53 protein-coding genes and 1 pseudogene are annotated in these 52,631 nt (G+C 38.9%); 22 read left to right on the forward strand and 32 right to left on the reverse strand.

The features are described from left to right. Nucleotides 1-416, reverse strand: a pseudogene (locus ACWITO_RS14130) (hypothetical protein); the annotation flags it as partial. A 102-nt stretch (nt 417-518) separates the two neighbouring features. Continuing rightward, on the reverse strand, nt 519-1,982 hold the full coding sequence (crtD, locus tag ACWITO_RS14135; protein WP_448530642.1) for a 1-hydroxycarotenoid 3,4-desaturase CrtD: 1,464 nt from the start codon (nt 1,980-1,982) through the stop codon (nt 519-521). Nucleotides 1,983-2,083: 101 nt separating this feature from the next. On the opposite strand from crtD, the gene ACWITO_RS14140 reads away from it, so the two are divergent. From ACWITO_RS14140 to queG, 3 genes are all read left to right on the forward strand, one after another. Continuing rightward, nucleotides 2,084-2,944, forward strand: coding sequence for an ABC transporter permease (locus tag ACWITO_RS14140; RefSeq protein WP_448530643.1), 861 nt, complete (start codon nt 2,084-2,086; stop codon nt 2,942-2,944). Between the two features lie 234 nt (nt 2,945-3,178). Continuing rightward, entirely contained in the window at nt 3,179-4,135 is a 957-nt protein-coding gene (locus ACWITO_RS14145) for a transketolase family protein (RefSeq protein WP_448530644.1), read from the forward strand. A 16-nt stretch (nt 4,136-4,151) separates the two neighbouring features. Then, nucleotides 4,152-5,087, forward strand: a complete 936-nt coding sequence (queG, locus tag ACWITO_RS14150) for a tRNA epoxyqueuosine(34) reductase QueG (RefSeq protein ID WP_448530645.1) — start codon at nt 4,152-4,154, stop codon at nt 5,085-5,087. Between the two features lie 14 nt (nt 5,088-5,101). On the opposite strand, the gene ACWITO_RS14155 is transcribed toward queG, so the two are convergent. Next, nucleotides 5,102-5,290, reverse strand: a complete 189-nt coding sequence (locus ACWITO_RS14155) for a hypothetical protein (protein WP_448530646.1) — start codon at nt 5,288-5,290, stop codon at nt 5,102-5,104. 126 nt (nt 5,291-5,416) lie between these two features. Between ACWITO_RS14155 and ACWITO_RS14160 the strand changes: the two genes are divergently transcribed. The 6 genes from ACWITO_RS14160 to ACWITO_RS14185 all read left to right on the forward strand — a co-directional run bounded on the left by ACWITO_RS14160 (nt 5,417) and on the right by ACWITO_RS14185 (nt 12,598). Beyond that, nucleotides 5,417-6,811, forward strand: a complete 1,395-nt coding sequence (locus tag ACWITO_RS14160) for a hypothetical protein (RefSeq protein WP_448530647.1) — start codon at nt 5,417-5,419, stop codon at nt 6,809-6,811. 86 nt (nt 6,812-6,897) lie between these two features. Next, nucleotides 6,898-8,493: a hypothetical protein gene (locus ACWITO_RS14165; protein WP_448530648.1), complete on the forward strand. Its 1,596-nt coding sequence runs from the start codon at nt 6,898-6,900 to the stop codon at nt 8,491-8,493. Nucleotides 8,494-8,591: 98 nt separating this feature from the next. Continuing rightward, nucleotides 8,592-9,320 (forward strand): hypothetical protein, encoded by a 729-nt coding sequence (locus ACWITO_RS14170; RefSeq protein WP_448530649.1) that lies wholly within the window; start codon nt 8,592-8,594, stop codon nt 9,318-9,320. Between the two features lie 25 nt (nt 9,321-9,345). Further along, complete coding sequence (locus ACWITO_RS14175; protein WP_448530650.1) at nt 9,346-10,896, forward strand: LysM peptidoglycan-binding domain-containing protein; 1,551 nt, start codon at nt 9,346-9,348, stop codon at nt 10,894-10,896. A gap of 72 nt (nt 10,897-10,968) precedes the next feature. After that, a complete protein-coding gene (locus tag ACWITO_RS14180; RefSeq protein WP_448530651.1) occupies nt 10,969-11,610 on the forward strand; it encodes a TerD family protein in 642 nt (213 codons plus the stop codon). 13 nt (nt 11,611-11,623) lie between these two features. After that, complete coding sequence (locus tag ACWITO_RS14185) at nt 11,624-12,598, forward strand: alpha/beta fold hydrolase (RefSeq protein ID WP_448530652.1); 975 nt, start codon at nt 11,624-11,626, stop codon at nt 12,596-12,598. 69 nt (nt 12,599-12,667) lie between these two features. On the opposite strand, the gene ACWITO_RS14190 is transcribed toward ACWITO_RS14185, so the two are convergent. The 4 genes from ACWITO_RS14190 to ACWITO_RS14205 all read right to left on the reverse strand — a co-directional run bounded on the left by ACWITO_RS14190 (nt 12,668) and on the right by ACWITO_RS14205 (nt 16,936). Continuing rightward, nucleotides 12,668-13,948: an alpha/beta fold hydrolase gene (locus tag ACWITO_RS14190; protein WP_448530653.1), complete on the reverse strand. Its 1,281-nt coding sequence runs from the start codon at nt 13,946-13,948 to the stop codon at nt 12,668-12,670. 44 nt (nt 13,949-13,992) lie between these two features. Then, the gene (gmk, locus tag ACWITO_RS14195; RefSeq protein WP_448530654.1) at nt 13,993-14,574 is read right to left on the reverse strand and encodes a guanylate kinase; all 582 of its coding nucleotides are present in this window, start codon (nt 14,572-14,574) and stop codon (nt 13,993-13,995) included. 10 nt (nt 14,575-14,584) lie between these two features. After that, nucleotides 14,585-15,373, reverse strand: a complete 789-nt coding sequence (locus ACWITO_RS14200) for a DUF3825 domain-containing protein (protein WP_448530655.1) — start codon at nt 15,371-15,373, stop codon at nt 14,585-14,587. A 240-nt stretch (nt 15,374-15,613) separates the two neighbouring features. Further along, nucleotides 15,614-16,936 (reverse strand): ABC transporter permease, encoded by a 1,323-nt coding sequence (locus ACWITO_RS14205; RefSeq protein WP_448530656.1) that lies wholly within the window; start codon nt 16,934-16,936, stop codon nt 15,614-15,616. A 219-nt stretch (nt 16,937-17,155) separates the two neighbouring features. Between ACWITO_RS14205 and ACWITO_RS14210 the strand changes: the two genes are divergently transcribed. From ACWITO_RS14210 to ACWITO_RS14225, 4 genes are all read left to right on the forward strand, one after another. Then, nucleotides 17,156-17,848, forward strand: coding sequence for a response regulator transcription factor (locus ACWITO_RS14210; RefSeq protein ID WP_101359345.1), 693 nt, complete (start codon nt 17,156-17,158; stop codon nt 17,846-17,848). A 5-nt stretch (nt 17,849-17,853) separates the two neighbouring features. After that, nucleotides 17,854-18,942 carry a sensor histidine kinase gene (locus ACWITO_RS14215; RefSeq protein ID WP_448530657.1) on the forward strand — a complete coding sequence of 363 codons (1,089 nt, stop codon included), beginning with the start codon at nt 17,854-17,856 and terminating at the stop codon, nt 18,940-18,942. A gap of 50 nt (nt 18,943-18,992) precedes the next feature. Beyond that, nucleotides 18,993-20,354: a methyltransferase RsmF C-terminal domain-like protein gene (locus tag ACWITO_RS14220; protein WP_448530658.1), complete on the forward strand. Its 1,362-nt coding sequence runs from the start codon at nt 18,993-18,995 to the stop codon at nt 20,352-20,354. A 264-nt stretch (nt 20,355-20,618) separates the two neighbouring features. Further along, nucleotides 20,619-22,040 carry a hypothetical protein gene (locus tag ACWITO_RS14225; protein WP_448530659.1) on the forward strand — a complete coding sequence of 474 codons (1,422 nt, stop codon included), beginning with the start codon at nt 20,619-20,621 and terminating at the stop codon, nt 22,038-22,040. A 91-nt stretch (nt 22,041-22,131) separates the two neighbouring features. On the opposite strand, the gene ACWITO_RS14230 is transcribed toward ACWITO_RS14225, so the two are convergent. The 16 genes from ACWITO_RS14230 to rpsH form a co-directional block, all read right to left on the reverse strand. After that, the gene (locus ACWITO_RS14230; protein WP_448530660.1) at nt 22,132-25,098 is read right to left on the reverse strand and encodes an FG-GAP-like repeat-containing protein; all 2,967 of its coding nucleotides are present in this window, start codon (nt 25,096-25,098) and stop codon (nt 22,132-22,134) included. A 245-nt stretch (nt 25,099-25,343) separates the two neighbouring features. Then, nucleotides 25,344-25,871: a 50S ribosomal protein L17 gene (gene rplQ / locus ACWITO_RS14235; protein WP_448530661.1), complete on the reverse strand. Its 528-nt coding sequence runs from the start codon at nt 25,869-25,871 to the stop codon at nt 25,344-25,346. 45 nt (nt 25,872-25,916) lie between these two features. Then, nucleotides 25,917-26,906: a DNA-directed RNA polymerase subunit alpha gene (locus ACWITO_RS14240; protein WP_448530662.1), complete on the reverse strand. Its 990-nt coding sequence runs from the start codon at nt 26,904-26,906 to the stop codon at nt 25,917-25,919. Between the two features lie 70 nt (nt 26,907-26,976). Further along, the gene (gene rpsD / locus ACWITO_RS14245; RefSeq protein ID WP_448530663.1) at nt 26,977-27,579 is read right to left on the reverse strand and encodes a 30S ribosomal protein S4; all 603 of its coding nucleotides are present in this window, start codon (nt 27,577-27,579) and stop codon (nt 26,977-26,979) included. 109 nt (nt 27,580-27,688) lie between these two features. Further along, nucleotides 27,689-28,087, reverse strand: coding sequence for a 30S ribosomal protein S11 (gene rpsK, locus ACWITO_RS14250; RefSeq protein ID WP_448530664.1), 399 nt, complete (start codon nt 28,085-28,087; stop codon nt 27,689-27,691). Nucleotides 28,088-28,113: 26 nt separating this feature from the next. Further along, nucleotides 28,114-28,488, reverse strand: coding sequence for a 30S ribosomal protein S13 (gene rpsM / locus ACWITO_RS14255; protein ID WP_448530665.1), 375 nt, complete (start codon nt 28,486-28,488; stop codon nt 28,114-28,116). Between the two features lie 2 nt (nt 28,489-28,490). After that, nucleotides 28,491-28,607 (reverse strand): 50S ribosomal protein L36, encoded by a 117-nt coding sequence (gene rpmJ / locus ACWITO_RS14260; protein ID WP_101359334.1) that lies wholly within the window; start codon nt 28,605-28,607, stop codon nt 28,491-28,493. Nucleotides 28,608-28,618: 11 nt separating this feature from the next. Further along, nucleotides 28,619-28,837 (reverse strand): translation initiation factor IF-1, encoded by a 219-nt coding sequence (gene infA / locus ACWITO_RS14265; protein ID WP_101359333.1) that lies wholly within the window; start codon nt 28,835-28,837, stop codon nt 28,619-28,621. After that, nucleotides 28,815-29,633, reverse strand: coding sequence for a type I methionyl aminopeptidase (gene map, locus ACWITO_RS14270; RefSeq protein WP_448530666.1), 819 nt, complete (start codon nt 29,631-29,633; stop codon nt 28,815-28,817). Before map ends, infA begins: the two co-directional genes overlap by 23 nt. Beyond that, nucleotides 29,633-30,976 carry a preprotein translocase subunit SecY gene (gene secY, locus ACWITO_RS14275; protein WP_448530667.1) on the reverse strand — a complete coding sequence of 448 codons (1,344 nt, stop codon included), beginning with the start codon at nt 30,974-30,976 and terminating at the stop codon, nt 29,633-29,635. The genes map and secY overlap by 1 nt, the downstream gene beginning before the upstream one ends. Nucleotides 30,977-30,982: 6 nt before the next feature. Continuing rightward, nucleotides 30,983-31,429: a 50S ribosomal protein L15 gene (gene rplO, locus ACWITO_RS14280; RefSeq protein WP_101359330.1), complete on the reverse strand. Its 447-nt coding sequence runs from the start codon at nt 31,427-31,429 to the stop codon at nt 30,983-30,985. An 87-nt stretch (nt 31,430-31,516) separates the two neighbouring features. Continuing rightward, nucleotides 31,517-31,696, reverse strand: coding sequence for a 50S ribosomal protein L30 (gene rpmD / locus ACWITO_RS14285; protein ID WP_448530668.1), 180 nt, complete (start codon nt 31,694-31,696; stop codon nt 31,517-31,519). A 5-nt stretch (nt 31,697-31,701) separates the two neighbouring features. Continuing rightward, nucleotides 31,702-32,214 (reverse strand): 30S ribosomal protein S5, encoded by a 513-nt coding sequence (gene rpsE, locus ACWITO_RS14290; RefSeq protein ID WP_448530669.1) that lies wholly within the window; start codon nt 32,212-32,214, stop codon nt 31,702-31,704. 12 nt (nt 32,215-32,226) lie between these two features. Next, nucleotides 32,227-32,574 (reverse strand): 50S ribosomal protein L18, encoded by a 348-nt coding sequence (gene rplR, locus ACWITO_RS14295; protein WP_101359327.1) that lies wholly within the window; start codon nt 32,572-32,574, stop codon nt 32,227-32,229. Between the two features lie 7 nt (nt 32,575-32,581). Further along, entirely contained in the window at nt 32,582-33,136 is a 555-nt protein-coding gene (gene rplF / locus ACWITO_RS14300; RefSeq protein ID WP_448530670.1) for a 50S ribosomal protein L6, read from the reverse strand. 23 nt (nt 33,137-33,159) lie between these two features. After that, entirely contained in the window at nt 33,160-33,564 is a 405-nt protein-coding gene (gene rpsH / locus ACWITO_RS14305; RefSeq protein WP_448530671.1) for a 30S ribosomal protein S8, read from the reverse strand. A gap of 349 nt (nt 33,565-33,913) precedes the next feature. Here rpsH and ACWITO_RS14310 point away from each other — a divergent pair, with 349 nt between their 5' ends. The 3 genes from ACWITO_RS14310 to ACWITO_RS14320 all read left to right on the forward strand — a co-directional run bounded on the left by ACWITO_RS14310 (nt 33,914) and on the right by ACWITO_RS14320 (nt 38,849). Then, the gene (locus ACWITO_RS14310) at nt 33,914-35,794 is read left to right on the forward strand and encodes a M1 family metallopeptidase (protein WP_448530672.1); all 1,881 of its coding nucleotides are present in this window, start codon (nt 33,914-33,916) and stop codon (nt 35,792-35,794) included. Between the two features lie 237 nt (nt 35,795-36,031). Further along, nucleotides 36,032-36,679, forward strand: a complete 648-nt coding sequence (gene upp / locus ACWITO_RS14315; RefSeq protein WP_448530673.1) for a uracil phosphoribosyltransferase — start codon at nt 36,032-36,034, stop codon at nt 36,677-36,679. Between the two features lie 70 nt (nt 36,680-36,749). Then, nucleotides 36,750-38,849, forward strand: a complete 2,100-nt coding sequence (locus ACWITO_RS14320; RefSeq protein ID WP_448530674.1) for a site-specific recombinase — start codon at nt 36,750-36,752, stop codon at nt 38,847-38,849. A gap of 135 nt (nt 38,850-38,984) precedes the next feature. On the opposite strand, the gene trxA is transcribed toward ACWITO_RS14320, so the two are convergent. Next, nucleotides 38,985-39,302 (reverse strand): thioredoxin, encoded by a 318-nt coding sequence (gene trxA, locus ACWITO_RS14325; protein ID WP_448530675.1) that lies wholly within the window; start codon nt 39,300-39,302, stop codon nt 38,985-38,987. 150 nt (nt 39,303-39,452) lie between these two features. On the opposite strand from trxA, the gene ACWITO_RS14330 reads away from it, so the two are divergent. Next, nucleotides 39,453-39,932, forward strand: a complete 480-nt coding sequence (locus tag ACWITO_RS14330; RefSeq protein WP_448530676.1) for a hypothetical protein — start codon at nt 39,453-39,455, stop codon at nt 39,930-39,932. Between the two features lie 32 nt (nt 39,933-39,964). On the opposite strand, the gene ACWITO_RS14335 is transcribed toward ACWITO_RS14330, so the two are convergent. Genes ACWITO_RS14335 through apaG form a run of 3 tightly spaced genes read right to left on the reverse strand, consistent with a single transcriptional unit; the run spans nt 39,965 to nt 41,639 of the window. Further along, entirely contained in the window at nt 39,965-40,681 is a 717-nt protein-coding gene (locus ACWITO_RS14335) for a LytR/AlgR family response regulator transcription factor (RefSeq protein WP_448530677.1), read from the reverse strand. A gap of 25 nt (nt 40,682-40,706) precedes the next feature. Continuing rightward, on the reverse strand, nt 40,707-41,219 hold the full coding sequence (locus tag ACWITO_RS14340) for a C40 family peptidase (RefSeq protein WP_448530678.1): 513 nt from the start codon (nt 41,217-41,219) through the stop codon (nt 40,707-40,709). Nucleotides 41,220-41,252: 33 nt separating this feature from the next. Beyond that, nucleotides 41,253-41,639, reverse strand: coding sequence for a Co2+/Mg2+ efflux protein ApaG (apaG, locus tag ACWITO_RS14345; protein ID WP_448530679.1), 387 nt, complete (start codon nt 41,637-41,639; stop codon nt 41,253-41,255). A gap of 135 nt (nt 41,640-41,774) precedes the next feature. Between apaG and ACWITO_RS14350 the strand changes: the two genes are divergently transcribed. Then, nucleotides 41,775-43,082 carry a prenyltransferase/squalene oxidase repeat-containing protein gene (locus ACWITO_RS14350; RefSeq protein WP_448530680.1) on the forward strand — a complete coding sequence of 436 codons (1,308 nt, stop codon included), beginning with the start codon at nt 41,775-41,777 and terminating at the stop codon, nt 43,080-43,082. A gap of 50 nt (nt 43,083-43,132) precedes the next feature. Here the strand turns inward: ACWITO_RS14350 and ACWITO_RS14355 are convergent, their stop codons facing one another. Next, on the reverse strand, nt 43,133-43,438 hold the full coding sequence (locus ACWITO_RS14355) for an ArsR/SmtB family transcription factor (protein WP_448530681.1): 306 nt from the start codon (nt 43,436-43,438) through the stop codon (nt 43,133-43,135). Nucleotides 43,439-43,556: 118 nt separating this feature from the next. On the opposite strand from ACWITO_RS14355, the gene rsmA reads away from it, so the two are divergent. The 3 genes from rsmA to ACWITO_RS14370 all read left to right on the forward strand — a co-directional run bounded on the left by rsmA (nt 43,557) and on the right by ACWITO_RS14370 (nt 45,554). Continuing rightward, the gene (gene rsmA / locus ACWITO_RS14360; RefSeq protein WP_448530682.1) at nt 43,557-44,330 is read left to right on the forward strand and encodes a 16S rRNA (adenine(1518)-N(6)/adenine(1519)-N(6))-dimethyltransferase RsmA; all 774 of its coding nucleotides are present in this window, start codon (nt 43,557-43,559) and stop codon (nt 44,328-44,330) included. Nucleotides 44,331-44,399: 69 nt separating this feature from the next. Next, a complete protein-coding gene (locus ACWITO_RS14365) occupies nt 44,400-44,939 on the forward strand; it encodes a PsbP-related protein (protein ID WP_448530683.1) in 540 nt (179 codons plus the stop codon). A gap of 30 nt (nt 44,940-44,969) precedes the next feature. Then, the gene (locus ACWITO_RS14370) at nt 44,970-45,554 is read left to right on the forward strand and encodes a ClpP family protease (protein ID WP_448530684.1); all 585 of its coding nucleotides are present in this window, start codon (nt 44,970-44,972) and stop codon (nt 45,552-45,554) included. A gap of 162 nt (nt 45,555-45,716) precedes the next feature. On the opposite strand, the gene ACWITO_RS14375 is transcribed toward ACWITO_RS14370, so the two are convergent. Then, a complete protein-coding gene (locus tag ACWITO_RS14375) occupies nt 45,717-47,879 on the reverse strand; it encodes a sodium-translocating pyrophosphatase (RefSeq protein ID WP_448530685.1) in 2,163 nt (720 codons plus the stop codon). 205 nt (nt 47,880-48,084) lie between these two features. On the opposite strand from ACWITO_RS14375, the gene ACWITO_RS14380 reads away from it, so the two are divergent. Next, the gene (locus tag ACWITO_RS14380; RefSeq protein ID WP_448530689.1) at nt 48,085-48,372 is read left to right on the forward strand and encodes an ATP-dependent Clp protease adaptor ClpS; all 288 of its coding nucleotides are present in this window, start codon (nt 48,085-48,087) and stop codon (nt 48,370-48,372) included. A gap of 74 nt (nt 48,373-48,446) precedes the next feature. Here ACWITO_RS14380 and ACWITO_RS14385 read toward each other — a convergent pair whose 3' ends face one another. From ACWITO_RS14385 to ACWITO_RS14395, 3 genes are all read right to left on the reverse strand, one after another. Continuing rightward, the gene (locus tag ACWITO_RS14385; RefSeq protein WP_448530686.1) at nt 48,447-48,680 is read right to left on the reverse strand and encodes a hypothetical protein; all 234 of its coding nucleotides are present in this window, start codon (nt 48,678-48,680) and stop codon (nt 48,447-48,449) included. A 143-nt stretch (nt 48,681-48,823) separates the two neighbouring features. Next, nucleotides 48,824-50,542 carry a DUF1501 domain-containing protein gene (locus ACWITO_RS14390; protein WP_448530687.1) on the reverse strand — a complete coding sequence of 573 codons (1,719 nt, stop codon included), beginning with the start codon at nt 50,540-50,542 and terminating at the stop codon, nt 48,824-48,826. Between the two features lie 139 nt (nt 50,543-50,681). Then, nucleotides 50,682-52,481, reverse strand: a complete 1,800-nt coding sequence (locus tag ACWITO_RS14395; protein ID WP_448530688.1) for a DUF1800 family protein — start codon at nt 52,479-52,481, stop codon at nt 50,682-50,684. Nucleotides 52,482-52,631 lie beyond the last annotated feature (150 nt).

Here is a 52,631-nt window from a genome sequence, read left to right on the forward strand (position 1 = left end):
CCTTTGGGGTCTTCAATAATAAAACGACTTTCCTGATATTGAGCAGTTAGGCTCACTATTAGGCTGGATTTGGAAATAATCGGATAATTTACGTTTAGATGTAAGCCGTGAACAGCCTGCACTTTTACATCATCGGGGCTATCGGTAACATTGTTGTAGTTGGGGTCGTTGCGGTAAGGTTCGCCTTTTTTAGATTTGATGCTGAAAGGTCCTTGTACTTCGTAGCCACCTCCATAGAGCTTGGTAGGCGTGAGATTTTGCACTTTCTGCGTACAATAACGCTTTACCCCCGAACCAATATCCCCATAACCGCTGAAATCATCATCAACAGGCGGAGCATCTACATCAGTGCTATCTTGAGCATAGGAAAAACCTACCATAAAAAGCATTGTAAGAAGCAATAAAATTTTACGCATAAGCATTTATCGTTTAGGTTGTAAAAAACGTTTTGGTTTTCGCAATTTAACAAATATTTGAAAAATGCAAGTTTATTTTTCAAAAAATTTCCATTTCAAGAGCTATTCAATCAAATCGGCGGTAATTTTTGCCGAAGAAAGGCACAAAGGAATCCCCCCGCCCGGATGCACGCTACCGCCCACGAAATACAAATTTTTGATTTTTTTTGAAAAATTAGCGTGTCTTAAAAACGCCGCATAACGATTATTGGAACTATTGCCATACAAAGCCCCTTGCGTACTAAATGTTTTAGCTTCAATGCTCCGAGGTTCTAAAATGCCTTCTACTTCTATGAGTGGCTCTATTTCAGTTTTGAGCAAGCGGCTCAGTTTGGTTAAAATATTTTTTCGGGCTTCTACGATAAGTTTATCCCAATCTTGCCCTGTGTTGTTGGGGGTGTTTATCATCACAAACCAAGTTTCTGCACCTTGGGGGGCATCGGTAGGCTCGTATTTTGAGCCAATATTTACGTATATGGTGGGGTCGTGGTAGATAGTTTTTTTCTGAAAAATATGCTCAAATTCAGCTTGATAATCTTTGCTGAAAAAAATATTATGCAAACGCAATTCAGGAAAAGTTTTACCTATTCCCCAATAGAAAATCAGTGCCGAACTGGACTTGGGTTGCTCCAAAATTTTGATAGGTGCAGGTACATCGGGCAGTAAATACTTATAGGTTGCCACTATATCCATATTGCTCACCACTACATCAAAATTGCGTTTTTCGCCTTTCACTACAATCCCTACTGCTTTTTGGTTTTCAAGCCAAATGCGTTCTACTTTGCTTTGCAAATGAAACTGCACCCCTAAATCTTTGGCAAGTTGTACCAAACTCTGCGTAATAGCATACATTCCTCCTTTGGGAATAAAAGCTCCGATATTATGCTCTAAATGAGGAATAATAGTGAGCGTAGCAGGTGTTTCGTAAGGGTTGGAGCCGTTGTAAGTGGCAAAACGATTAAAGAGTTGCACCAAACGCTTATCCGTGAAAAACTCGCTATTCGCTTCGTGCATTGTCTTGAAAATTTCCAGCTTATGCAGGTTTTTATAGCCTTTGAAAGCATCGGCACAAAGCCAAGTATTTATTTTATGCAAAGACCTTTTCAGAAATAAATTTGCCGTGATTTCGTATTTTTTGGCACTTTTTTGCAGGTATTGCAAGATTTTTTCAGCTTTTTCACCTGTTTTGGCTTCTACTTCTTGGGCAAAACGTTTTTTATCAGCAAAGGCTTCTAAAATAGTGCCGTCTTCGTAAAAATACTTGCAAACAACCTCCAATTTTTGATAAGAAAAATACTGCTTAATATCTTTTTGGGCAACTTGGAAAAGTTCCTCTACAAAATGAGGCATTGTAAAAAGCGAAGGACCTGCATCAAAACGATACGCTCCCAACCGAATTTCCGAAAGCTTCCCCCCCAAATAATCGTTGGCTTCAAAAACCTCTACGGCATAGCCCTTACAAGCCAAACGAATGGCTGTGGCAATCCCTGCAATGCCTCCTCCAATGATACAAGCGGTTTTCTGCATAGTTTTTCACCAATAAACTGAAAGCAAGATTTTTTGTTTTGGCAAAATTAAAGGCTTGTGCAAAAATTTGTATTTTTGCGAGCAAATTTTTCTAAAAAGCTATGAACAAACAGCATCAGGAGGAATGGACGGAAGTCATTTCTCCAAAAACAAAATGGTTTGATATAAATCTTTCCGAATTGTGGCGTTATCGCGACCTGATAGTGCTTTTTGTGTATAGAGATTTTGTTGCTATCTACAAGCAAACCATTCTCGGACCGCTTTGGCATATTATTCAGCCACTTTTTACGACTATTGTGTTCTCAATCATTTTTGGTAATATCGCCAAAATACAAACCGATGGCATACCGCATTTCCTTTTTTACCTTTGTAGCATTACCATTTGGAATTATTTTGCAAGCTCTCTCAATAGCACTTCTAATGTTTTTGTTAGCAATGCAGGTATTTTCGGGAAAGTGTATTTTCCTCGTCTTACGGTGCCTGTGGCGAATGTGATTTCAGGTTTTTTAGCTTTTGGAATTCAATTTGTACTATTTTTAGGGGTTTATTTGTATTTTTGGCTTTGGCAAGGTAATACAGCCATTCAGCCAAATTGGTATATTTTACTGGTGCCAGTGTTTGCTTTCAATATGGCTCTTTTGGGCTTGGGAATGGGAATTATTGTTTCTTCGCTTACAACCAAATACCGCGACCTTACACACGCCGTTGGTTTTGGGGTGCAGCTGCTGATGTACGTTTCAGGGGTTATTCACCCGCTTTCGTATATTTCTGAAGAAAAGCGTTATTTAGTGCTTCTCAACCCTATTTTCAGCATTGTAGAGGGTTTTCGTTTTGCATTTTTTGGTCAAGGCGTTTTTGAAATTACGATGCTTTTGTATAGCTTGGCGGTGAGTGCAGTTATTTTCTTGATAGGCGTAGCGTTGTTTCATAAAGTAGAAAAAAACTTTATGGATACGGTGTAAGGTTGTAAAAAGTAAGAAAGTAACTGTTTAGGTCTAATTTGTAGTATAGAAACAGGAAACAAGATACAGGAAACAGGATTTTAGAAATAGATGTCTGACAGAAAAAATGAGAGATAAAGCCCTAAAAGGTTTGAGCCTCAAACATTAAACTTCTTGAACATAAATAATTACGCAGAAAAAGAACTTTCAAACCCCCAAACTTCAAAACTTTCAAAAGGCATAAACACAAAATCAATGAAAAAATACGAAATTTTAGGCAATAACGATACTCGTTCGGGCTTTGGGGCAGGTCTTCTGGAAATTGGCAAGCAAAATGCTGATGTAGTAGCTCTCTGTGCCGACCTGACTGGCTCGCTGAAAATGGACGCTTTCCAAAAGCAATTCCCTGAACGTTTTTTTCAGGTAGGCATTGCCGAAGCCAATATGATGGGCATCGCGGCAGGGCTGGCTATCAGTGGTAAAATTCCTTATACAGGCACTTTTGCCAATTTTTCTACAGGCAGAGTATATGACCAAATCCGTCAATCTATTGCTTACTCTCACAAAAACGTAAAAATCTGTGCCTCACACGCAGGCGTAACCTTGGGCGAAGATGGGGCTACTCATCAGATTTTGGAAGATATTGGAATGATGAGAATGCTTCCGGGAATGGTGGTTATCAATCCTTGCGACTACAACCAAACCAAAGCCGCAACCATTGCTATTGCCGAACATTATGGACCCGTATATCTGCGTTTCGGCAGACCCAAAGTGCCTATTTTTATTCCTGAAAATATGCCCTTTCAGATAGGAAAGGCTTTATTGCTACAAGAAGGCACCGATGTAAGTATTTTTGCCACAGGGCATTTGGTATGGAAATCTTTGCAAGCCGCAGAAATACTTGCTCAAAAAGGTATCAGTGCCGAAGTTATCAACATTCATACTATCAAGCCCTTGGATACAGAAGCTATTTTAGATTCTGTTGCTAAAACCCGTTGTGTGGTAACCGCCGAAGAGCATCAGCGTTTTGGCGGCTTGGGTAGTGCCATAGCCGAACTTTTAAGCCAAAAAATGCCTGTTCCGCAAGAGTTTGTTGCTGTAAATGATAGCTTCGGCGAAAGCGGCACCCCTGACGAGCTAATGAAAAAATACGGATTGGATACCTCTAATGTTGTAGAAGCCGTAGAAAAAGTTTTACAGCGAAAAAAGTAAATTCAAACAGATAAAATTGAACCTCAAACAAAAGCATAGCCAACTTATCAAGCAAAAAGCCGCTGAATTTGGCTTTGATTTTTGTGGTATTGCCCAAGCCGAATTTTTAGAAAAAGAAGCTCCCCGCCTTGAAGAGTGGCTCAAACGAAATATGCAAGGCGAAATGAGCTATATGGCAAACCATTTTGATAAAAGGCTCAACCCAAAGCTTTTGGTAGAAGGAGCAAAATCTGTTATTTCTTTGCTACTCAACTACTTTCCCAACCAAGATTTAGCCCAAAAAAATGCCGATAACTTCAAAATTTCTAAATATGCCTACGGCGAAGATTATCACTTCGTAATGAAACGTAAACTAAACGAGCTACTAAATTTTATACGAGAACATATCGGCGAAGTAAATGGCAGAGCTTTTGTAGATTCGGCTCCTGTAATGGATAAAGTTTGGGCAGAGCGTAGTGGCTTGGGCTGGATTGGTAAGCATAGCAATCTGATTAACCGAAAAATAGGTAGTTTCTTTTTCATTGGCGAGCTTATTGTAGATTTAGAACTGGAGTACGACTCGCCCACTGGCGACTATTGCGGTACGTGCAAGCGTTGCTTGGAGGCTTGCCCCACCGAAGCCATTGTAAGCCCTTATGTGGTAGATGGTAGCAAGTGCATTTCGTATCTTACGATTGAGCTAAAAAACGAAATCCCACAAGAATTTCGTGGGAAAATGGAAAATTGGATTTTTGGCTGTGATATTTGCCAAGATGTTTGCCCTTGGAACCGCTTTGCCAAACCTCATCAAACACCCGAATTTGAGCCTAATGAGCCTCTGAAAGCTATGCAGAAAAAAGATTGGTTAGAAATTACGGAAGAGGTTTTTGCAAAAGTCTTTCCCAAATCGGCAGTGAAAAGAACAAAAATAAAAGGCTTGCAACGGAATATCCGTTTTACAAGCCTTGAATAAAAAAAACAAAACTTTTAGGAAAGCACCATTTTGAACTGATTGTTGAGAACTTGATGATACTTGGTAAATTTTAGATAGCACCAACGCCGCAAATCTTCGCGTTCGGTGGGCTTGAGTTGTGCCAGAGCCTTGCGTAGCTCTTTCTCAAACAATATTTTATCAAAACTCACTTTCTCTAAAATCATCTTAAAATACTCTAACATAGGCGTTAAATTTTGAAACAATGAACAAAAGTTTTAGTTTGCGTTGAATTCGCCGTAACATTGTTTCATAGGCAAATGTAGTTTTGTTTGGATTGCTAAAATAAGTAGAAAAAAACAAACTTCCAAATGTTTTCCCAAAAAAGTTCAAAAAAAACTTGGATAAAGACTATTTTTCAGTTATTTACATTCTTAGCGATTTTGCAAGGCTATTCGCAAGAAATACGCATAGAAATTGCCCGCAAGAAAATCAAACAAAATGAATTTTTGCAAATCCGTGTGTTATCAAATTATGAAGATTTCAAAGGGGTAGAAGGATTTCCCGACCTGAAAGATTTTGAAAAAACTTTTCAAGTAAATTTGGAATACACCAGCGATAAAGGGGAAACTTGGAAAGGCATAGAGCAAAACTACAAAGCCCTGAAAGTAGGCAAATTCAAAATTCCAACTTTTGAAATAAAAGTTGGAACTAAAAAACAAACGTTCAAAGGAGAAGAGATTTTGGTAGAAGAAGCCCCCGAAAATACCGAAACAGACTTACTCTTACAACTGGAAGAAGAAAGCCGAGAAGAAGATTTGATAGGGCTGGGCAAATTGCAAAATGTATTTGTTGCCCTTACAGCAAACACCAAAGAAGTATTTGTAGGGGAGGAAATCAATCTGAATTTTGCTTTATACGTTGCCAAAAATGCCCCCATAGCATTGGATTTATACGATTTGGATAGGCAAATCAGTCAGATTGTTCGGCAAATCCATTTACCCAAATCATGGCAAGAAAGTTATGGGCTGGATAGTGTAAGCACCGATGAAATTATTTTGGAAAAAAGAACTTACAAACGCTACAAGTTTTTTCAGAGTGCTTTTTACCCTACCGAACCTCTGCTTTGGAATATCCCTGCTTTGGAAATCAAAGTTTTGGATAAAGAAAAAGAAAAGCTACTTTCATTGCGAAGCAATCCTCTTTCTATCTTGATAAAGCCTCTACCCAAAAATATCAAAACCCTTACAGGAAGACTGCAAATGCAGGAAATTATCACCTATCTCAAAATTCAGACAGGGCAAAGTGTAAATTACCAAATCAACATTGTGGGCAATGCCAACTTTGCAAGGCTCAACTTGCAAGCCCCCAGTAGCAACAACTTTTTAGAATTTTATGCTACTGCCACCGAGCAAACCTTACGGAAAATGCCTTCGCAAATTATTGGTGTAAAATCGTTCAAATATACCATTTTAGTCAAAAAGCCGGGCAAATATCCGCTCAAAAATTACTTTTTTCTACCTTATTTCAACCAAGAAACAAAAAAAATGGATACGCTACGCTCTAAATTAGTCTTGGAAGTAAGTGGCAACCCTTTGGAATTTTCCTCGTTAGAAAATAGTGAGCTACAATCTTGGATTGAAAAAGCCGATGATACCCCTATGCAAATGCGTACTTACTCGCGTACGCGTTGGATAGCCACTGGCTTGCTTGTACTACTTTTTTTGGTGGTTTTGTACAAGGTCTTATCTACTTTCAAAGAGTAGTTTTTGTTTCTTGCAAAAACACTTGCCCAAAGCAATATAATTTTGTAGATTTGCTTTTTCAAAAAATATGCAAACACCGCTTATGTATGGAAGAGGCTATCAAACATATAGAAACTTTGCCCGAAAGCAGTGAGCTTAAATCCGCCCCTGATACCATTTTGCCCGAAAATACGCAAAACGCCCCCGAAATTGAGCCAAACACGCAAATTACAGAAACTACTGATAGCATTTCTGAAAAGCCCCCTGTTTTAGACCTTTTTGAAGAAGCCTTACAGAAAAATGATAATTACCAATCGGGCTTTTGGAATGGCTATTTTGGGCTTTCCAAAGATACTTTGGAAACTTATCTTTCTGAAAAAGGACGCTACGATAAAATTTTTGACCAACTGCTTTACCAAGAAACCTTATTGCAGGAAAATCTGCAAAAAATAGCCAATCATAAGCAAAAATACCAAGATACATTCGGCGAACTTACACAAATCAATTATCAGTTAGATTACCAAATCAATCTCAGGCAAAGACGCGGCGAAGAACTTGCCGAAACCGAAAAGCAAATTCAAACTTACAAAACCGAAAGAGAAAATTTACGCAACAACAATTCATTTTTAGGAGGTATTTTGTTTTTGCTGGCGGCAATCGTATTTATTGCAGGCGATTTGATTATCTCTCACGAAATTGTTGCTTATGCCCTCAATATCAAAAACAACGTAGAAGCTTGGGCTTTTGCCGTAGGTTTGGCAATGGTTTCGGTGCTTCTCAAACCTGCCTACGACAGACTAATAGAATACCCCTATCTGGAAGATAAAACTCTGCGTTCCAAACGGGTATATCTGATTTTCAAGATTTTGGTGGTTATTTTTACCATTGTTACGCTTTGTATTTTGGGTTATTTTCGCTATGAAGCCTACCGAGCCGACCAGCTCAAAAATAGCCTCAATAGCACCATTCTCTCGATACAAGAAGAGGAAAGTTCGCAAAACTTGGCACTCATAGAAGAACTTTCTCGCAAAACCGAAAAACTAAGCCAAGATTTGGTGCAAAGTCCTTCGGGAATGTGGGCTTTTGTACTTTCGGGTGTAATGTTTGCCATTGCAGGAGCTATCTGCTTGGGTATTGCTTTCCCGATAATTGTGGCATACATCAGGATTTGGTTTCAAATTCCTATCAAACTGCGTAAATTGCAAAAAATTCGTGCCTCACAGCTTAGTAGCGTAGAAGAATTGGAGCAAATCATCAGTGAGCAAACAGCCATTGCCGAAGCCAAAAAAAGCCAATTGGAAGCTCTTGGAAATTTGGAAGAATTGCAAAAACAAAGACAAGAAATTGCTGATACCATTCTTAAACTCAAAAAAGATTTGCATACTTGCAAAGTAGAACTCCAAATTTATGAACTCAATTTGGGTTATGAAAAGGGGCAACACGCTTTCAAATTGGAAGAAAATAAAAAGCAAGAACAAACACAAAATTCAGAAAACCTTGCCAAAGAACTCACAAGCCTTCAAGAAAACTTAAACGGCAATGGGAAAGCAAACCTTCAAGAGGTTTTGGAAAAGGAAGAACAGAAAGAAAATACAGAAAACGCGGAGCCCAAAGAAGAAGTTGTAAGTGAAAGCACAACCGAAGCACCCCAACCCAATCGTACCATTAGCAGTAAAGTTTTAAGCAAAATTAGAAAAAAATAAATCTCACTTTCCCGATGAAATCCTTGCTTACTACGTGGTTAGCTATATTTTGTTTGTGTTCTGTTTTTTTGAGTTCTTGCGGTGGAAACCATCAGCCTTTGCAACAGCTTAGCCCGCCCAAACCCTCACCCAATATTTATTCGCTGATTTTCATAGATAAAACCGTAAGCGTGAGCCTGAAAGAAAATTTTACACGCGAAAAATACGAAAAAGCCCTACAAACCATTGTTCAGCAAAATATTCGCCAGAAAGGTGATAAAATTGAAGTCTATTTTCTGCACGAAAACACCTCGCAGGCACGCGTATTTGCAATGCAGTGCAAAGCAGAAATGAAAGACACCACAGGGCTGAATCCTACGGATATTAAATCTATCAAAAATGCTTATCAGGTAAGTTTGAAAAAAGAAAAAAACAAAATGCAGCAGCGTTGTATAGAGGCTCTTTTAGATGATAACATCACCGAAACCAAGCAATACACCGATATATGGGCAATTTTGACTATTATTGATAAAAAAAATGCTAAAAAACCCGAAAATTCGCTCCTGAAAGTTTTTATACTCAGCGATATGGTAGAAAGTATGCCCGGTTTGGAACGCCGAGATTTTTACAAAAGACCGCCTTTCAGTAGGCAAGAAGCCGAACAATGGGCAGAAAAAGATGTCAAGCGTTTCACTGATATTGATTTGAGTGATGTAGAGATATTTTACGTTTTACCTCATTCACCTTTAAGCACTACCAACCAAAACAATCCGAATGTTTTGTATTATTGGGAAAAAATGCTTGCCAAACTCGGCTTAGAAGAGCTAAAAGAGTGGAATGTTGAATAATTTTATTACAAAAATTTTGAGCCTTATGCCCAAATTTTATTTGCTATATCTATCGCTTTTTGTTTTTTTGCAGTGCAAAGCACAAGAAACTGCCCAAAACTCTGCGGATACGCTTGCATATCCTTGGCTCAAACCCTCGCTGAACTATGTGCAGTATTACCAAAGAGATGTTTTTGCGTATTTGTATTACAAATGGAAATTAGCTTCCAAAGAAAAATTTTCGGTGGTTTTTTTGGGCGATTCGCACCTGCAACAAGGTTCTTACCCCGATGCTTTCCGCAAACGCTTGCAAGCTACTTTGGGTAATGGCGGCAAAGGTTTGCTGACAGCTTTTTCTGCCGCAAATACCTATTCCAATGCCGACTACAAAACCACTCACGAAGGCAAATGGCAATACACAAAAAGTTTTATGAATACACTCAAATTGCCTTTGGGTGTTTCGGGAATGAGTGTGCGTACTGAAAAACTGCCTGCTTCGCTTGCCTTTTCTTTCAAAGAAAATCTAAATGCCGAAAACAACTTACTTACCATTTTTTGCAAAAAAAGTCCCGAAAGTTTTGATATCAAGCTCATTATTGACGAAGCACACACAATTCAAGTTTCCACCGATAGCATCAACGATAATCCTTTTATTCGTATTACTATCCCACCCGTGAAACAAAGTTTGCGTTTGGAATTGGAAAAAAATCGTGAAAATCAATGGTTTTTTGAATTTTATGGAATGATTTTAGAAAATAGCCAAAACAAAAATGCTATTCTACACAATGCAGGCGTAGGAGCGGCAAAATACAGCTCTGTGCTACGCAAAGACCTCTTGGCAGAGCAACTCCCCTACTTCAATCCTGATTTGATTGTGCTGGATTTTGGCACCAACGATTATCTGTATGATGATAAAATCGCTTCTAATTTAGAAAGTCAAATTCGTGAGATTATCGCAAAAATTCGTAAAATAAGCCCCGATGCAGTCATTTTGCTCACTACTGCCCAAGATTTGTATTGGCGAAAAGTGAATATTAAATCGGGGCTTGCCTTTTCGGAACTCATACATAAAATTGCTTCTGAAACGAAATGTCTTGTCTATGATTGGTATTGGGTAGCAGGTGGGCAAACTGTGATGAGAGATTGGCTCAAAGCTGGGTTTGCTCTGCCTGATATGGTTCATCTCAACGCCAAAGGCTATACGCTGAAAGGAAATTTGTTCTTTGAAGCACTGCTCAATAGCTTCCAATATTTTGAAAAAAATTCCAAACAGCCCCAATTGGTGCTTAATGTGGATAGCCTCAAACAAGAGCAAGCTCATTTCCAACAGAAAAGTATTTTTGCCTATGGCTACTCGGCAAGTAATATCAAAAAGCCTGTAAAACCCAAAGATAGCACCGAAAAAAACAAAACCATTCTACCTGTAAAAAATCAGCCTAAACCCAAAAATATTACTTATGTCGTAAAACAAGGGGACACACTTTTTGCAATAGCTCAAAAGTATAAAGTGAGCGTATCGCAACTGCAAACTTGGAATAAGCTCAACGATAGTAATTTGCGTATTGGGCAAGAGTTAATCATTCAGCTTGAAAAATAAAATTTTCCTTTTTGCTTTTCTGGTAAAATTTTCCTATCATTACACCAAAAAACATAAACCATTCTGAAAATTATGAGCATACAATTAGATAAAAAAACAGGCATTAACCTTTCCAAAGGAAGCAAGATTTCTTTGGAAAAAGAAGGTAAAAAGCTAGAAGAAGTTTGTGTAGGTCTGAATTGGGGTGCTATCAAAAAATCTATTTTATTCAATCTTATCAAACAAACCGTAGCCGTAGATTTGGACGGAAGCGTAACGACTTATGATGAAAATAAGCAAATCGTAGAAACCGTGTATTATAGAAAGCTACGCTCCAAAGATGGGGCTATTGTACATAGCGGCGATGATAGAGATGGCGATATTTACGGAGATGATGAATTGGATAACGAAGTGATAGAAATTAACCTCAGTAAGGTCAATCCGAAGGTGAAGTACATTGTTTTCTACCTCAACTCTTACAACGGACAAGACTTCTCCGAAATCCCATATTCCAAAATTCGTATTTTTGAAGGCAATAGCAAAAGAGTAGATTCCGTGTTTGCAACTTTCAACCTTTCTGCCGAAGAAGCCTTTAAGAAACACATTTCAATGGTTTTGGGCAAACTCACTCGCAAAGAAAACGGACAATGGGAATTTACTGCTATCGGCGAGGCTGTACCTACCAAAAACATAGACGAAACCATTTTACACATTCAAAAACATTACCTCAATTAAATTTAACCCCCGAATGCTGAAAAAATGGCTCAAACGCGTTGGCATAGGAATACTGATTTTGTTTGTATTTCTATCCGCTTTGCCTTATGTTTTCCCTACACGTCAATTTCCTCATTTTTTAGAGCAAAAAAGCTATTTTCCTGAAAGTAAATTTATTGAAATAGACCGAGTTTGGTTGCATTATAGAGTATTTGAGCCTTCACAGAAGCCACAAGGTAGTATTTTATTCATTCACGGCTTTTCAGGTTCTACTTTTTCGTGGCGAAAGAATATCAAGTTTTTTCAGGAAAATGGCTTTCAGGTGCTTTGTGTTGATTTGCCTGCCTTTGGATTTAGCGACAGACAAGTAGAGCATTGGAATTTGAGCAATGAACGAAAAATAAAAATTCTTTGGCAATTGGCTACGCTCATCAATGCTGAAACACGCTGGCACTTGGTAGGGCATTCTATGGGGGCGAGCTATGTGTGGAATATGGCTATTTACCAGCCTGAAAAAGTTGGAAAAGTGCTTTGCGTGGGCGGCTTGCCGAGTAAGTTTCGTTCTGCTCGGAGTGCAGGAATGTCTTTACTGCTCAAATACCCCCCTATCAAGCGTTGGATAAAAGTGATTGCAGAAAACTTTTATTACAAACCCAAAAAGTTCCAAGAATTATTAGCTTCCGCCTATTCGCAAAAACCCAATAACGAAGATGTAGAGGGCTATTTAGCCCCTTTTGAAATTCAAGGTACAACCGAAGCCATTGTAAGCACTTTTGAAAATGCCCCCACCGATACGCTCAATAGCTCGGCGGGTTATCAGGATTTTAGAGGCAAATTGGCACTTGTTTGGGGCGAAAACGATTTGTGGGTAAAAAAATCGCTAGCGGAGGATTTTATCCAAAAATATCCTTTCGTTCCTTTGCAAATTATTCCACAAGCAGGGCATTGCCCAATGGAAACCCAAGCCGAAGTGTTTAACAAAATTCTGTTGGAGTTTTTGCGTAAGTGATAAGCTCAAAAACTCTAAGTTTGACAATTCAAATTCCTGTTTCTTATTTCCTTCTTCCCAAAGACTATACTACTCTACCCCTGTTTTTACTTTTTGTATCCACTCGTAAATGGTTTCTGCTACTTGTGGGTTAAAATCTTTTTCTCTTTGCTCACCATTTTGCAGAGCCATTCGGTGATCGGTACGGCTAATTTTAAGAAAAGTAGCTTTGCGAGGGTGGTGCTTATTGACAATTTCAGCAATAAGTTGATGTTCTTTTTCCATAGCCGCTCTATCTTGCTCTCCCCAAAGTGAAAGGACAAATCCATCGTATTCTTTCCAAATTTGAGCAATATTAGCTTCGGTAAGTTGATGCCAATAGGCAGGTGCCCGAAAAGCAAAACGGCGTAAAAAGTCTTTACAATCAGGATTTTGCCTTATTACACTATCCATATTTTGCTTTTGAATAAAAAACCGCACACTGCAATCGGTAACGGTTTTTGTCCATTCTTCTACATCTTCCCAATCCTCACCTTTTTGTAAAGCAATATGCCTGCGAGAATCAATGAGGTAATTCACCCAATTCTGCCCGATAGTTCCAAAAACCACGACTCCTTTGGCTTTTTCGCGTTTGGCTACAATAGGAGCAATCACTCCACCAAGGCTATGCCCAACCACAAAAATATTGTCTTTATCTACAAATGGGTAACTTTGCAGAATTTTCAAAGCATCAGAAAAATGTTTAATTTCTGTTTGCCAATCCATTTTTTCGCAATCAATGCCTTGGCTATCCCCTACACCTGATTTTTCTACTCGCATTGTTACGATATTGTGTCGGCTTAGTAGGCGAGCAATCTGAACGTGTCCGTAGGTGGTATCAAAGGGCGTATCGATAGGAAAGCAAGCTACCCCTTGCACAAATAACACCGCAGGGTGCTTACCTGTTTTCATTGGCGAGGTAATAATAGTACGCAAAACAGCATCTTGGGTGGGAAATTCATCGTATAAAACCTTGAAATAAGCTGTAGAATTTTCTTGGGGCGTTTCTTCTAAAATAGGTTTGAGCGTAAAAATATGTTGTTTTCTGCGTACTACAATACTAATTTCCTCACGAGGATTTCTACTTCTGACAATCTTTGCCAAGTCCATTTGGTTGGCAGGCTTGATGCCCTCTAAGGTTAGAATTTCATCTCCTACTTGCAAACCTGCTTTTTCGGCGGCAGTTTGGGGTAGAATTCGGGTAATAAGCAATTTGTTTTCTTTATTTTCAGTTTCAACCCCTAAAAAAGCTCTTCTTGAAAGTTTTTGCGTAAAAGCATTTTCTCCCAGCACCATTCCCCAAAGGCTGAAAATAAGCCAATATGTTTTCATTGTTTTTGATATTTTACAGAAAAACGAAACTTGCAGTCGTGTTATTATTTTTGTTCTAAAAATTTTTTGACCATTTCACGGGCTTTTTGCAGGGTTTCTTCCAAATCTTCGTTCAGTAAAACTACATCAAAGCGATTTTCAAAAGACATCTCATATTCGGCTTTGGCAAGGCGGGTTTCCAGCGTAGCATCGGTTTCGGTTTGGCGTTGCAGAAGTCTTTTACGTAGCTCTTCTACGGATTTTACTTTCACAAAAACCGCCAGTGCCTTATCTCCATAATACTCCTTAATTCGCAAGCCCCCTACTACATCAACATCAAAAATTACGTGTTTGCCTTCGTTCCAGATGCGTTGAATTTCTGATTTCAGTGTGCCATAATAAGCCCCTGGATACACCTGCTCCCATTCTACAAACTCCTCGTTCCGAATTTTTTGTTCAAATTCTTCTTTGCTCATAAAATAGTAATCCTTGCCGTGTTCTTCGGTTCTGCCTCTACGCGGACGCGTACAAGCCGAAATAGAATAACCCAAATTGGGTATTTCCTGAACCAAATGTTTTACAATAGTGGTTTTCCCCGAACCCGAAGGAGCAGAAAAAATAATGAGTTTGCCTTGATGATTGGACATAGTGGATTTTTTAAGGTTTTAACCAATCGCTTTGCGGTTTTACAATAAGACGGGCATTGTTATATGCCATTTTTAATGTTAAACAAGTTCTGGCAGTATAGGTTTTTTCATCTATTTTGTGAGTAACTAATGCTAAATCAGGGTTAGGCGAATTTGGTGTAAGATACAAGGGTAAAAGTAGCTGTATGCGATTATTGTAAAATTGAGGAATAGCTATTTTGTAATTTGTTTTTACTCTCTTTTTGGTTTCATCAATAGCCCCCTGCAACCTCATTCTCATTTCCGACTCGCCCTGCCTTTTAAGAAAATCGGGGAAGCGTTCCATATTATCCTGAATGATATGATCTAAATCTGGAATAAGTTCGCAACGTGGGTTAAAAATTAAATCCTCTGGCTTTTCAAAATAATTTGCAACTTCTGGAAGTGAATTTCCAAAAAATCTTAATAACTCGTTATTGCTTTTTTTGTAAAAAGCCTTAAAGAAATAAGGCGTTTTTTCCGGATTTTTATGAGTTTCAAAAAAAGCAAAAATATCTTCTAAATTGCTGGTAACTAAACCTGTATTAAAGCAGGCATATTTATTATCGGTGGTATAAGCTATTTTTTTTTCGTATTTAAGACGGCGAAAAGTATGCTCCAAATAATTTTTCAGAATAGAATATTTTTTTTCATTAGGATTATCAAAATCCCATACTTCTTTATCAGCCAGATTTTCAGCTAAAAATGATATTTTTTTATCAAACTCGTGAAAATAAGCAAAATTAAATAGTTCTGTCTTTTTTTTGTCAAACAAATCCATTTTCCCACATATTTATAGCATAGACTTGACTAAAATAAAAATAGAACTGTGGCAGCCAACACAGTTCCTAATGTATCTTTTTATCTAACATATGTTTGCATAGATAGACCTATGCTGTCTAATATTGAGCTTTTATATATGAAGCTGCGTATAGACTTATTAAATCTTCGTATTTTTTTTATATAACGCAAATATCGTACTAAAAAACAAAATTTACAAATTTTTTCAAGAAAATTTTTGTCAGTTTTTCATCACCAGCCATTTACCCAAATCTTTGAAAGAAACTTTTTTACCATACATCAAGATGCCTATCCGATAGATACGAGCCGCAAGCCAAGTAATAAGTAGAAAACCCGCCACGAGCAAAAACATTGAAAGAGCAATTTCCCACACAGGCACACCCGCAGGAATACGCACCATCATCACAATAGGCGAGGTAAAGGGTATCATTGAAAGCCAAAAAGCTAAATTGCTATTGGGTTCATTGATAATGGCTTGTGCAAGTACAAAAGCTATAATCAGCGGCAACGTAACAGGAAGCGTAAATTGCTGGGCGTCAGTTTCGTTATCCCCTGCCGAGCCTATTGCCGCAAACAAAGCACTATACAAAAGATATCCACCCACAAAATAGAACAAAAAACTCGCTAAAATCAAAGGCAAATTGAGCGTAGCAAAAGCATTACCGATTTTTTCAAAAGGTATTTCCTTTTCGCTTTTGCCCTCGACTTTTTCCAAATCGTTGCTTGCTACTTTTTGCACTTTTTCCAAAGTATTTTCTGAAACTTTCTTTTTCAAGAAAACACTGCTTGCCACGCTGGAAAGTGCAAAAGAAAGAATTATCCAAAGCAAAAACTGCGTAAGCCCTACCCCTGCCACACCGATAATTTTCCCAAGCATCAGTTGTATGGGTTTTACCGAAGAAACCATTACTTCTACAATACGATTGGTTTTTTCTTCAATTACACTACGCATTACTTGCACGCCATAGAGCAATACCGACATATAAATCAGCAGAGCCGCAATAAAGCTCACCGCAAATACTACCCCACTATTACTTTCTTTGCCCTCTTGGGTTTCGGTAGTGATGCTCACACGAGCTTTGGTTTTTTCTAAATCTTCTTGCTTAATACCCAAAGCCTGCATACGCTCCTCACGAATAATTCGTTCCAGTTCCTCTTTGATGTACATTTCGGTTTCCATACTAATATTTTTTTTGCTAATCATTCGGAAACCTTTGGGTTCTTGCAAGGTCATTTCGGGAATAATAAGCAAAGCATAAGCCTTTTCATTAGCTTCAAAATTCTTGCGAGCCTCACTCACTTCTCCTTGTACATAAGCAAACTTAATTTTCCCACCTTCTTTCATTTTTTGGGCAAAAAAATTGCTTTTATCTAAAACTTGAATGGTTTTGTCTTCCTGAAAAAGAGAGGAACGAGCCAAAATAGCAGGAATAACCATTAAAGCGGCAAAAAGAATAGGTGTCAGGAAAGTCATAATAATAAAGGACTTCTTACGCACTCGCACCCAATACTCTCGCTGAATGATTAGCCAAATTTTATTCATAGCAGACTTTTTATGAGAAACGTTTTTGTTGTAGCTTTGTTGTAAATGAAGGCAAAAATAAGAAAAAATCACAAAATCTACTTATCCGAGTATTTTTTAGAAACTGCTCTAAATCTTACATTTCAAATTTTAAGCCTTGATAAACAAATGATGAAGTTTTTGTAAAAATTTTTTTAGCACCAAATTTCTGCTTAATTTTGCATTAAAAATTTGCAATTTATGGCAGTAAAAACACTCCAAAGAGTTCTCATTGCTGATGATGACCCCGATATTGTAGAAATGTTACAATACAATCTCAAGAAAGAGGGGTACGAGGTCAAAACTGCCAGCAATGGTAAAGAAGCCATAGAAAAAGCCCTTTCTTTTCAGCCGCACCTGATACTAATGGATATAATGATGCCACAAATGGACGGCATAGAGGCAAGTCGGATTATCAAAGAAACCCCCGAAATTGCTGAAACCTATATTATGTTCCTTACAGCTCGCTCCGAAGAATACTCCGAAATTGCCGCCTTTGATATTGGGGCTGATGATTATATCGTAAAACCTATCAAGCCACGTGCCTTGATGAGCCGTATCGCTTCTGTTTTTCGCAGAGAAAACAAAAAAAATAAAACTGATGAAGTTTTGGAAGTAAATGATTTGATTATAGACAAACGAAGCTATACCATTACACAAGGCGAAAATATTTTTGAAATGCCTCGCAAAGAGTTTGAACTGCTCTTTTTCCTTGCCCAAAACCCCGAAAGAGTTTATTCTCGCGAGGAACTTTTACAAAAAATTTGGGGCAGTGATGTGTATGTTCTGGCTCGTACCGTAGATGTGCATATACGAAAACTCCGTGAAAAACTTGGCGAAGGCTACATCAAGACCGTCAAGGGGGTAGGCTATAAGTTTTCATTAAACGAATAATTTTTATGCAATGGCAATCTCGCATATTGCCTGTTTCTTTGGCTCTGCTGATAGCCATTATTACTACCTCTTTTTCTGCTCTTTTTGATGTAGAAGCCACTATCCTGATTGTTATTTTCCTGATTTGCTTTGCCAGTTCTTATTTTCTTATTGCCACAGCACTTGAATTTTTAGTGTTTCGGGAAATCAATGAAATTTACCTTTCTTTTGAAAAAATCAAGAAAAAAGACTTCAAACTGGCACGCCGAAGGCTCTCTACACTTACGGCAAGCCCGTTACAACAGCTCAATCAAGAACTATACGAATATGCCACCAAAAAACAAGCAGAAATTGATTATCTTACACAGCTAGAGGCTTTCCGAAGAGAATTTTTGGCAGATGTTTCTCACGAACTCAAAACGCCCATTTTTGCCGCACAAGGCTTTATTCATACCCTCATAGATGGTGCCGTAGAAGACCCCGAAGTCCGTGATAAGTTTTTGCAAAAAGCCGCCAAAAGCCTTGAAGGGCTTGACCACCTCGTACAAGACCTCATCACCCTTTCACAAATGGAAGCGGGCATTATCAAGATGCATTTTCAAGAAACAAACCTAAACTTGATTTTGGAAGAAGTATTTGAGCAGTTGGAAGAAAAAGCCATTGAACGCAACATCGCCCTTATTATTGATGAACGCACTAGCCCCGAATGTATCGTGTGGGCTGATAGAAATCGTATCAGGCAAGTGCTTACCAATTTGGTAGAAAATGGCATCAAATATGGCAAAGACGGCGGATTTGTGAAAGTTTGGCTATTGCAAACCAAAGAACATTGCGTTGTAGAAGTAGAAGATAATGGCACAGGGATTCCTAAAAAGCACTTAACTCGTATTTTTGAACGCTTTTACCGAGTAGAAAAAAGTCGCTCCAAAGAAAAAGGCGGTAGTGGCTTGGGTTTGGCGATTGTCAAACAAATCATCGATGCCCACGAAGGTAGCATAGAAGTAGAAAGTAAAGTAGATAAAGGTTCTACCTTCCGAGTAATTCTCAAACGCTTTCCGAGCAAACTTATTGAGAACATACCTGTCTCACAGAACGAACTCGTAAATCAGGCATAGAGGCTTGTTTGGCAAGCAAAAACTCCTTTTCTTTGCTAAAATCTTTTTTTATGACTTCTCTACCTGCTCAATTTCTGAAAAGCATACCCAGCTTTCTTTCTGAAAATCAAGAACTTTTCTTGCAAAGTCTTTCCCAATCACCTGTAACTTCATTGAGGCTCAATCCGCTCAAAAAAACACTACGCCTACCCTATTCGCCTATGTGTGCTGTGCCTTGGTGCCCAAATGGCTACTATCTTTCTCAAAGACCTTCTTTTACAGAAAATCCTCTGTTTTGGGCAGGAGCTTTTTATGTGCAAGAGGCTTCCTCTATGTTTTTGGAGCAAATTTTTACAAAAATTGCTCCCCAAAAACCGCTGAAAATTCTGGATTTGAGTGCCGCACCTGGTGGGAAAAGTACGCATTTGCTTTCGCTAATGCCCCCTGATAGTTTGCTAGTAAGCAATGAAATTGTAAAAAGTAGAGCTGATATACTTACCGAAAATTTAGCTCGTTGGGGCTATTCCAATTATGTAGTTACACAAAGCAGTCCTGAAAGTTTGGGCAAATTAGAACATTTTTTTGATATAATTTTGGTAGATGCTCCCTGTTCGGGCGAGGGTATGTTTCGCAAAGATAAGGAGGCTATTGGCGAATGGTCGGAAAAAAATGTACTCTTTTGTGCTGAAAGGCAAAAAGATATTCTTGCAAAAATTCTAACTGCACTCGCCCCCGAAGGCTATCTGATTTACAGCACTTGCACCTTCAATCGCCAAGAAAACGAAGAAAATTTACATTGGCTTTGCGAAGAATTTGATTTGCAAAGTGTCAGAGTGCCTCTCTTCCAAGAATGGAATATCACCGAGGTAGAGGAAAAAGGCAGGTTGGCTTATCGCTTTTTACCCCACCAGTTGAAAGGAGAAGGCTTTTTTATAGCCTGTTTGCAAAAGAAACATGCATTTACTACTCCTGATATATCCTGCAAAAATATTTTTCAGCCTTTAAGTTCAAAAGAAAAAAGTATAATGGAGCAATGGGTTTCCTGCGAAAACAAAGAGCTTTACAGCTATCAAGAGCAATTGTTTTTGCTAAACCCCAAGCACACTGATTGGATAAGCCATTTAGCCCAATATGCATACATCAAGCAAACTGCCCTCAAAATAGGTAAGTTCAAAGGTAAAGATTTTATCCCCAGTGCCGAACTGGCATTGAACCCAAATGTTTCCAAAGAAGTGAAAAGGGTGGAACTATCTGAAAAAGAGGCTTTGCAGTTTTTGAGCAAGCAAGATTTCCCGCTTTCATTCAGTGAAAAAGGTTGGTATTTGGCAACTTATCAGCAGTTAGGTTTGGGTTGGCTCAAAAATGTAGGAAATCGCTTCAACAACTATTACCCTTCGGAATGGAGAATTAGAAAATCGCTCTCTTATGTTTAGGTCTAACTTGCAGTAGGGAAACAGGGTTCTATAAAATAGATGTCGGGCAGAAAAGTGAGGGCTAAAGCCCTCAAATTCTTGAACTCCCAACTCCAAACTTTTTGAACATAAGCAATCATCTTTTTCTTTTCAAACAAAAACATAGCCCAAGCAATAATTGTGAAAAAAAAACGTTTTTTCTGTAAAAAATTCGTTAATTTTTTTGTAACTTCGGCACAAATTGTGTTAATACTTGATTAATTCTTATTAAAACACAAAAACATTATGAATAAAAAGTTTTACCTGCTTGCAGTGCTATTTTTTGTAGCTACGGGTTTTGTATTGGGACAATACCAAACCAAAAAAGTAAAAATCAAAGACGGCGACCAAGAAGGTACCGCCGAAGTATGTGTAGGTTGTAAAATCACTCCTGACCCCAGTAAAACCTATTATTGGGTAAAAGGGGGCAAGGTAGGCAATAGCAAAGGCTCTTTCCAAGGCGAACTTCTGCACGGCTCTCTGGAAACATACACAATGGGGCTAGAAGGTAAGGAAATGGTAGAAAAAGGGAACTATTTTACGGGACTAAAAAATGGGAAAATAGAAAACTACATTTTAGGAGGTATCCTTGAAACCATAGAAACCTTTGACAAAGGCGATTTGAAAGAAGTAGAATTCTACCACCCCGAAACCAAAGTATTAGACCATAAATACGTGTTTCTTTCCGATGCCAATAAGTTTCCTCGTAAAGTAAAAATGTTTTTTTACTATACCGCAGACCATCTGGACGATAACAAAAAACCCACAGGTAAAAAATTTGGCAGACGTTTGGAAATTGATGGTTATCAGCAAATCAATCCGCTAACAAGTTCTTTTTCTAATTTCTATGACGGTGCCTACAAAAAATTCCATATTTGGGAAGATAAAGAAACCCTTGTACAAGAAGGTACTTTTAGCAAAAACAATCGTGTAGGTGAATGGAAAAACTATTACGCCGATGGCATAGTGGCTGTTATTACCTACAACAATGATGTTATCGCTTCTGAAAAATTCTTGAAAGATGGGCAACCCTTCACAGGTGTAGTAAAAGAAATGAGTTTGAGTGGCAAGTCAGAAATTGCACTTATTGAAGTAAAAAATGGCGTAAGAGACGGCAAAACACAAGATAATTTCCGTGAAAATGATAAAAAAGAATGGAAACCAACTCGCACTATTGAGTACAGCAACGGAAAAGCCAAAGATGAAGCCTTTGATTTTGCTACCTTCCTAAGCAAGCAAAAAATCGTAAGAGAAGCCAAATATACTATGGAATGTGATAGCAAAGGGAGCGGTTTGCTTTATTTAGACAAAATCCAATACACCGATAAAGGAGCTATTGCCTATTTCCAAACCGTGAATACTACTTTTGTCAGAGGTTCTGCTATTCGTACCGATGCTCCGGGTGGTAAAAATGCCTTCAATGCTTACGATTTAACAACGAAAAAAATTTACCCCGTAACCAAAGTATTTAATATCGCTCTTGCTCCTTATAGCCAATCATCGGCTTACGGAGAAATGCACACTTTCATTTTGTATTTTGAAGGTGTAACCGAAGCAATCAAGAAAATCAGTTTCATTGAGGGAGACCCCGAAAATCCTTTTGTAATAGACGAGAAAACAGGAAATACCACTTATCACTGGGGTTGCTACGAACTAATAACCAAATAGTTATAGTTGTTGCTGAAACAAAAATACACAAGGGACACACCTACGCATAGTAAAGGTGTCCCTTGTATTTTTCTGCAAGTCTATTTTTCTCTCATTTCTTTACCAACTTGGTACTCCACAATTTTTCTCCATTGTGCAAGTTTATAGCATACAAACCTCTACTGAGGTCAGGGATTTTTTTGCTCAAAGCCTCTTCTAATTTTGCTTTATTTCCTTGCACCGATAAGTGTAAGTTACCTTGTAAATCATACAACTTCAATTCCCACTGAATCATTGTTTCTTCACTTGGCAGGCGAAGTTGTACTTTATCAGTAGTAGGATTAGGATAAATACCAAAAAGAGAATTTTCATTTTCAGAAGCTATGTAAATGGCTTGTGTATAACTTTTTTTGCCGTTTCTATCTTTTTGCGATAAACGATAGTAGGCAGAAGCCTCTGGATATACATCTCTAAACTCATATTTGCTCAAACTCGTAGCTTTTTCTTTACCTGCCACAAAACCTATCTTAAAGAAACTTTTGCCATCATAACTTTTTTCCACTTCAAATACTTCGTTATTGAACTCAAAAGAAGTTACCCATTCCAAAAGATTTGTACTCGGATTGATTTTCCTTCCTGTAAAGCTCACAAGACGCACAGGTAAAATATCTACATCAACTCCTACAACAAGTTCCCTACCAAATTCATTGACGGTACTAGAAGGACGGCGAGCTCTTACACTTCCAAAACCTTCTCCATATCCTACTTGCACCCAAGCACTGGGGTCTGTATTACCAATAGGACGCATAAAAATTTTGAAAGCCTCTGCCAAAGGATTGGGGTCTGAAGGTGTATTGAGAATAGGATATAAACCACTGCGAAATTGGTCTTCTTTTATATCTATCTCAATTTCATCAACATCTGAAAAAGTAGTATTTCCTCCATACTGCCGAAATACCCAAAACACCTTGCTATACACAAGGGTCGTGATGCTGGGATAAAAGTCATCAGGCATATTGTCATACACACGAGAAATAACAATATTACCATTGGGGAAAGTGCCTGCATTATCAAAATCTATCAAAATATCTACTTTGGGACGTTGATTAAAATCCGCAGAGCCGCTCACACTGGTAGCAGAACCTCCATCACCTACGGGAGCAACTTCTCCATTGAAATAGTCCATAGAGCCAAGATTTTCTATTTCTATTACTCTATGAAAAGTAAAAGGATTGATTGTAAAGGCTATATCTCCATTTCCTAAGTTTCTATCCATAGGCACATACGAAACCAAAGTAAAATATTTGGGGTGGGTTCTATTTACTTGTACGTGCATCCATTCTCTAATAGTTTTTTCATCTAAAGCCGTACCCCAAAAGCGAAACTCTTGCAAACCTGCATCTCGTAAAGAATGGTTATCTGTACCATTATCATCATCTTTGAAAAAAACGGTTCTTCTATCAGGCGTAACAACCGCTCCCGAGGATAAAGTACCCGTATTTTTTACTCCGTCTAAATAAAAATGCCACTGCCCCGATTTATCACGCACCATAGCAAAATGATGCCAACGAGCATCTGTTGAAGTTAAAATGAAACCAGTATTTATATGTGTTCCTGATGCATCAATAATGAGCCTTCCCGAGCCATCTTGCAAGTATAATCCAAAGCCATTGGGTGCGTTAATATCTCCGTTGTAAAAAAAGTACTGGTCGTCTCCTATAAATCCTGGTGTTCTAAACCGAAACCAACCTTCTACGGTGAAATCTGTTGTTTTTTTCAAAACAGCGTCAGCCCTGTGAATCAGATAGCTACCTGAAGCATCACCTAATATTTGATTATCGGGTGGAGGGGCGGCAGTGGTAGGTGGAGAGGTATTCAGTACAACCCACACATTATCTCCAACTTGCCTTGTAACAGCTACATCTGGTATGCCATCTGTATTAAAATCTGCAACTGCAATCGCTGTTGCATTTATAATTGGTAATTCGGTATCCAGTGTAAAAGTAGAAGAAAAAGAACCCATTGTATTTCTCCATATTGGAAATGAAGAAGTTGAGGCTCTTCGTGAGCATAATAAATCTAAATCTGAGTCATTATCCAAATCAGCTAATTTTACTTGGTATAGATAGTTAGGAGCGTTTATCGGAATTATGCAACGATTGGCAGGAACAGAATAATTGAAACTACCTGAACCATCACCCCTAATCGTTGTAATAACATTAGCGGAGCTAAAAGTAGTATCGGAAGAGATAGCAATATCGGTAAAGCCATCTTGGTCTATATCACCAACATCTAAACTAAAATTAAAAGCGGCAAAAATACCGGGTACTGCCACAGCCGAGTTTAGGGTAGGATTATTCAAATTGTAAATTCTATACACTCTATTAAAAGTATAGCTTGTGAAAAGAATTTCAGGTTTATTCGCCGAAGCATCAAAAACCCCAACTGCAAGAGAGTGAGTTACATTGTAAGAGGGCATCAAATAAGTGGGGGGAGCGGGGTCGGGAATATCCTTGACAATGCAAGTAAATCCCCCCGTGCCATCGTTGTTAAAAAAAGCTATTCTATGTACCAAGGGAGAAATCGTTTGGAAATAAGTAATAATATCCAAATCCCCATCTTCATCATAATCAATGCTTTTAATAACTCTCGCCCCTTGAAAAGGAGGACCGGGAATACCGTAATTAGTTGGAGTGTTCAAAACTCCTGTGCCTATATTAGTGAAAACAACAATACCTTTATCTTCATCTGAAACAACCACGTCGTTATCACCATCGCTATCTATATCTGCCATTACAATGCCATACAAACTAGTTCCTGAAACATTGTATAAACTTGGAGACCCCAAGGCAAATCCATTTCTATCAATCATCATTACTGATAAATCAGATGTGCCATTGGTAGTTACCAAATCGGCTATACCATCTCCGTTAAGGTCTGCGGCTTCTAAAAAATTCCGCTGAACAAAAGTAGGAAAGCCCGTCGCAACATTTCTAAACGTAGAAAAATCCAATTGTGCCTTGACATTTATTGAAAAAATCAAATAGAGCAGGCTACTTATAGTTATTCTTGCTATCATTGGTGTAAAGATTTGTGTGTAGTAGGAATAAAGCAATTTTTATACAAATTTATTCCTCAATCGCCTTCGTAGCCCCAGAACTATACGAAAATACCTATAAAATATACCAAAGTATCAAAAAGATTTACAAGTGTAATTTTCGGAAAGGCTTGTCATTTTGTTTATACCTTTTGTAGCAAAAGGTAAATAAAAAACCTACAAGTTTTTGCCAACTTGTAGGTTTGAGTATTTGAACTAACACTCCGTTAGGCTTGGGTTGTGTTATTTTCCTCGTTGTTAGCAGTGTTTTCTGTATTTTGGGAGAGCGTTTCAGTGGTTTCTGTTTTGGTTTTCTTACCACCTCTTCTGCTACGACGTGATTTTTTCTCAGTTTTAGCTTCTTTTTGGAAGGTTTCGTTGAAATCAACGAGTTCAATGATAGCAGTTTCTGCTCCATCGCCCAAACGCGTACCCAACTTAATAATACGTGTATAACCACCATTACGATTACCTACTTTTGCAGAAACTTCTGAAAAGAGTTCTTTGATAGCCTCTTTATTCTGCAAATAAGCAAACACAGTTCTACGATTGTGCATTGCTTGAAGCGTAGTGGTATTGTTGCTTTCTTTGGCTCGGGTAATGAGCGGCTCTACATACACTCGCAAAGCCTTTGCTTTGGCAAGCGTAGTAGTGATACGTTTTTCCAAAATCAGGGAACTTGCCATATTCGCCAGCATTGCTTCGCGATGCGAGGCAGTTCTATTTAGGTTTTTTACTTTATCTCCGTGTCTCATAAAAATTAAAATGTTTTAAGAAGCAAGGGGCTTCAAATCCAACCATTATTCTTCATCAAGTTTGTATTTGGCAACGTCCATACCAAAATGTAAGCCTTTTTCAGCTACGAGTTGCTCTAGTTCGGTCAGGGACTTTCTACCAAAATTTCTAAATTTCATCATATCGGCAATTTCTAACTGCACAAGGTCGCCAAGTGTCTTAATATCTGCCGATTTAAGGCAGTTGTAAGCACGTACCGAAAGGTCAAGGTCAGCCAGCGGGGTTTTGAGCAGTTTTCTCATACGCAATACTTCTTCATCAACAGTAACGGTTTCTTCTTTCTGCACTACATCAAAGGTCATAGTTTGGTCGGAGAATAGCATAAAGTGCTGTATGAGAATATGAGCGGCATTTTTCAAAGCCTCTTCGGGGTGAATAGTGCCATCGGTTTCTATTTCAATAATGAGCTTTTCGTAGTCAATTTTTTGCTCTACCCTTGTATTTTCTACCGCATATCTTACATTTTTGATAGGCGTAAAGATAGAATCAATAGCTATAAAATTTAGCGTTTGGTCAGGAAGTTTATGCTCTTCGGCAGGTACATAGCCACGTCCTTTTTCTACGATTAGCTCCATATCCAGCACCACGGACTTATCCATTTCGCAAATTACTAAATCGGGATTGGTAATTTGATAGGAAGTGCAGAATTTGGCAATATCCCCAGCAGTAAGCACATCTTTATTTTTGATTTGTATGCTTATCTTGTTTTCTGCTACATCAGCAATCTTTTTGAAACGTACTTTTTTGAGATTGAGTACAATTTCCGTAACATCTTGCACTACGCCGGGAATGGTAGAAAATTCGTGCAAAACTCCTTGAATCCTGAAAGCTGTAACGGCATAGCCCTCCAAAGAAGAGCGTAATACTCTACGCAAAGCATTTCCAATGGTTACTCCGTAGCCTCTTTCCAGAGGTTTGAACTCAAACAAGCCGTGAAAATCATCGGCTTTTTCCATCACTACTTTGCTGGGCATCTGAAACGCTAAAATGGACATATCTTTACGATTTTTGAAAGTTTTGGTTTGAATTTTGAAGGTTTGAGCGGGCAAACCTTCAAAATCAGAATTATTTAGAGTACAATTCTACAATGAGTTGCTCTTGGATATTTTCAGGAATTTGCTCTCTTTCAGGGTAAGAAACAAATTTACCTTGCATTAGTTTGTTATCCCATTCCAGCCAGTTGAATCGGTTGGAGCGTTTTGCCAAGCTCTCTACAATTACCTCTAAGGATTTAGATTTTTCACGCACTCCCACAATATCACCCGGACGCAACTGATAAGAAGGTATATTCACGATTTCACCATTCACGGTGATATGCTTGTGAGAAACCAACTGGCGGGCGGCTCGGCGTGAAGGAGCAATACCCAAACGATATACCGTATTATCCAAACGTGCTTCCAAAAGTTTGAGCAAGTTTTCCCCTGTAATACCTTCTTTGATACTTGCTTTGTGGAAAATTTTTGCAAATTGTCTTTCTAATACACCATAGATGTATTTTGCTTTTTGTTTTGCGGCAAGCTGAACAGCATATTCAGACTGCTTTCTTTTCTTGCCTCTGCCGTGCATACCCGGAGCATAGTTTTTCTTTTGCACATATTTATTTGCTCCTAAGATAGCTTCACCAAACTTACGTCCTATTTTTGCTTTCGGACCAGTGTATCTTGCCATTTTTTTGTAAAGGGTTAAAAAGTGAAACTTATAGAATTAGTCTTGCAAGCCTACCGCACAAACCTAAGTTGATTGGTTTCTTGCAATCCATAACTCTCAAAAATTTTCATTAAACGCGTCTTCTTTTAGGAGGACGACAGCCATTGTGGGGTAGTGGAGTAACATCTTGGATAGTCATTACCTCTATACCCGTAGCCTGTACAGTTCTGATAGCAGATTCTCTGCCCGAACCAGGTCCTTTCACGAATACATCTACCTTGCGAAGTCCTAAATCAAAGGCTTTTTTAGCACAATCCGAAGCGGTTACTTGGGCGGCATAAGGGGTATTCTTTTTAGAGCCTCTGAAACCCATTTTCCCTGCCGAAGACCAAGCAATTACTTGTCCGTTGTTGTTGGTAATGGTGATGATGATATTGTTGAAAGACGCTTTGATATGTACCTGCCCTACGGGGTCTACTTGTACCAAGCGTTTTTTTACTTTTTCTTTTTTGTTATCTTTCGCTGCCATAATTTCAGAAGTTAAAACTTTACCTACTATTTAGTAGCCTTTTTCTTGTTAGCCACGGTCTTACGCTTACCTTTACGCGTACGAGAGTTGTTTTTGGTACTCTGACCTCTCACGGGCAAGCCTTTGCGGTGGCGAATACCACGATAGCAACCAATATCCATCAAACGCTTGATGCTCAATTGCACTTGTGAGCGAAGTTGTCCTTCGGTAGTGTATTCGTCATTGATAATATTACGAATTTTTACCGCTTCATCATCAGACCATTCAGCCACTTTTTTGTCCCAAGAGATACCTGCTTTGGAAAGAATTTTTTGGGCTGAGCTACGACCAATTCCATAGATGTACGTGAGAGCAATTTCTCCACGCTTGTTGTTGGGAATATCTACACCAGCGATTCTCATAACTAACCTTGTCTTTGTTTGTATTTAGGATTTTTTTTGTTAATCACATAGATTTTTCCTTTTCTACGGATTACCTTGCAGTCTGCACTGCGTTTTTTTACTGAAGCACGTACTTTCATATCCGTAAATTTTATTTGTAACGATAAACGATTCTGCCTTTGGTCAAATCATAGGGCGACATTTCCACCTTTACCTTATCGCCGGGCAAAATTTTGATGTAATTCATACGCATTTTACCCGAAATGTGAGCAATGATTTCGTGTCCGTTTTGAAGCTCTACTCTAAACATTGCGTTGGAAAGAGCCTCTGTAATAATTCCGTCTTGTTCAATGGACGCCTGCTTTGCCATATTTTTTTGCTAAAACTTCTTCAATATATTCAAAAGTAGTCAGGATAGTTGCTTTTCCACTTACTACTGCTACGGTATGCTCAAAATGTGCGGCAGGGGTTCTATCTACGGTACGGATTGTCCAAGCATCTTCCTCTTGTATCACTTCTTTTTTCCCCATACTTACCATTGGTTCAATGGCAATTACTGCTCCATTTCTAAGCATTACGCCTTTTCCACGTTTGCCGTGATTGGGTACATCTGGTTTTTCGTGTAAATTTTTTCCCACACCGTGCCCTGCCAGTTCTCTGATTACAGAAAAACCAAAACTTTCTACATATTTCTGAATAGCGTAGCTTATATCTCCTACTCTTGCTCCAAAACGCACCTGTTCAATACCTTTGTACAAAGCGGCTTTGGTTACGTCTAAAAGTTTTTGCACTTCGGGCTTTACTTCACCCACTGCGTATGTATATGCACTATCGCTATGAAAGCCATCTTTGAATACGCCACAATCAATAGAAACTATATCGCCTTCTCGCAGTTCGTAGTCGCCGGGTATTCCGTGTACTACTTGTTCATTCACCGAAATACACAAAGCCGCAGGATACGGCGGAGATTCTTTCAACTGATACCCCTTGAACGAGGGTTTTGCATTGTTATCTCTGATAAACTCTTCCGCTATCTGATTGAGCTTTGAAGTTTTTACGCCGGGTTCAATCCACTTGGCTACTTCGGCGTGGGTTTTGCCCAAAATCTGAGCATTTGCCCTGATAATTTCTATTTCTGCGTTGGTTTTTAGAATTACATCTTTCATTATTGTACTGCCGCCAAAGTAGATGTATCACTAATTTTACCCGATTGCATCAGACCTTCGTAATGTTTCATTAGCAAGTAACTCTCTATTTGCTGTAAGGTATCTAATACTACCCCCACCATAATCAAAAGAGAAGTACCTCCAAAAAACATTGCAAAGTTAGAGTCTGTACCCATTGTTACGCGTACCACCGAAGGTACAATAGCAATGAATGCTAAAAACAATGAGCCGGGCAAGGTTATTTTTGATAATACGCTGTCAATATATTCAGCCGTAGGCTCACCGGGTTTTACACCGGGTATAAATCCACCATTTCGTTTCATATCATCAGCTATCTGTTTAGGATTGATAGTGATAGCTGTGTAGAAATAAGTGAATAGTAAAATCATTACTGCAAAAATCAGGTTGTACTGCCAACTGAATTGGTTGGAAAAAACCGTTACAATGGCTTGTGCAAACTGGCTTTTATCTGAAAACAAACCTGCAAGAAGCGAAGGCAAAAACATCAAAGACTGAGCAAAAATAATAGGCATTACCCCTGCTGTGTTAAGTTTGAGCGGTAGATACTGCCTTTGCCCACCATAGACTTTATTGCCTACAACTTGCTTGGCGTATTGGATAGTTATTCGGCGTACCGCTTGCGTTACCATTACTACCAAAAGCACAATGAAAAATAATAGCACAAATTCCATTACAAGCAAGAACGGACTACCCGGTGCGGCTTTGCTTCCGAAACGTGCAGTAAGTTCCAAGTAAATAGCTTGTGGAAAGCGTGAAACAATACCTATCATTATGAGCATTGAAACTCCATTGCCTATACCCTTATCGGTAATTCTATCACCAAGCCACATACAAAACATAGTACCCGCTGTAAGAATTACCATTGCATAAGCCGTAAAGAAAGCAGGACTAATATTAGGGTTGAGAGCAATGAAAATATCAGGATTTTGTAAATAAGCATAAGACTGAACCAAAGTAAAAGCGATAGTCAGATACTTGGTCAGTTGGTTTAGTTTCTTTCTGCCATTTTCGCCCTCTTTCTGCATTTTTTGAAAGCTTGGCAGAGCCACAGAAAGCAATTGTACCGCAATAGAGGCTGATATGTAAGGCATAATTCCCAAGGCAAAAATCGCCACATTTTGGAAAGCCCCACCAAGGAAAATATCCAAAAAGCCTCTTGCTGTATTGCCTGCTTGCTTAACGAGTTTGTCAGGGTCTATCCCGGGCAAAACAATATGAGCCCCTACCCGAAACACAATAAGCAAGATGAGCGTATTGATAATACGCTTTCTTAGCTCTTCAATGGCAAAAATATTTTTTATGGTTTGGATAAACTTTTTCATATCTGCTTAAATAGTAGTGGCAACACCGCCCATTTTTTCAATCGCTTCTTTAGCTGTTTGGGAGAATGCGTGTGCAGTAATATCTAATTTAGCTTTCAACTCGCCTCTACCCAAAACTTTTATCAAATCTTTTTTGCCTGCAAAGCCGTGTTGTTGTAAGAAAGCAACATCAATGCTCTGAACGCCAAATTGTTCGGCAAGCTCGGCAAGAGTATCTAAATTGATGGGCTTGTAGCTAACTTTGAAAGGATTTTTGAAACCAAACTTGGGGATACGTCTTTGCAAAGGCATCTGACCACCTTCAAAGCCTCTCTTGGCTTTATAGCCAGAGCGAGACCTTGCCCCTTTGTGTCCGCGTGTAGAAGTACCACCTCTACCTGAACCAGGACCACGCCCTATTCTTTTTCTGCTTTTTACTGAACCTTCGGCAGGTTTTAATTCGTGTAGTTTCATTGTTTTTCTGTTTTAACTCGCTTTCGCTGAACGCTATACTTCATTGAGAAGTTTAAGGTTTGGCATATACACAAACCTTAAACGATTTTATAGATTTTCCACTTTTACAAGGTGGCTAACTTTTTCTATCATACCTTGAATTTGTGGGGTAAGGGTATACTCACGGCTTTTGCCAATTCTTCCCAGCCCCAAAGAAGCCATAATTTTGTGTTGTCTTTCAGGACGACCAATTAGGCTACGTACTTGTGTAACTTTTACCTTTGTCATTGTTTCTATCCGTTAAAAACTTTTTGCAAACTTACTCCTCTCATCTGTGCAATTGTATGTGGAGCACGAAGTTTCAAGAGAGCATCAATGGTAGCCTTTACTACGTTGTGAGGGTTTGATGAACCTTTGGATTTCGCCAAAACGTCTTTTATACCTGCACTTTCAAGCACAGCACGCATCGCACCACCCGCAATTACTCCTGTACCAGGTGCGGCAGGTTTTATGAATACTTTGCCTCCACAGAATTTTCCGTGTGCTTCGTGAGGAATGGTATGTTTGAGGATAGGTACTTGCACCAAGTTCTTTTTGGCATCGTTGATACCCTTGGTAATGGCATCAGTTACTTCGTTGGCTTTGCCCAATCCATAACCTACGATACCATCGCCATTGCCTACTACAACAATAGCGGCAAAGCTAAAACGTCTTCCTCCTTTTACCACTTTGGCAACACGCTCAATAGCTACTACTCTTTCTTTGAGTTCTACGTCGCTAACTCGGATATGTTTTTTGTTGTTCATAAGTTCGTTTTTTTAGAATTGCAAACCTCCCTCTCTTGCTCCATCAGCCAAAGCCTTCACTTTGCCGTGATATAGGTAGCCGTTTCTATCAAAAACTACTGCCTTAATACCATTGGCAGTGGCTTTTTCGGCGAGTTTTTTTCCTACTTCTTTTGCTACCTCAATATTAAGTTTGGTAGCGTTCAAATCAAAAGAAGAGGCACTTGCAAGCGTAACTCCACGCGTATCATCTATGATTTGGGCGTAAATACGCGTATTGGAACGAAATACCGACAAACGAGGGCGAGCAGGCGTACCCAACACTCTGCCTCTAATTCTACGTTTGATTTTTTCTCTGCGAATATCTTTCTGCGTTGCCATAGCTCAATTATTTTTTAGACGCTGTTTTACCTGCTTTTCTTCTGATTACCTCGCCCACGAAACGAATACCTTTACCTTTGTAAGGTTCCACAGGACGCAATGAGCGGATTTTTGCGGCAATGTGTCCGATAAGTTGCTTATCTATACATTCCAAAGTAATGGTAGGGTTTTTCCCTTTTTCTGTAACCGCACTCGCCTTGATTTCAGGAGGCAAACCAAAGAAAATAGGGTGTGAATACCCTAAGGCAAGTTCCAACACATTGCCCGATACACTGGCTTTGTAACCTACCCCTACCAATTCTAATTCTACTTTGTAGCCCTCTGTAACACCTACTACCATATTGTTTATCAAGGCACGATACAAGCCGTGAAGTGCCTTGTGGCGTTTCTGGTCGGTAGGTCTTTCTACACGTACAGCCCCGTTTTCTACTACTACTTTAATATCGGGGTCAATGGTTTGGCGAAGTTCGCCTTTGGGACCTTTTACACTCACCTCGTTACCGCTCACACTCACAGTAACTTTGGCAGGTAAAGCAATGGGTTTCTTTCCAACTCTTGACATTTTTTTGAATTTTTGACGTTATACTAATAAACGTAGCACAACACTTCACCACCAACATTCAAAGTGCGTGCTTCCTTATCGGTCATTACTCCTTTGGAAGTAGAGAGGATAGCTATCCCCAGACCGTTCAGGACTCTTGGCATATCTTCTACGCCTACATACTTACGCAAACCGGGCGAACTCACTCGCTCTAGTTTGGTGATAGCAGATTCTTTGGTGGCAGGATGATACTTCAAAGCAATCTTGATAACCCCTTGATGATTGGGAGTTTCCTCAAATTTGTAGTTCTGAATATACCCTTTTTCAAAAAGCACTTTCGTAATTGCTTTTTTTATGTTTGAAGCAGGGATTTCCACTACTCTATGTCTTGCTTTGATAGCATTCCTGATTCTTGTCAGATAATCGGCTATAGGGTCTGTTGTTACCATATTCCTTGCATTAAAATATTATGCCCTCAAATTGAGGACGCAAATATACGAATAAATTTTGATTACCAAATAAAAAGGTAAAAATTTTTTTAAGTTACTCAAAATCTGTTATTCGGTAGATTGATAAAAACTTTTTTAGCATTTAACATTTTCGGCACTAAAGCTATTTTTGTAATTAGTTCAGAAAGTTCAAAGGTTTAAGCGTTTGAGATATAAGTTTTACTCCATCTAAATTTCCAATCCCCTAAATCCTGTTTCCTGTTTCCATAATCCAATAAACCCAAACAATTGCTATTTTTTTTCAAAAAAATCTTTATTTTTGCTTTCTTTGTATCAAAACACATTTTATATGACTTTGCAAAACACTCTTTTTTCTCTTTGGATAGGGGTTTTTGCGTTATTTGGTTGTCAGGAACTATCTAAACCCAAAAAGAAAATGCAATACTTCAAAGATATTCACTCTTTTGCCAATACCGATAAGGTACAAATGCACCATTTAGAATTAGACTTAAAGGTTGATTTTGAACGCAAAGTGCTTTCGGGTACAGCTCTTGTTCATTTTGAAAACCCCCACAAAGTCAAAGAACTGATTTTAGATACTGACCAACTCACTATCAAGAGGGTTCGTTTGGATAACGGCGAAGATGCTTCTTTCAAAATAGGTAAATCAGTAAAATATCTTGGTGAGCCTTTGAGTATTCAAATCCAGCCCGATACGAAAGCTGTAGCCATAGAATACGAAACTTCTCCCGAAGCGGCGGCTCTGCAATGGCTTGCTCCCGAACAAACCGCAGGCAAAAAATCCCCTTTTTTATTCAGCCAATCGCAATGCGTGCTGGCAAGAAGTTGGTTCCCTTGCCAAGATAGCCCGGGCGTAAGATTTTCTTACAAGGCACGCGTGCAAGTACCTGATAGCCTGCTGGCTCTGATGTCGGCAAAAAATCCTCAAACTAAAAATGCAAGTGGCATTTACGAATTTGAAATGCCCCAACCTATTCCTGCATATTTGGTAGCCATAGCAGTTGGCGATTTAGAATTTGCCCCTATTGATGAACGCACAGGCATTTATGCCGAGCCTGCAATGCTGGATACTGCTCGCAAAGAATTTGAAGATTTAGGCAAAATGGTAACTATTGCCGAGCAAATCTATGGAAAATATGAATGGGAACGTTACGATTTGCTCGTATTGCCCCCCAGTTTCCCTTTTGGTGGAATGGAAAACCCAAGACTTACTTTTGCCACACCTACTATTATTGCAGGCGATAAATCTTTGGTGAGTTTGGTTGCTCACGAGCTGGCTCATTCTTGGTCAGGCAATTTGGTTACCAATGCCACTTGGAACGATTTTTGGCTCAATGAAGGTTTTACGGTGTATTTTGAAAGACGCATAATGGAAGAACTTGAAGGCAGAGATTATGCCGAAATGCTAGCTCTCTTGGGCTATCAGGATTTACTTGCCGATATTGAAGAATTAGGAGCCAACAGCAAAGATACCAAATTGCAATTAGACCTTCGCCAACGCAACCCTGATGATGCCGTAACAGAAATTGCCTACGAAAAAGGCTATTTCTTTTTGCGTCTGATTGAAGAAAATATTGGTAGAGAAAAGTTTGATAGTTTTGTCAAAAAGTATTTCAAAACTTTTGCTTTTGAAGCAATGAACACCGAAAATTTTATTAAATTTTTGGAAAAAGAATTGTTGGAAAAGAACGAGGCTCTCACCCACAAAATACGCTATCAGGATTGGATTTTTGGAGTAGGTATTCCCGATAATTGCCCCAAAGTCCGCTCTTTACGCTTTGAAAAAGTTGATGAAGAACTCAAAAAATGGATAGCTCATAAACAAGCCGATAGCCTACAAACTGCAACTTGGAGTAGCCACGAGTGGCTTCATTTCATTCGCCACTTGCCCAATACAATGACTTTGCAAGATATGGAACAACTAGATAAGGCTTTTGGCTTTACAAACTCAGGCAATAGTGAAATTCTTGCGGCTTGGTTTGTGCATTGTATTCATCAAAAATACGCAAAGGCTTACCCCGCACTTGAAAAATTTTTGATAAATGTAGGTCGCCGAAAGTTTCTTTCCCCACTTTATACAGCTATGAGCAAATACCCCGACACCAAAGTTATGGCTATAAAAATCTATGAAAAAGCTAAAAGTGGTTATCATAGCCTTGTAAGGGCAAAAATTGAAGAAACTTTGGGGGTAGCTGTACAGGCAAAATAGAAGCCAAGATTAAAATAATTTTCAGGACTAAATTGTTTGTTTTTGCATAAACTTTCAACATTTGAAGAAGTAAAATTTTCGTAGTTATTTAGGTATAGTTTGCAGTCAGGAAGCAGGAAACAGGATTTAGGAGATTGAAAATTTAGACGGAGTAAAACTTTTACCTCAACTTTTAACCCTTTGAACTTTTTGAACGCAAATAATTACCTTGTATCAGTTGTCTAAACGCTGAATTTTATGTTTGTACTTGCTCAACAGAACTCAATTGCTAATCATTGGCTTGCAGATTTGCGAAACATTCACACACAAAAAAATAGAGCTGATTTTCGGCGAAATATGTGCCGAATAGGTGAAATACTGGCATACGAGATTTCTAAAACTTTTCATTATCATAAAAAAGAAGTGCAAACCCCTTTAGCTACGGCACAAGTACAAATCAGTGATGAAAAAGTAGTTTTAGCAACTATTTTGCGTGCAGGCTTACCCTTTTATCAGGGTTTCTTGAATGTTTTTGAAAGTGCCGAAAGTGCTTTCATAGGTGCTTACCGAGGCGAACACCAAGAAGACGAAAGTTTTGAAATTCAATTGCATTATAGCGTAGCCCCCGATTTAAGCGATAAAACCCTGATTCTCATAGACCCAATGCTTGCTACGGGCAAATCTTTGAGCATAGCTCTCAAAAAACTGCTCAAAAACGGAAAGCCCAAGCATATTCATATTGCCGCTATCATTGGCAGCAAAGCAGGAGTAAGCTACTTGCAGGAAAATATCCTTGATGAATTTTCACTGTGGTTGGGCGATTTGGATAATGACTTAAACCACAAGTCTTATATTATACCCGGCTTGGGTGATGCAGGCGACTTGGCTTTTGGTGTAAAATTGTAATATTATTTTGAGCAGAACATTATACCTCTAAACTTCAAAACTATACCTTACTCACTCAAATTACTCGGCTATGCAAACTTTCAAGGATTTTTTTAACTCACTACAAGATTTCTATCGCGATTTATCCAATCCTGATAGCGGATTGGACGCCAAGTTAGCCCAAGAAAGACGCATCTTCCTGCTCAAAGATTTGGTGAACCTCATTCGCCCACGAACTTTTACCAACATTCGCAAAATTGCCGAGCAAAAAATTCAGGAACTCACCCAACTGCTCCAACAAGATACACAAGCCCGTAGCAATCTCAAAAAACTCATTGAAGAAATCTGTCTGCAAAACAACCCACTGCTCGTTTTCACCGAAGTAGGAATAATGAGCAGTAAAGGCTTTTGGGCAGAAACTTATGAAAGACTTTCTTACAAAATACTTCCTCCTTTGCATCGCGAAGGCGAGTTACGCACCGTTATCAATGAAGTTTTTTACAAAAAAGATGACTACGACTGGATAACCCTGATAAGCAATGAGTTGTGGATAGAACTGGCTCATACGCTCCAACTCTTTGATAGCGAGGAAATGCAAAAATACTTTCTCAATGAAATGCTCAATGCTATTGTAGTGCTTGCTCAAAAGGCTACTTCCTTGGGGCTTGAGCCTGAAATCATTGAGAAGTTGCCCGATATGGACGATTTGAACTCGCCTTTTCTTTCAATGCTCATTGAAATTAGCAAGTTTGTCGAAAAATACAAAGATATTACTACCGACCAAATTCCCAGCGAGGAAGATTACAACCAAATTTGGGTGCTTTTGCAACAATGTGAAGATAGCATTGCTCGTTTGCACAAAGACAGAGAAAAGTATGGCATCAGTTTGCGAATTACTTACTTCATCTTACGACTTACACAAAATATTGAACGCTTAAAAAAAATTTTACACTTCATCAGACCTACCTCCAAAGAAGCTAATTTGCAAGAAGTCATTTTCTTTTTCAAAGAAATTGTTTGGGCAGAAAACAAAAAATATAGCTTACGCAAGCACTTTTCAGATAATTTGAGTTTTTTGGCTCATAAAGTTGTAGAGCATACCGCCAAAACAGGCGAGCATTACATTACAAGCAATCAGAAAGAGTATTTTCAACTTTTCGGCAGAGCCCTGGGGGGAGGGGTAATTGTAGCCTTTTTAGTGCTTATCAAAGCCAAACTTTCCTACCTTGAGCAAGATACTGCTCCCCTGCTAATGGCTATATTTTATAGCCTCAACTACTCGTTGGGCTTTATTCTGATACATATTTTTCATTTCACGCTGGCTACCAAACAGCCCGCAATGACTGCCTCTACCATTGCCGATATTTTGAGCGAATGGCGAAGGCTCAAAAGTCCTAAAAGTAAAGAACGCGTTTTGTACGGACAGTTGCTCCATACGCTTATCAGAATGATACGAAGCCAATTCATTTCACTTTCAGGAAATGTTTTGGCAGTAATTCCTGTGGCTTACCTGCTTACAATGGGATATTTTTGGATTTTTGAAACAGATGTAGTAGGCTTTCAGAAAGCTGAAAAAACCGTAAAAGAACTTTCGCCCTGGGCAAGCTTTTCTTTGCTCTATGCCGCCATTGCAGGTGTATATCTGATGACAGCAGGCTTGATTGCAGGCTACTACGATAACCAAGTGGTCTATAATAATATTCCTGCTCGTATGCGGAAATACTCTATTTTCAGGAAAATCTTACCTTCACAATTGTTTGAAAAGTTTGTTGCATACATTGAAAAAAACACAGGAGCCTTAGCCAGCAACTTCTTTTTGGGAATATTTTTAGGCTCAACTTCTACCATTGGTAAAATTATAGGCTTGGGCATAGATATTCGGCACGTAACTTTCGCAGGAGGGGCTTTTGCAATGTGCCTGCAAGTACAACACGGGCAAATGCCTCTGGAAATTATTTTAGAAACACTTTTGGGTGTTTTCTTGATAGGTTTGGTAAATGTTACGGTGAGCTTTGGTCTTTCGGTTATTATTGCCCTCAAATCCCGAAATGTAACTTTTGTAGAAACAGGAAAAATTGTGCAAATACTGCTGAAAGCCTTTTTCAAAAAGCCTTTGGCATTTTTCTTCCCTTTACAAATTCCCGAACTTTTGCCTGATGAAAAGAAAACCTCAAAAAAAGAAGACCTATAAAGTTCTTTCTGAATATGTCTAAAATTTCTGAAAGTAGATTTGAAAAGTTTTGGGTTGGAGGTTGAAAGTTAAAACTTTTTGAACTCTCAAAAATATTCAGACAACCTTTTTTATCAACTTTACAGGTCTTTGCTTTTATGCATTGAGCATTTTGAGAATAGTAGCCTTGGGTACAACACCAATTTGAGTAGCTTTTACTTGTCCGTTTTTGAAAACCATCAGCGTAGGAATGCTTCGGATACCCAACTGCATAGAAACTTGCGGATTGGCATCTACGTCTAATTTTCCTACGATTAAATCTTCGCCTGCTTCATTAGCAATTTCCTCAATAGTAGGAGCTATCATTAGGCAAGGTCCGCACCAAGCCGCCCAAAAGTCAATTAGTACGGTTTTACCAGAATTGATGATTTCGTGAAAATTTGCGTCAGTGATTTCTACGGTTTTTTTGCCCATTGTTGTATTGTTTTTTGGTTGAAAAAATATTCACAAAGCTATTACAAATTTTCACCCAAAAAAGTTCAAAATTATTTTAGGAGTATTTTGTTTTCTGCACGCTTTTTGCCTACTTTTATGAAACTAAAATTTTTCAAAAATATGACCAAAATGTTCTCCTTTGTTATGTTTTTGCTACTCAGTGGAAGCATAGCCTTCGCCCAACCTACCAAAAAAGGTGTCAAGAGCAATAGTGGCTCTCGCAACAACTCTGCCGCTACCCCCGAAAAAGTAGCAGATGAACTCTGCAATTGTATTAATAACTTTTTTAACCAATACCACCCCAGCATTAGGCAATATATTGACGATATGCTTTCTTTGGGTGAAGAAAAAGCCCTTGAAAAGTTCCAAAATGCTTTGATGAGTTTGCCTGAAAAAGAGCAGAAAAAAGCCGTAGATGATGCCCAAAAATTCAGCAAAGATGTAGATGCAGGCAAACTGAATGTATGCCTTGATAAATTCAAAAATGCCGCTTCCCAAATGACCGAAGCCCAAGCTCAAAAAGTATTGGACGAACTGGAAAAATCTCCTTCTTGCAAACTCGTAGATGACTTGATGAAGCTCGGTATGCAAAAAGAAGAGAAAAAGTAAAGGTAATGATGTACGTTCAAAAAATTTAGAGTTCAGAGTTTGTTCAGGCTTTTCAAAAACTCTTCTCGGTAGGTATTTCCAATGGGGAGAGTTTTTTCTCCAATCAGTACATTTTGGCTTTCGTCAATGCTTTTCACTTTTTGCATATTCACAATATACGACCTGTGGATACGCTTGAAATGTTTGTAAGCACTTAACTTTTCTTCAAAGTATTTCATAGTAGCATATACTACGTATTGCCGTTTATCTTCGGTATGTATCAGCACATAATCGGAAAGAGCTTCTATGAATAAAATTTCATTGAGCGGCAGGCGTATCAGTTTTCCTGAAACCTTTACAAAAATTTCGGAAGCATTGCTCTCATTGCTTATGTTTTCTTTCCCATTAGTTTCTAAAAATTGTATAGCTTTCTGTATGGCTTTCAGGAAACGAGGATATTCGGGAGGTTTTACAATATAGTCTATGGCATCAAGTTCAAAGGCTTGGAGAGCAAATTCGGTTTTAGAAGTAACAAGAATAGTAGCAGGTTGTTTTTTGAGCATTTTCAGCAAATCAAGCCCACTCATTTCGGGCATATCAATATCCAAAAGCAAAATATCTATGCTATTTTTTTGTAAGAAATGGTAAGCCTCAATCGGATTGGCAAAAGTTGCCAAAAGTTCCAAATTGGGGGTTTTTTGGATATAATTTTTGAGTAGAGTCAGTTGTATAGGACTATCATCAACAGCGATACAAGAAAATTTTTTCATAAAACAAAGTTTTAGTGTCTTGAAGTTATTCTATTACCCGCACCGCAGTTACAATGAGTGGTTTCCAATATTTTGAAAAAAGTTGGCTTTCCATAACGCCTTTGGAAGTGGAAGCGTGAATAAAAATAACATCTTTCCCTGCCTCTTTTACCGAACTTACTACCCCTACGTGAGTAATTTTATTACTTGCCTTCACCGATTCTTTGAAAAATACCAAATCTCCCTTTTGTAAATTTTGCAACGATACTTTTTTGCCTGCTTGGATTTGGTCGCCTGCTATGCGAGGCAATTTGATACCCACACTCTCGTAAGCCCTGCAGGTAAGTCCTGAGCAATCAATGCCTTTTTTGTCGTTTCCTGCATATTTATAAGGCGTTCCCAAATACTCTTTGGCTGTTTGTATTACTTTATCAATTTTCCAAGTATTTTCAGGCTGGCTGTTATTTAAGCTATTACTGCTTTGTAAAGCCTTTTTCTGCGAAACACAAGCCGAAAGCAAAATAACCCACACAAATATAATAAATGATTTTTTATTCATAAGTTTTATTTGAGATTTTTTATGAAAAAAATTTCAATTCAAACGATAAGGCACAACGAGTTTAAATTCAGGAATAATGACGGTGAGTTTCTTGCCGTCCATTTGGCGTTGCATCGTGTAGCTTCCTCGCATTTTACCAATTTCCGATTTCAAATTACAGCCAGAAACATATTCGTAAATATCTCCGGGTTCAAGAATAGGTTGCTTTCCTACTACGCCTTCTCCTTTTACCTCTGTAATCGTACCACAGGAATCATAAATAATCCAATGCCTTGTAAGCAGTTGGATAGTATGATTGCTTCCGTTTTCAATACGAACTTTATAGGTAAAGGCATAATGCAATTGCTTGGCATTGGAATATTCGGGGTGGTATAAGGTCTGCACACTTACTTTTACCCCATCTGTAATTTGGGTAACCATAAAAACAGCGTTGTATGTATCAAAATTACAAAAATCTTAGAACATTTCGCCAAAATTCTAAATTTTTTTTATGGAAAATTCGAGAGGCTTTCATCTCAATAACAAAAATATGTTCCACTTAAAAATTTTTGTAGTATGAAAGCAGTTCTGAAATTTTCGGCTTTTGGTATTGGTGCAATTATTTCGGCTTGGACAGGTGCCGAAACCAGTCGTTTGTTCAAAAAGACCTATCCCGAGGAAATACAACACCCACACGGTTGTGTGTATAAAACCATAATGGGCGAGGAAAGTTCCGAATATGCGGCTATCTATAAAAACCCTGCCAATGTAGAAAACTCCCTAAAAAAAGGACTATCTTGGATAGTAGAAGCACAGCAAAATAATGGTGGCTGGGGAGCAGGTTTGCATAGCCGCCAAGATATAATGAACCCTCACGCAGTAAAAACTGACCCCGCCACAACAGCAATGGTGCTAATGGCATTGCTCCGCAACGGACACACCTTCTCGCAAGGTAAATACAAAGAAAATGCTCAAAAAGCCTTAGAATACCTACTTAGTGCCGTAGAAACCGCCCCCGCCAACTCTTACAACATCACTACGGAAACAGGTACGCAAATTCAGACCAAATTGGGACAGAACATTGATGTAGTGCTTACTGCCCAAAGCCTTGCTAATGCTCTGGATTATTTGCAAAACGACAAAAAACTTCAAGAACGTACCCAAAAAGCTCTCCATATTTGTACGCAAAAAATACAAATGGCTCAAAACACTGACGGCAGTATTCGTGGAGCAGGCTGGGCAGGTGTTTTGCAGTCTTCTTTTGCCACCAACGCCTTGGAATCAGCTCAGAAAAAAGGTATCAAAATAGACGATGAAGCCTTACGCAAAGCTCGTGATTATCAGAAAAAAAATTACAATGCCCAAACAGGTGAAATAAATACCGAAATGGGAGCAGGCATTGTATTGTATTCGGTTTCAGGCTCTACCCGTTCTGCCGCCAAAGAAGCCCGCGAAGCAGAAGATAAACTCGCAAAAGCTCGTAAGGAAGGCAAAATTTCCCAAAATGCTCCCGCCACAGAAGAAAATTTAGAAAAAGCAGGCTTTTCACGCTCCGAAGCCCAAAGATACGCCAATGCTTATCAAACTTACCAAAAAGCCAAAGAAGTTGCCCAAGATGATAAGGTAATGGTAGGTTTTGGCAATAATGGTGGTGAGGAATTTTTGAGCTATTTGCAAACAGGCGAGTCGCTGATTATTGCCAAAGACAATGCTTGGAAAAAATGGTACAATAATATTTCAGGCAAGCTCATCAAAATTCAGGAGGAAAATGGTAGTTGGCGAGGGCATCATTGCATTACCAGCCCTGTTTTTTGCACCGCTACCTGCCTTCTGATACTTTCCGTAGAAAATGATTTGCAAAAATTGGAAGATTTAGGCAAATAAAAACATCATTTGACAAAACATAGAGACGCAAAAATTTGCGTCTCTATACTCTATTCTCCAACCAAGCTCTCGATAGTTTCTAAAATTTCCTTGATTTTAGGGCTTCCTAACATATATTGAATATTTTTCCCTTCTCTTTTGCTTGCAAGCACGCCGCTATTTCGCATATTTGCCAAATGATGAGAGGTAAGCGACTGCTCTAAATCCAAAGTTTCACAAATTTCAGAAACGGTCATTTTGGGGTTTTGTAGCAATAAAAGTACAATATTCATTCGGATAGGGTGAGCCATCGCCTTCAAAAAAGCAGTAACTTTTTTATTGGGAATGGTAGGAGTAGTTTTTGTTTTTTTCGCCATAACTACTTAATTTTCAGTGGTGTTCTTTTTTTCTAATAAAAGTTTCGCAAGTTTTTGATTTTTTTCAAGTATTACAAGGTAATTTTTTTCATTTGTCTAATTTTCTTACAATTACATTATGGTAAAGCCCAAAAAACATTTAGGACAACACTTCTTGAAAGACCTTAAAATAGCTCAAAGAATAGCAGACCTTTTGCAAAGCCCCGCAGAAATACCAGTTTTAGAGATTGGAGCAGGTACAGGTGTTCTGACACAATTTCTCTTGCACAAAAAAAATCCTCTTTACATCATTGAGATTGATAGTGAGTCTATTCAATACCTAAAAGAGCATTTTGCAATAATAGCCTCTCAAAACCGACTTTGGGAAGGTGATTTTTTGGCTATGGACTTACGTTCCAATTTTTTTTCAAATATAGCAATTATCGGAAATTTTCCCTACAATATTTCCTCACAAATTTTTTTCAAAATTCTTGAAAATCGTAATCAGGTGGTAGAAGTAGTGGGTATGCTACAAAAAGAAGTAGCCGAAAGGCTCGCCTCACCACCGGGTAGCAAAGAATATGGCATTTTGAGCGTACTTTTGCAGGCTTATTACGAAGTAAAATATCATTTTACGGTTTCGGAAAATGTTTTCCAGCCGCCCCCCAAAGTAAAGTCGGGGGTTATTCGTTTGCAAAGAAATTCTATCCAAACATTACCTTGTAATGAATTGCTCTTTTTTGAAGTAGTAAAAACTGCCTTCAACCAAAGACGCAAAACCCTGCGAAATGCTTTGCAGAAATTTATCAGAACGGAAAGTTTCAAAAACGAAAGTATGCTCCAAAAACGTGCAGAACAACTTTCTGTTTCGGATTTTGTTTTTCTTACACAAAAAATTCAAGAGCAATCATAATTTTTTGCATATTTGCAAAGAAGGTTTCCGAACTTTTAGATTTTTTATTTGGTTTCAAACTTAAATTCTATGAAAACGTATTTGGTTATTTTGATTGCTCTGCTCCCTTTTTGGTCTTATGGACAACCCCCTCGCAGTAATGCAAACAGCAATACCCAATGGAAAACTTTAAGCAACAACCAGTATGCTATCCAATACCCTGCCAACTGGGAACTCAACCAAAGCGGTCAGATGGGAAGTAGTTTTATCTTGTTCTCGCCTTTGGAATCGGCACAAGATAACTTCAAGGAAAATGTAAATTTGATAATTCAAGACCTTGCAGGCTATAATGTTGATTTGAACCAATATACGCAAATTTCTGAAGAACAAATAAAAACAATGTTGCAAAATGCCAGCATCTTGGAAAGCAAAAGGCTTAAAAATACCAATGGTGAATATCAAAAAATGGTTTATACAGCCACACAAAACAATTATCGCCTTAAATTTTTGCAATATTATTGGGTAGTAAAACAAAAAGCCTATATTCTCACTTTTACTGCCGAACAAAACAAATACGATACCTACTTGAATACAGCAGAAAAAATATTCAATTCATTCAAAATAAAATAAACCGATTGAACGATAAAACTTTTTTGACCTATGATAAAATCAGAAGATTTGCAAGAATTGCTTGCCGAAATTGGTGGTGCTAAGTTTGAAAAAGAATTTTTAGCCCAAAGAAAAATATTTTTATGGGGGGCAGTACACGATGAGTCGGCAAAATATGTGGTAGATAGACTGCTTTATTTGGAAGCAAAAGACCCCGGCAAAGAAATTACTTTCTACATCAACAGCCCGGGCGGGGTTGTTACCTCAGGAATGATTATTTACGATACAATGCAAATGATTAGCTCACCTGTGAGTACCGTTTGCATCGGACTTGCCGCCTCAATGGGTTCTATTCTGCTTTCAGGGGGTAAAAAAGGTAGAAGGTTCATTTATCCGAGTGGCAGAGTAATGATACATCAGCCCGCTATTGGTGGCTATATTCAGGGGCAAGCCAGCGATATAGCTATTACTGCCAAAGAAATCCTAAAAACCAAAGAGTTAGGTGCTAAAATTTTAGCCGAAAACTGCGGAAAAAGCGTTGAGCAAATTATGAAAGATTTTGACCGCGACTATTGGATGAATGCCGAAGAATCCGTAGCCTATGGCATCGTTGATGAAATTGTAACAAAAATCTAAAAAAATGAGGGCTTCATTTCAAGTGAAGCCCTCGTATGCCTCAAAAATTAGTCTGCAAAAATTGCCTAAAATAACTACTTGAAAATTAAATAATAAACCCGACAGGTTTTGGAAACCTGTCGGGTTTGAAGTATCTACCCTGCAAATCCCGAAAGTTCTACTTTATTTCTGCACAATCATTTTCGGAGTTTCAGTGGTTTGGGTGGTTTTGATGAAAGTCTTGGGTTTAGCAATGTAAGGAGCTATCACCAATGCCACAATAGAAGTAAGTTTGATAAGGATATTCATAGAAGGTCCTGAGGTATCTTTGAAAGGGTCTCCTACGGTATCGCCTGTTACGGAAGCCTTATGAGGCTCTGATTTTTTGTAATAGGTCTGTCCGTCAATAACTACACCTTTCTCAAAAGATTTTTTAGCATTATCCCAAGCTCCCCCCGCATTAGATTGAAACATTGCCATAAGTACCCCTGAAACGGTGATACCTGCAAGCAATCCGCCGAGTACCTCTGCTCCAAACACAAAGCCCGTAACAGCAGGCACTACCAAGGCAATGGCTCCGGGCAAAAGCATTTCACGAATGGCGGCACGAGTAGAAATAGCTACACACTTTTCGTATTCGGGACGAGCTTTGCCTTCCATAATTCCTTTAATTTCACGGAACTGACGGCGTACCTCATTTACCATATCCATAGCGGCTTTTCCTACGGCATTGATAGCCAAAGAGGAGAAAATAAAAGGTATCATTCCACCTACAAAAAGCCCTGCAAGCACTTTGGCATTGGAAATATCAATTACCTCAATGCCTGCTGTACCCATAAACGCCGCAAACAAGGCAAGCGAAGTAAGTGCCGCTGAAGCTATCGCAAAACCTTTTCCTACGGCGGCAGTAGTATTACCTACGGCATCAAGCACGTCTGTTTTCTTACGTACATTTTCTTCCAAACCTGCCATTTCGGCGATTCCTCCTGCATTATCGGCAATAGGTCCGAAGGCATCAATAGCAAGTTGCATTGCCGTAGTTGCCATCATACCTGCCGCCGCTATGGCTACGCCATACAAACCCGCAAAATAATACGAACTCACAATACCTGCCGCAAGAATAATAATAGGTAAGGCTGTGGATTCCATACCTACTGCCAGACCGCCAATAACATTGGTAGCGTGTCCTGTACCTGATTTTTTGATGATAGATAGCACGGGTCTTTTACCCATTGAAGTATAATATTCGGTAATCCAGCTCATCAAAGCACCTACCAAAAGTCCGATAGCTACCGACCAAAATACGCCCATTGAAGTAAATACCTCGCCACGAATACTCATTTGAGCAGGCATTACAAATTGTATTACAAAGAAAGAAGCAATAGCCGTAAGCACAATAGAAGCCCAGTTACCTATGTTCAAAGCACCTTGCACATTGCCATCTTCTTTGCTTATTCTTACGAAAAGCATTCCAACAATAGAAAAAATAATTCCAATTCCTGCAATCAGCATAGGAAGCAAAATAGGTGCAATACCACCTACGGCATCAGCCGACTTAATTTCCCTACCCAAAACCATAGTAGCAAGGATAGTAGCCACATACGAGCCAAACAAATCAGCACCCATACCCGCAACATCACCTACGTTATCACCTACGTTATCGGCAATGGTAGCAGGGTTGCGAGGGTCATCTTCGGGGATACCCGCTTCTACTTTACCCACTAAGTCTGCCCCTACGTCTGCGGCTTTGGTATAAATTCCTCCTCCTACACGTGCAAAAAGAGCAATACTTTCTGCTCCCAACGAAAAGCCTGTAAGCACTTCCAGAGCAATTTCCATTGACTCGCCATTTACATTGCCATCTTTTACAAAAAGAGCCATAAACAAAATAAACAAGCTACCCAAGCCAAGCACCGCCAAGCCCGCAACGCCTGTTCCCATTACAGAACCTCCTGTAAAAGATACTTTCAGGGCTTGTGCCAAACTGCTACGAGCCGCCTGTGCAGTACGCACATTGGCTTTAGTAGCTATTCGCATACCTATAAAACCTGCAATAGCAGAAAATACTGCCCCCACTACAAAGGCAAAAACAATAAGTGGGTGCGATTTTTCATTGGTTTGAGAAAGAAAAAATAAAAGCAAGCCTGTAATTACTACAAAATACGCAAGCACTTTGTACTCGGCTTTCAAGAAAGCCATAGCCCCACGAGCAATGTTTCCTGCAATTTCTTGCATTTTCTCTTCGCCTGCGTCTTGCTTACTCACCCAAGTTGATTTCAGGTAGGTAAAAAGTAGCCCTACAACACCTAAAATGGGTACTACATACAATAGGAAAGATAAATTCATACGCTTTTTGATTTTAGTTTATGAGGTTGAAAAATACAATTTTACACTTCAAAAAGGAGTGCAAATATAAGTTTTGCTGGGAAATGTTTTGCAAATTTTTTTGGAAAAATGTAACATTTTCATTTATTTTTCGTTTGTTTTTCCTGAAAAATGAATTATTTTTGTGAAAGTCTTTTTGGGTTTCACGCTTAAAATTTTGAGCATTATGGGCAACAAACCCTTTACAAACCCCTCGGTAGATGAAGATATTCTGCTTGATGAACTTGAACTCCGAGAACACGAATTGGTTGTATTCAATGATGATGTCAATACTTTTGACCACGTCATCAGAACACTGATTGAAATTTGCAAGCACACCCCCGAACAAGCCGAGCAATGCACTTGGATTATTCATTACAAAGGTAAATGCACCGTAAAATTTGGCTCTTTTGATGAACTTGTCCCTATGCGTCAGGGGATTTGTGATAGAGGTATTTCAGCAGAAATTTTTTAAATTTATTACCAAACAAAAAAACAAGCGACCTAAATCATTGTTGATAGGTCGCTTGTATGTTTTAGCAAAAGCCTTTACACCAAAGTTTTGGTCTTGATTTTATCTCCGTGCCATCTATCTACGAGCAAGTCTTCAATTTTTCCGCCGGGTGGCAAATCTATAATTGGGAAATCGTTGTTCCCTCCGATACCGCCGTCATCGTCAGAATCAGGAGGAAAAGGGTTTCTGCGAAGGTTGCGAAGCATTATCACCGTCATTATGGCAAAAATGACAGAAAAGAATATCAAATAAACAAATACGCCCAACATAAGCCGAAATTTTACGAAAGATAAGAAAATTTCAACAAAAAAGCAAATAAAAATAAGCAAAAACATTACCAAAAACGAATTTTGGTAAAATATTTTCTAAAAAATAACTCCCAAACAAAGATAAGTGTTTTGCGGGATTAGGATTAAGTTTTTACCAGCTTTTTAGAAGTTCGTATTTGCTCGGTTTCAAGCGAATACACGTAGGTACCTGCACGCAAGAAACTCAGATTTGCCGTAAAAGTATGCCTGCCCTCACTTACAAATTCGTTCATCAGTATTGCAATGAGATTACCTTTCAGGTCTTGTAGCTTCATTCTCACCTGCGAGGCAGTATTGATGTAAAAGCTAAAAGTAGCTTCTGCTTTTACAGGATTGGGATATACATCTTCCAAACGATAGCGTTCATTTAGAAAATTATCCAAAGAAGTCAAACTTTTATTGAAAAGTGGTATGGTAAGTGAAGGATTGAAATTAGGGAAAATGATAGGTATTTTTGAAGGTTCTACTTCAAACCAATCTTGCAGAATGGTATTGAAAACGGTTCTATAATCTGTAAAATCTCCTATAGCATCAGAAAGATTACCACTGCTTTGAGCTTTTCGCAAGTCGGTATTTTTGCCGATAACCCCCGGATTGATTTTATTGCCAAACACAAACATTGGTGCTACGGTGCCGTGGTCACTACCATAGCTGGCATTGGATTTAGCCCTTCTGCCAAATTCTGACATCGTAACGGTAACTACTCTACCTTCAAGCCCTCTTAAACGCAAATCTTCTTGAAATGCCTTCATTGTTGCGAAAATATGGTAGGTAAGGGCGGCGTGAGCCCCAAGAGAGTTATCGTAGCGTTCTACTTGATTGATATGTGTATCAAAGCCACCTATACGCACCAAATAGACTTTAGTCATACAGCCACCTGCAATCAGACGAGCTATGATTTTGAAAGGTGTTGCCAAAGGGTTATTCAGAAAACCATTTGGGGCGGCAAGCGGATAGCGTTCAGGATAATTGACTTGCGTATTTCCGCCTCTATCATAACATTCTTTAAGGCGTTTGGCATAATCGTAAGTGCTATCTTCAATACCTAAAATCCAGTTCAGTTCATTGGCATACAAGGAGCCATTGAGCGAAGTAGGTGGAAAGCCTCTATCATCAATTTGCTTCAAAATTTCCTCATCATAGCCGGGCAAAGTGCTGACCAAACCAAAAAAAGAATTGGGACTTGGGATAGAAATTGCCGTAGGAATGGTATCTTCGGTATGAAAGCCCAAAGAAACATCGCCCCCACTAAATTCCAAGCCCAGAGGGTCTAACATATCGTTATTAGGGAAATCGTCAGGAAATTTGGGATTTACGCCGCCTGCCCCTTCAAATTCAAGTTCTAAGTATCTTCCTATCCAGCCCGAAGTAATTCTATCATTCGCTCCAACCCCACCAAACCAAATATCACGCCCTTTGAAATGCGAGCCATTCATATTTTCATAGCCTACATTCTGTACAATATTGACTTTGCCCGAATCATAGAGCTGTTTTAATGATAGCATATCGGGGTGCAAACCGAGTTGCTGTTCGTCAGGTAGCAGATTATCAAGTTTGATGTACTTGCGAGAACCTGTATCAGAAATAGCAATATTGGGGCGTAAGTTATAGTATTCAGCATACTGATTGATAGGAATGGTTTGGTTCAAACCATCGTTTCCGCCGTGTAGTTGCAAAAGTATCAGGATTCTATCGTTCTTGCTGGCTTTGGCAAGAGCCTGAATTTGAGGCAAACCATACAGTTGCTTAAAAAAAGTTCCTTCCAAAAAGAACGTTCCTGCGGTAGCCAGCGAGGCATTGCGTATAAATTCACGGCGTTTCATAAGCAAATGTTTTTGTTTGGATAAAGGTAATTATTTACGTTCAAAAGGTTCAAGCGTTTAAGGTAAAAGTTTTACTCCGTTTAAATATCCTAAACCCTGTTTCTATACTATAAATTGGACTGAACAATTACGGATAAAGTTAAAAAAGTTGATATTCGGGGCTTTGCAGTATAGCTCCTAAAAGAGCCTTCAAAGGTCCACGAGCATTGCTTTCAATGATAGCAGGATTAGCACTATTCCATCCAAATACCCAAGCATTGAAACGAGAGTCGGGGTCGTTGGGATTTACGCCTGCAATATCTCGTATATGGTAAAAAGCAAAATAATTCATTCGCTTTTCAGTAATTTCAGCGTTTTCCTGATACAAAGGCAGAAATTCACGTGCCACATAGCGGGCAAGGTCTTTGGCTACACTGATGCCCCCTACTACCGTAGGCGTTGTAGCTATGGCATTGGTGATGCCACTCAAGGCTGTATTTTTTGCCCAAGCATACACATCAACCCCAAAGCCTAAATTTCCTTCAAACAAATCTCTGACAAATTTGTAGCGATTGGCTAAATTGTTCGTAGTTATCCAGTTTCGCTGATAATTGGGGGCTTGATGATAAGGCTCATAGCCTGCTACGTCATAAGGTTCAAGAAAATCCAAGCCCATATCCATCAGCACGCCTGTCATCATTCCCATTTTATCATAAAAGCCCGCATAATTGCTATCGTGTGAAGGAATTTGCGAGGCGAGCATAGCCCGAAAGTAACGCATCAGTCCCAAAGTTACTTCCAAAGGCGATTTTATCATTGCTCCAAACTTATCATCAAACTGCCCATTGTTGGTGCTTGTTCCAAACTCAAAGAAGTGTTCGCTGGCAAAGAGCCTACGCATTACCCCCGAAATTCTAAAACCTTCACTCTGCATTTGGAAAGCCAAAGGCACAATAACATTAGTTTCTACGGCAGGTGTAATTTCGTGATGCACAAAGAAGCGATACAACCTTCTGACAAAATATTTGGCGGCAAGCGAAATGTTATCAGTATCTCTTTTATTGAAAATGGCATTGATAAGTTGCACTACTTCGTCCAAAGCACTGGCGGCAGTAGCTTGCCCTGTGGGGCTCAAAAGTGCAGGATTAGGAACAATATTTACACCCAAAACTTGCTTGATAGTATTATCGTGTAAAAAAGCTTCTCCAAACTGATTTACACGTACAACCCCCGTAGGCAAGCCCGTATCGGGGTCTATGGTGGCGGTATTGATATTGGAAGCAGGGTTAAAAAATTCATCAGTTTTCCAGCCCGTAAGAGTTTTGGCGGCTTCTCTGATGTCATTTTCGGTGTAATTGGTATAATCGCCAGCCCCACGTGTTTCTCCTTTACCCAAAGTAAAAAGTTCAAGCAGTTCTCTTGCAAAATTTTCGTTCGGAAGTCCCTTTTCGTTGGTTCTGCCGTCCAAGAAAATAAGCATTGAGTTATCCAAAGAGGCTTTGAGAATAAACTGATGATAGCGATTGAAATTTGGATTGGTATTCGTAAAATCGTTGATAAGATAACGGCGAAAAAGTTGATTTTGATAGTATAAAAAGCGACTGCTCCCTACGACTCCTCTTTTGGTAGTAATAATGGTATGCAAGAAAAAGGTTAGCTTTTCAAAGGCAGTGTTATCTTCATACATTTTTCCGAGCCACCAAGTACGAAAAGCATCTTCTTGCCTAAAATCTTCTTCATCGGCTTGGGGTTTATTAGCGGGGTTTGTCCAATCGGCACCTGTATAACTGCGAGGTGGATTAGGCATCGTAAAGCTCAAAAGTTGATTGAGAGCTGTATTGATATTCATTCCTTGAAAAGCACTCACATCGGCTTTGCTATAACCAAAGGTAAGCCTACGCAGAAGGTGCTTGGCTCGGTTTTCGCCCAAATTGCCAGTAATAGGGTCTAATGCAGGCATATCAATTTCAGTTTTAGCCTTTTATTATATTACGGCAATTTGGACAAAAAGTTTCAGCAAAAAATCACAATAATCTTACATTGACTTCAAGAAATTATTTTTGTAACTTTTGGGTTATGAGTACTTAGTCGTCCCTTAAAAAGTATCTAA

This window comes from Raineya sp., assembly GCF_053497555.1.

Excerpts from the sequence above, each read along its gene's own strand:
- crtD (WP_448530642.1), bottom strand. The coding sequence starts at position 1,982 with ATGCAGAAAACCGCTTGTATCATTGGAGGAGGCATTGCAGGGATTGCC.
- ACWITO_RS14140 (WP_448530643.1), top strand. The coding sequence starts at position 2,084 with ATGAACAAACAGCATCAGGAGGAATGGACGGAAGTCATTTCTCCAAAA.
- ACWITO_RS14145 (WP_448530644.1), top strand. The coding sequence starts at position 3,179 with ATGAAAAAATACGAAATTTTAGGCAATAACGATACTCGTTCGGGCTTT.
- ACWITO_RS14155 (WP_448530646.1), bottom strand. The coding sequence starts at position 5,290 with ATGTTAGAGTATTTTAAGATGATTTTAGAGAAAGTGAGTTTTGATAAA.
- ACWITO_RS14160 (WP_448530647.1), top strand. The coding sequence starts at position 5,417 with ATGTTTTCCCAAAAAAGTTCAAAAAAAACTTGGATAAAGACTATTTTT.
- ACWITO_RS14165 (WP_448530648.1), top strand. The coding sequence starts at position 6,898 with ATGGAAGAGGCTATCAAACATATAGAAACTTTGCCCGAAAGCAGTGAG.
- ACWITO_RS14175 (WP_448530650.1), top strand. The coding sequence starts at position 9,346 with ATGCCCAAATTTTATTTGCTATATCTATCGCTTTTTGTTTTTTTGCAG.
- ACWITO_RS14180 (WP_448530651.1), top strand. The coding sequence starts at position 10,969 with ATGAGCATACAATTAGATAAAAAAACAGGCATTAACCTTTCCAAAGGA.
- ACWITO_RS14185 (WP_448530652.1), top strand. The coding sequence starts at position 11,624 with ATGCTGAAAAAATGGCTCAAACGCGTTGGCATAGGAATACTGATTTTG.
- ACWITO_RS14190 (WP_448530653.1), bottom strand. The coding sequence starts at position 13,948 with ATGAAAACATATTGGCTTATTTTCAGCCTTTGGGGAATGGTGCTGGGA.
- gmk (WP_448530654.1), bottom strand. The coding sequence starts at position 14,574 with ATGTCCAATCATCAAGGCAAACTCATTATTTTTTCTGCTCCTTCGGGT.
- ACWITO_RS14200 (WP_448530655.1), bottom strand. The coding sequence starts at position 15,373 with ATGGATTTGTTTGACAAAAAAAAGACAGAACTATTTAATTTTGCTTAT.
- ACWITO_RS14205 (WP_448530656.1), bottom strand. The coding sequence starts at position 16,936 with ATGAATAAAATTTGGCTAATCATTCAGCGAGAGTATTGGGTGCGAGTG.
- ACWITO_RS14210 (WP_101359345.1), top strand. The coding sequence starts at position 17,156 with ATGGCAGTAAAAACACTCCAAAGAGTTCTCATTGCTGATGATGACCCC.
- ACWITO_RS14215 (WP_448530657.1), top strand. The coding sequence starts at position 17,854 with ATGCAATGGCAATCTCGCATATTGCCTGTTTCTTTGGCTCTGCTGATA.
- ACWITO_RS14220 (WP_448530658.1), top strand. The coding sequence starts at position 18,993 with ATGACTTCTCTACCTGCTCAATTTCTGAAAAGCATACCCAGCTTTCTT.
- ACWITO_RS14225 (WP_448530659.1), top strand. The coding sequence starts at position 20,619 with ATGAATAAAAAGTTTTACCTGCTTGCAGTGCTATTTTTTGTAGCTACG.
- ACWITO_RS14230 (WP_448530660.1), bottom strand. The coding sequence starts at position 25,098 with ATGATAGCAAGAATAACTATAAGTAGCCTGCTCTATTTGATTTTTTCA.
- rplQ (WP_448530661.1), bottom strand. The coding sequence starts at position 25,871 with ATGAGACACGGAGATAAAGTAAAAAACCTAAATAGAACTGCCTCGCAT.
- ACWITO_RS14240 (WP_448530662.1), bottom strand. The coding sequence starts at position 26,906 with ATGTCCATTTTAGCGTTTCAGATGCCCAGCAAAGTAGTGATGGAAAAA.
- rpsD (WP_448530663.1), bottom strand. The coding sequence starts at position 27,579 with ATGGCAAGATACACTGGTCCGAAAGCAAAAATAGGACGTAAGTTTGGT.
- rpsK (WP_448530664.1), bottom strand. The coding sequence starts at position 28,087 with ATGGCAGCGAAAGATAACAAAAAAGAAAAAGTAAAAAAACGCTTGGTA.
- rpsM (WP_448530665.1), bottom strand. The coding sequence starts at position 28,488 with ATGAGAATCGCTGGTGTAGATATTCCCAACAACAAGCGTGGAGAAATT.
- rpmJ (WP_101359334.1), bottom strand. The coding sequence starts at position 28,607 with ATGAAAGTACGTGCTTCAGTAAAAAAACGCAGTGCAGACTGCAAGGTA.
- infA (WP_101359333.1), bottom strand. The coding sequence starts at position 28,837 with ATGGCAAAGCAGGCGTCCATTGAACAAGACGGAATTATTACAGAGGCT.
- map (WP_448530666.1), bottom strand. The coding sequence starts at position 29,633 with ATGAAAGATGTAATTCTAAAAACCAACGCAGAAATAGAAATTATCAGG.
- secY (WP_448530667.1), bottom strand. The coding sequence starts at position 30,976 with ATGAAAAAGTTTATCCAAACCATAAAAAATATTTTTGCCATTGAAGAG.
- rplO (WP_101359330.1), bottom strand. The coding sequence starts at position 31,429 with ATGAAACTACACGAATTAAAACCTGCCGAAGGTTCAGTAAAAAGCAGA.
- rpmD (WP_448530668.1), bottom strand. The coding sequence starts at position 31,696 with ATGACAAAGGTAAAAGTTACACAAGTACGTAGCCTAATTGGTCGTCCT.
- rpsE (WP_448530669.1), bottom strand. The coding sequence starts at position 32,214 with ATGAACAACAAAAAACATATCCGAGTTAGCGACGTAGAACTCAAAGAA.
- rplR (WP_101359327.1), bottom strand. The coding sequence starts at position 32,574 with ATGGCAACGCAGAAAGATATTCGCAGAGAAAAAATCAAACGTAGAATT.
- rplF (WP_448530670.1), bottom strand. The coding sequence starts at position 33,136 with ATGTCAAGAGTTGGAAAGAAACCCATTGCTTTACCTGCCAAAGTTACT.
- rpsH (WP_448530671.1), bottom strand. The coding sequence starts at position 33,564 with ATGGTAACAACAGACCCTATAGCCGATTATCTGACAAGAATCAGGAAT.
- ACWITO_RS14310 (WP_448530672.1), top strand. The coding sequence starts at position 33,914 with ATGACTTTGCAAAACACTCTTTTTTCTCTTTGGATAGGGGTTTTTGCG.
- upp (WP_448530673.1), top strand. The coding sequence starts at position 36,032 with ATGTTTGTACTTGCTCAACAGAACTCAATTGCTAATCATTGGCTTGCA.
- ACWITO_RS14320 (WP_448530674.1), top strand. The coding sequence starts at position 36,750 with ATGCAAACTTTCAAGGATTTTTTTAACTCACTACAAGATTTCTATCGC.
- trxA (WP_448530675.1), bottom strand. The coding sequence starts at position 39,302 with ATGGGCAAAAAAACCGTAGAAATCACTGACGCAAATTTTCACGAAATC.
- ACWITO_RS14330 (WP_448530676.1), top strand. The coding sequence starts at position 39,453 with ATGTTCTCCTTTGTTATGTTTTTGCTACTCAGTGGAAGCATAGCCTTC.
- ACWITO_RS14335 (WP_448530677.1), bottom strand. The coding sequence starts at position 40,681 with ATGAAAAAATTTTCTTGTATCGCTGTTGATGATAGTCCTATACAACTG.
- ACWITO_RS14340 (WP_448530678.1), bottom strand. The coding sequence starts at position 41,219 with ATGAATAAAAAATCATTTATTATATTTGTGTGGGTTATTTTGCTTTCG.
- apaG (WP_448530679.1), bottom strand. The coding sequence starts at position 41,639 with ATGGTTACCCAAATTACAGATGGGGTAAAAGTAAGTGTGCAGACCTTA.
- ACWITO_RS14350 (WP_448530680.1), top strand. The coding sequence starts at position 41,775 with ATGAAAGCAGTTCTGAAATTTTCGGCTTTTGGTATTGGTGCAATTATT.
- ACWITO_RS14355 (WP_448530681.1), bottom strand. The coding sequence starts at position 43,438 with ATGGCGAAAAAAACAAAAACTACTCCTACCATTCCCAATAAAAAAGTT.
- rsmA (WP_448530682.1), top strand. The coding sequence starts at position 43,557 with ATGGTAAAGCCCAAAAAACATTTAGGACAACACTTCTTGAAAGACCTT.
- ACWITO_RS14365 (WP_448530683.1), top strand. The coding sequence starts at position 44,400 with ATGAAAACGTATTTGGTTATTTTGATTGCTCTGCTCCCTTTTTGGTCT.
- ACWITO_RS14370 (WP_448530684.1), top strand. The coding sequence starts at position 44,970 with ATGATAAAATCAGAAGATTTGCAAGAATTGCTTGCCGAAATTGGTGGT.
- ACWITO_RS14375 (WP_448530685.1), bottom strand. The coding sequence starts at position 47,879 with ATGAATTTATCTTTCCTATTGTATGTAGTACCCATTTTAGGTGTTGTA.
- ACWITO_RS14380 (WP_448530689.1), top strand. The coding sequence starts at position 48,085 with ATGGGCAACAAACCCTTTACAAACCCCTCGGTAGATGAAGATATTCTG.
- ACWITO_RS14385 (WP_448530686.1), bottom strand. The coding sequence starts at position 48,680 with ATGTTGGGCGTATTTGTTTATTTGATATTCTTTTCTGTCATTTTTGCC.
- ACWITO_RS14390 (WP_448530687.1), bottom strand. The coding sequence starts at position 50,542 with ATGAAACGCCGTGAATTTATACGCAATGCCTCGCTGGCTACCGCAGGA.
- ACWITO_RS14395 (WP_448530688.1), bottom strand. The coding sequence starts at position 52,481 with ATGCCTGCATTAGACCCTATTACTGGCAATTTGGGCGAAAACCGAGCC.